This is a genomic window from Psychrobacter urativorans (assembly GCF_904846675.1).
Classification (GTDB): domain Bacteria; phylum Pseudomonadota; class Gammaproteobacteria; order Pseudomonadales; family Moraxellaceae; genus Psychrobacter; species Psychrobacter urativorans_B.
Map to the genome: position 1 here is coordinate 1 of NZ_CAJHBT010000010.1, position 57,671 is coordinate 57,671.

The 57,671-nt window shown below is 43.0% G+C and carries 52 protein-coding genes; 17 read left to right on the plus strand and 35 right to left on the minus strand.

What is annotated here, in order from left to right:
* The first annotated feature begins 546 nt into the window (after window positions 1-546).
* Both JMY06_RS06235 and JMY06_RS06240 read left to right on the plus strand, forming a co-directional pair.
* On the plus strand, window positions 547-720 hold the full coding sequence (locus JMY06_RS06235; RefSeq protein WP_201617226.1) for a hypothetical protein: 174 nt from the start codon (window positions 547-549) through the stop codon (window positions 718-720).
* A gap of 104 nt (window positions 721-824) precedes the next feature.
* Window positions 825-1,979, plus strand: coding sequence for a DUF1853 family protein (locus JMY06_RS06240; protein ID WP_227672211.1), 1,155 nt, complete (start codon window positions 825-827; stop codon window positions 1,977-1,979).
* Between the two features lie 26 nt (window positions 1,980-2,005).
* On the opposite strand, the gene JMY06_RS06245 is transcribed toward JMY06_RS06240, so the two are convergent.
* The 8 genes from JMY06_RS06245 to JMY06_RS06280 form a co-directional block, all read right to left on the minus strand.
* Window positions 2,006-2,560 (minus strand): DUF2726 domain-containing protein, encoded by a 555-nt coding sequence (locus JMY06_RS06245; protein WP_201527765.1) that lies wholly within the window; start codon window positions 2,558-2,560, stop codon window positions 2,006-2,008.
* Between the two features lie 344 nt (window positions 2,561-2,904).
* Complete coding sequence (locus JMY06_RS06250; protein ID WP_201617236.1) at window positions 2,905-4,029, minus strand: SPOR and LysM peptidoglycan-binding domain-containing protein; 1,125 nt, start codon at window positions 4,027-4,029, stop codon at window positions 2,905-2,907.
* A 189-nt stretch (window positions 4,030-4,218) separates the two neighbouring features.
* Window positions 4,219-5,610, minus strand: a complete 1,392-nt coding sequence (locus tag JMY06_RS06255; protein ID WP_201617238.1) for a bifunctional folylpolyglutamate synthase/dihydrofolate synthase — start codon at window positions 5,608-5,610, stop codon at window positions 4,219-4,221.
* 277 nt (window positions 5,611-5,887) lie between these two features.
* Complete coding sequence (accD, locus tag JMY06_RS06260; RefSeq protein ID WP_201617355.1) at window positions 5,888-6,841, minus strand: acetyl-CoA carboxylase, carboxyltransferase subunit beta; 954 nt, start codon at window positions 6,839-6,841, stop codon at window positions 5,888-5,890.
* Window positions 6,842-7,071: 230 nt separating this feature from the next.
* On the minus strand, window positions 7,072-7,896 hold the full coding sequence (gene trpA, locus JMY06_RS06265) for a tryptophan synthase subunit alpha (protein WP_201617240.1): 825 nt from the start codon (window positions 7,894-7,896) through the stop codon (window positions 7,072-7,074).
* Between the two features lie 38 nt (window positions 7,897-7,934).
* Window positions 7,935-8,678, minus strand: coding sequence for a hypothetical protein (locus tag JMY06_RS06270; protein ID WP_201617242.1), 744 nt, complete (start codon window positions 8,676-8,678; stop codon window positions 7,935-7,937).
* A 12-nt stretch (window positions 8,679-8,690) separates the two neighbouring features.
* A complete protein-coding gene (trpB, locus tag JMY06_RS06275; RefSeq protein ID WP_227672212.1) occupies window positions 8,691-9,977 on the minus strand; it encodes a tryptophan synthase subunit beta in 1,287 nt (428 codons plus the stop codon).
* A gap of 160 nt (window positions 9,978-10,137) precedes the next feature.
* Window positions 10,138-10,821 (minus strand): phosphoribosylanthranilate isomerase, encoded by a 684-nt coding sequence (locus tag JMY06_RS06280; RefSeq protein ID WP_201617244.1) that lies wholly within the window; start codon window positions 10,819-10,821, stop codon window positions 10,138-10,140.
* A 179-nt stretch (window positions 10,822-11,000) separates the two neighbouring features.
* Here JMY06_RS06280 and JMY06_RS06285 point away from each other — a divergent pair, with 179 nt between their 5' ends.
* Window positions 11,001-12,656, plus strand: a complete 1,656-nt coding sequence (locus tag JMY06_RS06285; RefSeq protein ID WP_201617246.1) for a cryptochrome/photolyase family protein — start codon at window positions 11,001-11,003, stop codon at window positions 12,654-12,656.
* An 88-nt stretch (window positions 12,657-12,744) separates the two neighbouring features.
* On the opposite strand, the gene JMY06_RS06290 is transcribed toward JMY06_RS06285, so the two are convergent.
* The 8 genes from JMY06_RS06290 to ffh form a co-directional block, all read right to left on the minus strand.
* Window positions 12,745-13,047 carry a roadblock/LC7 domain-containing protein gene (locus tag JMY06_RS06290; RefSeq protein WP_227672213.1) on the minus strand — a complete coding sequence of 101 codons (303 nt, stop codon included), beginning with the start codon at window positions 13,045-13,047 and terminating at the stop codon, window positions 12,745-12,747.
* Between the two features lie 87 nt (window positions 13,048-13,134).
* Window positions 13,135-13,827: a DUF4112 domain-containing protein gene (locus tag JMY06_RS06295; protein ID WP_201617248.1), complete on the minus strand. Its 693-nt coding sequence runs from the start codon at window positions 13,825-13,827 to the stop codon at window positions 13,135-13,137.
* Entirely contained in the window at window positions 13,820-14,737 is a 918-nt protein-coding gene (gene ubiA / locus JMY06_RS06300; protein ID WP_201527836.1) for a 4-hydroxybenzoate octaprenyltransferase, read from the minus strand. The genes JMY06_RS06295 and ubiA overlap by 8 nt, the downstream gene beginning before the upstream one ends.
* Before the next feature lie 64 nt (window positions 14,738-14,801).
* On the minus strand, window positions 14,802-15,041 hold the full coding sequence (locus JMY06_RS06305) for a hypothetical protein (RefSeq protein WP_201617250.1): 240 nt from the start codon (window positions 15,039-15,041) through the stop codon (window positions 14,802-14,804).
* A 65-nt stretch (window positions 15,042-15,106) separates the two neighbouring features.
* Window positions 15,107-16,042 carry a class I SAM-dependent methyltransferase gene (locus JMY06_RS06310; RefSeq protein WP_201617252.1) on the minus strand — a complete coding sequence of 312 codons (936 nt, stop codon included), beginning with the start codon at window positions 16,040-16,042 and terminating at the stop codon, window positions 15,107-15,109.
* Window positions 16,043-16,114: 72 nt separating this feature from the next.
* On the minus strand, window positions 16,115-16,957 hold the full coding sequence (locus JMY06_RS06315) for an undecaprenyl-diphosphate phosphatase (RefSeq protein ID WP_201617254.1): 843 nt from the start codon (window positions 16,955-16,957) through the stop codon (window positions 16,115-16,117).
* 138 nt (window positions 16,958-17,095) lie between these two features.
* On the minus strand, window positions 17,096-17,872 hold the full coding sequence (tsaB, locus tag JMY06_RS06320; protein WP_201617262.1) for a tRNA (adenosine(37)-N6)-threonylcarbamoyltransferase complex dimerization subunit type 1 TsaB: 777 nt from the start codon (window positions 17,870-17,872) through the stop codon (window positions 17,096-17,098).
* Between the two features lie 217 nt (window positions 17,873-18,089).
* Window positions 18,090-19,646 (minus strand): signal recognition particle protein, encoded by a 1,557-nt coding sequence (ffh, locus tag JMY06_RS06325; protein ID WP_201617264.1) that lies wholly within the window; start codon window positions 19,644-19,646, stop codon window positions 18,090-18,092.
* Between the two features lie 404 nt (window positions 19,647-20,050).
* Between ffh and JMY06_RS06330 the strand changes: the two genes are divergently transcribed.
* Window positions 20,051-20,842, plus strand: coding sequence for an inner membrane protein YpjD (locus JMY06_RS06330; RefSeq protein ID WP_201617274.1), 792 nt, complete (start codon window positions 20,051-20,053; stop codon window positions 20,840-20,842).
* Between the two features lie 109 nt (window positions 20,843-20,951).
* Here JMY06_RS06330 and JMY06_RS06335 read toward each other — a convergent pair whose 3' ends face one another.
* Entirely contained in the window at window positions 20,952-22,991 is a 2,040-nt protein-coding gene (locus tag JMY06_RS06335; protein WP_201617276.1) for a hypothetical protein, read from the minus strand.
* Window positions 22,992-23,476: 485 nt separating this feature from the next.
* Here JMY06_RS06335 and rpmB point away from each other — a divergent pair, with 485 nt between their 5' ends.
* Together rpmB and rpmG are read left to right on the plus strand one after the other, a co-directional pair.
* On the plus strand, window positions 23,477-23,713 hold the full coding sequence (gene rpmB / locus JMY06_RS06340; protein ID WP_147224075.1) for a 50S ribosomal protein L28: 237 nt from the start codon (window positions 23,477-23,479) through the stop codon (window positions 23,711-23,713).
* Between the two features lie 39 nt (window positions 23,714-23,752).
* Window positions 23,753-23,908, plus strand: a complete 156-nt coding sequence (gene rpmG / locus JMY06_RS06345) for a 50S ribosomal protein L33 (protein ID WP_068037488.1) — start codon at window positions 23,753-23,755, stop codon at window positions 23,906-23,908.
* Window positions 23,909-24,056: 148 nt separating this feature from the next.
* On the opposite strand, the gene JMY06_RS06350 is transcribed toward rpmG, so the two are convergent.
* The 10 genes from JMY06_RS06350 to ispH all read right to left on the minus strand — a co-directional run bounded on the left by JMY06_RS06350 (window position 24,057) and on the right by ispH (window position 33,846).
* The gene (locus JMY06_RS06350) at window positions 24,057-24,368 is read right to left on the minus strand and encodes a hypothetical protein (RefSeq protein ID WP_201527735.1); all 312 of its coding nucleotides are present in this window, start codon (window positions 24,366-24,368) and stop codon (window positions 24,057-24,059) included.
* 177 nt (window positions 24,369-24,545) lie between these two features.
* Complete coding sequence (locus JMY06_RS06355) at window positions 24,546-24,857, minus strand: hypothetical protein (protein ID WP_201527733.1); 312 nt, start codon at window positions 24,855-24,857, stop codon at window positions 24,546-24,548.
* 130 nt (window positions 24,858-24,987) lie between these two features.
* Window positions 24,988-25,368 carry a hypothetical protein gene (locus tag JMY06_RS06360; protein WP_201527731.1) on the minus strand — a complete coding sequence of 127 codons (381 nt, stop codon included), beginning with the start codon at window positions 25,366-25,368 and terminating at the stop codon, window positions 24,988-24,990.
* Between the two features lie 88 nt (window positions 25,369-25,456).
* Window positions 25,457-26,149, minus strand: coding sequence for a ribulose-phosphate 3-epimerase (rpe, locus tag JMY06_RS06365; RefSeq protein ID WP_201527730.1), 693 nt, complete (start codon window positions 26,147-26,149; stop codon window positions 25,457-25,459).
* 68 nt (window positions 26,150-26,217) lie between these two features.
* Window positions 26,218-26,481, minus strand: a complete 264-nt coding sequence (locus JMY06_RS11965; RefSeq protein ID WP_320157853.1) for a TIGR03643 family protein — start codon at window positions 26,479-26,481, stop codon at window positions 26,218-26,220.
* Between the two features lie 284 nt (window positions 26,482-26,765).
* A complete protein-coding gene (gene fghA / locus JMY06_RS06375; protein WP_201617280.1) occupies window positions 26,766-27,662 on the minus strand; it encodes an S-formylglutathione hydrolase in 897 nt (298 codons plus the stop codon).
* A 367-nt stretch (window positions 27,663-28,029) separates the two neighbouring features.
* The gene (locus JMY06_RS06380) at window positions 28,030-29,553 is read right to left on the minus strand and encodes a C13 family peptidase (protein WP_201617282.1); all 1,524 of its coding nucleotides are present in this window, start codon (window positions 29,551-29,553) and stop codon (window positions 28,030-28,032) included.
* A 232-nt stretch (window positions 29,554-29,785) separates the two neighbouring features.
* Complete coding sequence (htpG, locus tag JMY06_RS06385) at window positions 29,786-31,789, minus strand: molecular chaperone HtpG (RefSeq protein ID WP_201617284.1); 2,004 nt, start codon at window positions 31,787-31,789, stop codon at window positions 29,786-29,788.
* A gap of 231 nt (window positions 31,790-32,020) precedes the next feature.
* Entirely contained in the window at window positions 32,021-32,836 is an 816-nt protein-coding gene (locus JMY06_RS06390; RefSeq protein WP_201617286.1) for a thioesterase family protein, read from the minus strand.
* Between the two features lie 53 nt (window positions 32,837-32,889).
* Entirely contained in the window at window positions 32,890-33,846 is a 957-nt protein-coding gene (gene ispH, locus JMY06_RS06395; protein WP_201527725.1) for a 4-hydroxy-3-methylbut-2-enyl diphosphate reductase, read from the minus strand.
* Between the two features lie 238 nt (window positions 33,847-34,084).
* Here ispH and gmk point away from each other — a divergent pair, with 238 nt between their 5' ends.
* The 6 genes from gmk (at window position 34,085) to JMY06_RS06425 (ending at window position 41,991) form a co-directional block, all read left to right on the plus strand.
* Entirely contained in the window at window positions 34,085-34,714 is a 630-nt protein-coding gene (gene gmk / locus JMY06_RS06400) for a guanylate kinase (RefSeq protein WP_201617288.1), read from the plus strand.
* Window positions 34,715-34,906: 192 nt separating this feature from the next.
* Window positions 34,907-35,167 carry a DNA-directed RNA polymerase subunit omega gene (gene rpoZ / locus JMY06_RS06405; protein ID WP_201527723.1) on the plus strand — a complete coding sequence of 87 codons (261 nt, stop codon included), beginning with the start codon at window positions 34,907-34,909 and terminating at the stop codon, window positions 35,165-35,167.
* A 328-nt stretch (window positions 35,168-35,495) separates the two neighbouring features.
* A complete protein-coding gene (locus JMY06_RS06410) occupies window positions 35,496-37,682 on the plus strand; it encodes a RelA/SpoT family protein (RefSeq protein ID WP_201617290.1) in 2,187 nt (728 codons plus the stop codon).
* Window positions 37,683-37,823: 141 nt separating this feature from the next.
* The gene (locus JMY06_RS06415; protein ID WP_201527720.1) at window positions 37,824-38,204 is read left to right on the plus strand and encodes a RidA family protein; all 381 of its coding nucleotides are present in this window, start codon (window positions 37,824-37,826) and stop codon (window positions 38,202-38,204) included.
* 196 nt (window positions 38,205-38,400) lie between these two features.
* Window positions 38,401-40,674 (plus strand): primosomal protein N', encoded by a 2,274-nt coding sequence (locus JMY06_RS06420; protein WP_201617292.1) that lies wholly within the window; start codon window positions 38,401-38,403, stop codon window positions 40,672-40,674.
* A gap of 171 nt (window positions 40,675-40,845) precedes the next feature.
* On the plus strand, window positions 40,846-41,991 hold the full coding sequence (locus JMY06_RS06425) for a cation diffusion facilitator family transporter (protein WP_201617294.1): 1,146 nt from the start codon (window positions 40,846-40,848) through the stop codon (window positions 41,989-41,991).
* Between the two features lie 47 nt (window positions 41,992-42,038).
* Here the strand turns inward: JMY06_RS06425 and JMY06_RS06430 are convergent, their stop codons facing one another.
* The gene (locus tag JMY06_RS06430; protein ID WP_201617296.1) at window positions 42,039-42,356 is read right to left on the minus strand and encodes a hypothetical protein; all 318 of its coding nucleotides are present in this window, start codon (window positions 42,354-42,356) and stop codon (window positions 42,039-42,041) included.
* A 232-nt stretch (window positions 42,357-42,588) separates the two neighbouring features.
* On the opposite strand from JMY06_RS06430, the gene JMY06_RS06435 reads away from it, so the two are divergent.
* Together JMY06_RS06435 and JMY06_RS06440 are read left to right on the plus strand one after the other, a co-directional pair.
* Window positions 42,589-43,293, plus strand: a complete 705-nt coding sequence (locus JMY06_RS06435; protein WP_201527714.1) for a hypothetical protein — start codon at window positions 42,589-42,591, stop codon at window positions 43,291-43,293.
* Window positions 43,294-43,382: 89 nt separating this feature from the next.
* Window positions 43,383-45,401 (plus strand): monovalent cation:proton antiporter-2 (CPA2) family protein, encoded by a 2,019-nt coding sequence (locus JMY06_RS06440; protein WP_227672214.1) that lies wholly within the window; start codon window positions 43,383-43,385, stop codon window positions 45,399-45,401.
* Window positions 45,402-45,460: 59 nt separating this feature from the next.
* Here JMY06_RS06440 and JMY06_RS06445 read toward each other — a convergent pair whose 3' ends face one another.
* Window positions 45,461-46,390: a DUF2628 domain-containing protein gene (locus tag JMY06_RS06445; RefSeq protein ID WP_201617298.1), complete on the minus strand. Its 930-nt coding sequence runs from the start codon at window positions 46,388-46,390 to the stop codon at window positions 45,461-45,463.
* Between the two features lie 185 nt (window positions 46,391-46,575).
* Between JMY06_RS06445 and trmB the strand changes: the two genes are divergently transcribed.
* The 3 genes from trmB (at window position 46,576) to JMY06_RS06460 (ending at window position 50,703) form a co-directional block, all read left to right on the plus strand.
* Window positions 46,576-47,487 (plus strand): tRNA (guanosine(46)-N7)-methyltransferase TrmB, encoded by a 912-nt coding sequence (gene trmB, locus JMY06_RS06450; RefSeq protein ID WP_413786895.1) that lies wholly within the window; start codon window positions 46,576-46,578, stop codon window positions 47,485-47,487.
* A 1,062-nt stretch (window positions 47,488-48,549) separates the two neighbouring features.
* Entirely contained in the window at window positions 48,550-49,605 is a 1,056-nt protein-coding gene (recA, locus tag JMY06_RS06455; protein WP_201617300.1) for a recombinase RecA, read from the plus strand.
* 27 nt (window positions 49,606-49,632) lie between these two features.
* On the plus strand, window positions 49,633-50,703 hold the full coding sequence (locus JMY06_RS06460; RefSeq protein ID WP_201617302.1) for a regulatory protein RecX: 1,071 nt from the start codon (window positions 49,633-49,635) through the stop codon (window positions 50,701-50,703).
* 57 nt (window positions 50,704-50,760) lie between these two features.
* Here the strand turns inward: JMY06_RS06460 and JMY06_RS06465 are convergent, their stop codons facing one another.
* From JMY06_RS06465 to ftsH, 6 genes are all read right to left on the minus strand, one after another.
* Window positions 50,761-52,218 (minus strand): anion permease, encoded by a 1,458-nt coding sequence (locus JMY06_RS06465; protein ID WP_201617361.1) that lies wholly within the window; start codon window positions 52,216-52,218, stop codon window positions 50,761-50,763.
* Window positions 52,219-52,516: 298 nt separating this feature from the next.
* Window positions 52,517-53,233, minus strand: a complete 717-nt coding sequence (locus tag JMY06_RS06470) for a YidB family protein (RefSeq protein ID WP_201529973.1) — start codon at window positions 53,231-53,233, stop codon at window positions 52,517-52,519.
* Window positions 53,234-53,529: 296 nt separating this feature from the next.
* A complete protein-coding gene (locus tag JMY06_RS06475) occupies window positions 53,530-53,979 on the minus strand; it encodes a hypothetical protein (protein ID WP_227672215.1) in 450 nt (149 codons plus the stop codon).
* A 40-nt stretch (window positions 53,980-54,019) separates the two neighbouring features.
* Complete coding sequence (locus JMY06_RS06480) at window positions 54,020-54,313, minus strand: succinate dehydrogenase assembly factor 2 (protein ID WP_413786896.1); 294 nt, start codon at window positions 54,311-54,313, stop codon at window positions 54,020-54,022.
* A 160-nt stretch (window positions 54,314-54,473) separates the two neighbouring features.
* Window positions 54,474-55,376 carry a dihydropteroate synthase gene (gene folP / locus JMY06_RS06485; RefSeq protein WP_201617304.1) on the minus strand — a complete coding sequence of 301 codons (903 nt, stop codon included), beginning with the start codon at window positions 55,374-55,376 and terminating at the stop codon, window positions 54,474-54,476.
* A 185-nt stretch (window positions 55,377-55,561) separates the two neighbouring features.
* Window positions 55,562-57,454 (minus strand): ATP-dependent zinc metalloprotease FtsH, encoded by a 1,893-nt coding sequence (gene ftsH, locus JMY06_RS06490; protein WP_320157852.1) that lies wholly within the window; start codon window positions 57,452-57,454, stop codon window positions 55,562-55,564.
* Between the last annotated feature and the right edge of the window lie 217 nt (window positions 57,455-57,671).

Here is a 57,671-nt window from a genome sequence, read left to right on the forward strand (position 1 = left end):
ATTATGATAATCTTAATCAGTTAGGCCTAGCGGCCTAACTTAAACAAACAGTCTCCGATATAGTCGGGGTGGTTCATTAAGTGAAAGTATTAAAATTTCTATAAGAGATATTCGTATTCCAAGATGTGAATTAGATAGTTTATTTCAAGAAGATGTATCAACCTACATTACAGATAAGCCATTTTGTGAAGAAGAATTAAGCCCTAAAGATAGCGCTTATCACCTAATAGCTGTACTAAAAGACTTATTACTTAATCCTGATATTAATGCTTATAGCTTTAAAACTGACACTGATAAAAGCACTAACCAACCTACACAAGCAGGGCTTGCAGAATACATTGATTCACTAGAAATTAAAGGCTTAAAAACTAGGAATATAAACGGCATATTTTCACAAGCTAATCGTTTGTTAAATGACGCCCGAAAGAACTAATGTCTTTTTAATATTCCAGATTGCATTTGCAATGCCATAAATAATGATAATCCCTACTATAGCCATGTGGTCGCAGCAATCTCGTTACGACACTAACCTCAATAGGTAAGCACATGGTCAACTTAGATAAGACAGACAGCTCAATAAAAACTACCTCATCATCAAAAAGCTTATTTAGCAAGCCACTCAAATGGCAGTTACGCACGCTAAATATCTTACTCACCATTCTAATGCCGTTGTTACTGAGCACGCCTGATATTCACCTTAACTTTTACGTCATGTCTTAAAGTTAAATAAATTGAGCGCTGCCCTAACTGATACTTACTATAGCTAGACTTTTACTAAGTGTGCGGTTAGGGTATTTATCTATATATTCATTAAGGTTCAACCTATGACCGAGCCTACGCCTCACCCCTCTTCTACTCTTATAAACCCTCCTGTTAGAAATAATGCGCCGTGGGAAGAGTATCGGCGTCCTTACGTACGAGATTTGGCATACGCTCTCGCCTGCCCAAACGTATTAACCAAATGGTTAGATTTTACGCCCCATGAGAATACTGCCGCGATTGCAGTACATAGTGCAAGCTTTTGGGGTGGCCAATATGATGCTTATCGCGCGCGCTTAGTTGAGCTTGATACCACTAACGCTTACCAAGGCTTAACCCGCTATTTATTGACGCGACCCAGCCCCAATCGTTTAGGCTTTCACTTTGAGGGCTTACTATCATTTTGGTTGACCGATGGCTATGCGCGTGGATTGCATCCGTATGAAATAATCGCCAGTAATGTTCAGTTATTTCGTGGTAAGCAAACCACTGGTGAGCTAGATTTGATTTTATATAATCATCAAGAAAAACTAACGGAACATTGGGAATTAGCCATTAAGTTCTTTATGGGTTCAGCGCCGTTTGCGCCTGAGAATTGGGTGGGTATCAACTCCAATGATAATTTGCAGCGTAAAATGACCCACATGCAAACCAAGCAGTTTTGTACAGTCTGGGTAGACACTAAAGATCATGGACAGGTCAAAATTGATAAGCGTTATGCGGTCATTAAAGGTCGGTTTTTTCTTCCCACAACTATCGCTGACTTTACTTACCCTGACTGGCTAGTGCCAAGCTTTCCTATGCATCGCTGGCTAGCTGCACCTAATAGTCAAAACTTAAATAGTCAAAAGCCACAGGCCACACATGAGACAGCTCAAGAGAGCAGTCAACCTAAAGAAGACCTATTGCGTAACGCTGAAACTACTATAGAAATACTTATAGATGCTACCGTTATACGCCGAGCGCATTATATCGAATGGTTTACTCAGCGCGATTTTTATAATAGCGACTATATAGAACACAGTAGAGAAAACAATAAAGATGACAGTAATAATAAGAGGCCACCTACTCTGGAGACTTTACCGCAAGGGTTCTACTTCATTAAGACCGCTGCTAATCGAAAATCATCCTCTGAGGAACTGCTTTCTCAAGAACGCTATGAGCCCTTAGTTATTTTACAAACTGATGTTAATGCTGGACAAGATAGCTTATCTGATTAACACAGAAATATTAATTTTAATGGAGCTCAATAAGTCTCAATCACCTGTATCAGCTCGTATCTGAGCATATCAGCACTGGGCATGCGCTCCGCATGAAAACGGACAATTGGAATACCGGCACTAGCGAGCGCTTTGTCCTTTTTATCATCTGCCTTTTGACTTACTTTACTGTTATGTGTCCAGTCATCAAGCTCAATAGCCACTAGCGTGGTCTGTGCATCAACATCCACAATCACATAATCGACACTTTGACGGCAAATACGATTGAACCAAAAGCTCCGTTCAGACGCCTTCTCGCTATTGCCAGTAATAATACGTGATAGCTGGACTTGCACAAAGATATGGTATTCCGGCAGCACATTTTTGAGCTTATGAAAGAATATAACCTCAGTATCAGTCATAATTGGCATAGGTGCAAATGGCCAAATAGCCAAATCGTCACCACGTACCGGTTTTGGCTCAGAATCTACGCTTTTAGATGGCAGCTGCCGCTTCGATGAACGCGAGGAAAATAACTTCGACAGTGCTATCAGGCCCAAAAACCCAATGGCCAATACTAAAAACACGACGCCAAATGACATAGCTTTACCTTATACAAAGTTAGCGTGATTGAGAAGATATAACTGTTATATAAATAAGAGCTGAAGAAACAGCAACTAAGCAAGCTGCAACTAAACACCCAATCATAACGCCCCAACCTCTATAGACTGTCGCCTTATACAGAAAAAATTGATGGAGAAAAATGATAATTGTTCTGACTATAATTAATTATAATTGACGGGCTATGAAGCACAAAACACGACAATAAATGTCGTGTTTTGGAAAGAATATGAGTTTGTATAAAATATAGCTATTATTTGGCTGAGGTTTTAACACTAATGCTTAGTTTTAATACTTAGTTAGCACCAACCTTTAACACTACGGCTTAGCGCCAATATAAAACCCAAGCACTAGTAGTATTAACCTCAGGATCACTATTTACTTTATCTTTTAATGCCAAAGCTGCAATTTTACCGCGCTCAGGCCCGACGACGACCCGTACACCGCGACTGGTCTGGCTAGTTTTTACTTGATAGCCGGCCGCTTTAAACTTCTTAGCGACTTCGTCAGCAGAGGCTTGGTTAGAGGCCAATGCTACTTGCACCCCGAAGCTACCTTTGGCATCTGTGGCTTTGACTTCCTTACGCGCCTCGCTAAGCTTTTGCTGCGCATTGCGTTTTGCATCATCAGACTTTCTAGCCAACGCTTCTTCTTTTTTGCGTTTTTCTTCGCGGACTTTTTCGACCGCAGCGGCTTCTCGTTCTAGGCGTTCAATCTGCTTACGCGAGGGCACAGTCAATACTTGTCCAATTTGTAGGATTGCCGACGGTGCTATATTATTGGCTTGCGCTAACGCTGCAACAGAAACATTGTATTGCCTTGCTAACTTCAATAAGCCATCACCGCTTTTAATAGTATAGTCGATAGGGGCTTTCGGTGGAGATTTTTTAATTTCTTTGCTAGCAGCTTTCTCTTCATCTTTCTTTTTTTGCTTGGCAGCGGCTTGTGCCTCAGCTTTTTTCTTAGCCTGCGCCGCTTTTTGTTTGTCACTAGCAGTACTTACAGCTGGCTTGACCGTATTATCAACACGAGGCTGAATTTTCGGCGTTGCGATTGGTGTGGCAGTTTTACTTTGTGCCGCTTCCGGACTGTCGCTATCGCCTCCTGTTGAAGCGATGTTTTCCGTATATTGTTGATTTTCGTTACGCGCTTTAGACAAGGCTTGCGCCTCGGCGCTTTCTTGCTCTTCTAAAAATAGCTCAGCTCGTTTTTCTTGCTCTGCTGTACGGCTAGCCCGCTCTTTTTGTTTTTGTGCCAAGATACGTTTTTCGGTATCAATATCTATGGTCAAAGGCTGTGCTGTGGCTTGCTCAGGACTTGGCTTAGCGACGATGGCTGTTTTTGGAGCTGGTTCGTCACCTGCACTGAGCTGTTGCGCCAAAGCGGACAGCATCACAATACCTCCTATAATCATCCCAATGCCCAATAAGGCTTGCCTCGAAAAATTCATTCGTTCACATCTCTTAGTTGGTAGTGAGGTTGATTGGTCGGCACATCTGAAATCTAATACTATTGATTCACAAAAGTTATATTAATTTTGCAAAAACGCTCCAATTATAAGATATATTGTTCGCGCTGTCTGCTATCGTACTGTGGTTAGTCATAACATTGAATGCTTTTATTACTATCAGCTATATTGCTATGAGCCTTCTTGCACATCAAGCATAGATAGTGCTTCGCCGATAGTATGAAAAGAGCCACAGACCACAATCAAATCTTGTGGCTGACTGACATTAATCACTGCACGCGTGGCCTGAGCTAAGTTAGCAGATGCATGGATATTAGCGTCATCAATATAAACAGCTAAAGTGGTTTGGAGTTGTTCAATACTCGCCGCCCGCGGATAATCAATCTCTGCGATAAACCAATCGGTAATGGGCAAGTTGGCATCCGTTAAACGCTGTACCACCATCTCAATATCTTTATCACCCAACATTGAAAATAACATTTTAATGGTCGCAGGTTGCAGGTTGATTTGATTAATGCTCTCATTATCGATCTGCTGGCTTAATTGACGTTCAAGATGGTGCTGCCAAAGAGGTAATAACTGGCCTAATAAGAAATTCACTCCTTGCTCGTTATGTGCCACATCGAACAACCAATGACGATTTTCAATATCACGATAATCAAAGCGACCTGCCAGCTTCACCGTCTGTAATGCTCGCTCAATAGCAGCAATACCAACCTTAAGCGAACTTGCCAGCACAGCTGACAAAGCATTGGCGGTATTCATCAATGACAACGCAGGTCGCGGCAGCTGCAAGGTAACAGATGCGTTGCTATATTGCCATGTCTGTGCGGCTTGTACGCGATAACTAAAATCCTGTTCTACTTGATAACAAGTGACATTATGAGCCTTAATAAGTTGCTGAACGCTAGCTGGCATCTCAGCGGCACCATAAATTAAAGTAATATCGTCACGTAAAATACCCGCTTTTTCAGCACCAATTTGTTCAACATTGTCTCCTAACCAATCGACATGATCGATACTAATATTGGTAATTACTGCCATATCAGGGTCAATAATGTTGACCACATCTAAGCGACCGCCCAGCCCTACTTCTAATACCCAAACGGCGCAATCGGCTTCAGAAAATATCAATAGCGCCGCTAGCGTGGTCATCTCGAAGAATGATAAAGTTAGCTCACACTTTAAACGTGCATTTTCAACTTTGCTAAAAGCCTCAATCAAAGTCTGATCACTGACCATCTCACCATCGATACGCACGCGCTCATTAAAACAGCTGAGATGCGGCGACTGATACAGGGCTGTTTTATAACCTGCTGCTTGACACATGGCACTAATAATCGCGGTGGTCGAACCCTTACCATTGGTACCGGCGACGGTGAACACATAGGCATCATCTTTGGCCGATTGCACTACGCCCAAATACTCCGCTACTGGCAACACACGCGACAGTCCCATGTCTATAGCTGACACATGAATCTGCTGCATATAATCCAGCCATTCAGTAAGGCTGGACCGGCTATTAGGGCTATCAGGAGTAACGGTGTTAGAGGATGTAGCCATGAATGGAACCTATATTAGAAAACTGGTTATTGAAAACCTGAAATTAGAAAGATTACTGTTAAAAAATATGCTGTTAAAAACGCGCTACTAAAGGCTAAATCGAAGCCTAAATGAGAACTTAGGTCAGTGTATAACAAGCATGCGTAAAACCAAAGTCAAAAACCAAAAATAGCATTTACCATCTATTGATGATAAATGCTATTAGAGTGCTTAATGTTCGATTACTTTATCGACGAAAATTAAAAATTAATCGACAATGCATATAGTGCCTACTAAGCTAGGCGTCAACGTTCGGTTGGCTACATAATTTTGCTAATAAACGATAGATAGTATCACCCAGTTGATGGCGATGGACCACTTCATCGACCACGCCATGCTCTAATAAGAACTCCGCACGCTGGAACGGTTCTTCTAAGGTCTCACGCACGGTTTGTTCAATCACGCGTTTACCAGCAAAGCCAATCATCGCTTTAGGCTCTGCTAGATGAATATCACCCAGCATGGCAAGTGAAGCAGTAACGCCGCCATAAACTGGATTGGTCAGTACCACAATATAAGGCACGCCCGCCAAGCGTAAACGCTCAATTGCTGCGCCCGTACGTGCCATTTGCATTAAGGATAATAACCCCTCTTGCATACGTGCGCCGCCAGATGCTGCAAAGCAGACCAAAGGTTTCTTTTCTGCTAGCGCTTTTTCTGCCGCCTGCACGAAACGGTCACCGACTACTGAACCCATTGAGCCACCCATAAAGCGGAAGTCAAAAGCACAGGCAACCACGTCGAGGTTACGTAGCTTGCCGTATAATACAATCAGCGCTTCGGTCTCACCGGTTTTGGTTTGCGCTTCAAGCATACGCTGAGGATAAGGCTTACTATCGACAAACCCTAGCGGGTCTTTTGCCACAAACTCTTGCCCAAGCTCACCATCTACTTGGCCTAAGAACCATTGCAGACGCTCACGAGCAGTCATTGCTAAATGATGGTCACAATGCGGGCAGACATAACAGTTAAAAATTAGCGCCGTATTGGTAATCATCGAATGACAGCTGGGACACTCTGTTGACGGTTCGGTCTCTACAGCAGTCAGCGGTGCCGTCAGTTGCTGCTTAACGCCCGGTACTGAGCGGTTAAACCATGAATGGTCTGTATGTGTGGCGCTATCTACAGGATTGGTCGCATTATCATTCTGAGTATCTGGTTTTTTTATAGTATCAGTCATATTATTCGTCATCATCAAAGGCTTATTGGCAAGTTCGCTCATTCACTTGCCCCGAAGAATAAAAGTCAATCATAACATGAGCGGTTATGAAGTATGCTTGCACGTAATTGTAACAATTTATAGGTTATATTAGTTTACACACGTAAACTAAAATTAGCAAAGTCATTCCTCATCATTATGATGACTGTCTATCATCATAATGGAAACATCATAGTTATAAAGCCGTTATAAACCGACTGACTTTAAGCACTTAAGCTATCTAAAGCTGCGCGTAGCTCATCCATTTTTATCATAATCTGTTGCTGAGCAGCAGTAACGGCGGCGCTATCATTGGCATCGATATCAGCAAAGTTCTGTACTAAAGCACTGCCAACAATAATACCATCGGCATGCGCACCAATCGCTTTAGCTGAAGCACCATCGCGAATACCAAAGCCCACGCATACTGGCAAATCAGTTTCCGCTTTAATCGCTTTTACATGCATCGCCACATCATCGGTATCCAATGTCGCTGAGCCCGTAACGCCTTTGAGCGATACATAGTAAATATAGCCACCGCAATGAGTCAATACTTGCTGACGACGTTCCGCTAAGGTGGTCGGTGACAATAAGAAAATCTCATTCATTGCATGGTCGGTTAAATGCTGGGTAAAGCTACCCGCTTCTGCTGGCGGCAAATCAACCATCAATAAACCATCAACACCCGACTGCTCACATAACGCGACAAATTTATCATAGCCAATAATCTCAACAGGGTTCAAATAACCCATTAGAATAATTGGCGTTTGAGTGTCTGTCGTGCGGAATTCTTCAACCATTTTTAGCGCATCACGGGTACTGGTACCCGCTGCTAAAGCACGTTCGCCAGCCAATGCTACCGTTGGGCCATCAGCCATGGGGTCTGAGAATGGCAAACCAACCTCAATCATATCTGCGCCGTGTTTGACTAAGTCATGTAGTAAGCCAACAAAGTTACTAGGATTAGGGTCACCTGCCATCACATAAGGAATTAGGGCTTTTTTGTTTTGTGATTTTAAAGTTTCGAAAGTGGTTTCAATTCGGGTCATAGTTATCTCTTTAGTTATCTATCTCTTCAGATAAATTATTATTCAAACTTTATATTAATAATAGTATTGCCGTCTTGACCTTTAACCAACCATGCTCCATTCATAACTATTTCTAGTTCATTAAAACTCGATAGTACCTGTTCTTGTTTAACAGTATTACCTTTATAGACCGTTTTAATAACCTTATTAGCTATAGACAAGTAAGTCTTACAGATTAGTTTACTATGCTCTTCAAGAGTCAGCTTAAGGTCAATCTCGTTGCTTTCATTATTTTTATGATTAAAATATGTCAGCTTATAATCTTCAAACTGCACTCTAACAGGTACAAACATTTCTGTTTCTTCATTACTTTGGGAAATATAGTTAATACTATGAGCACCCAGTTTATGACGAGCTTGCGTTATTGATAAATCGTTAAACTCTTGTTTTACTACTTTAGGGTTTGGACACTTAAACAATTTGAATATATGTAATATAGCTTGCTGCTGCTGATAAACTGCATTTAACACTCCATACAATCTCAGATACTTCTCACCCAAATCATTGTATTTAGTAGGACCTGATAAACCAAACTTTAGAAAGCTTTTCAAAGCCTCATTAGAATCTTCTAAAATATCCTCAGAAGCAATGATTTCATTCCAATCATTCTTCGCATTCAACTTAAATTTTTGTTGTGCAAAGCCTAAGAAGTCAGCGGTTTCTTTAGAAAAAACCTGCTTCCTTGTAAACTCAATAAACATATCGTTTATTAAGTTTACTAAATCCACCATATCCGTCTTCAAAAGAACATCCTTTTAAAACTCAAGGCCTTCCGCCTTCATCACAGAGTGCAAGTCTTTGTCACCGCGACCAGACATATTAACCACGATGGTTTGGTCAGGGGTCATAGTCTTCGCAAGCTTGAGCGCATACGCAACCGCATGAGCGGTTTCAAGCGCAGGAATAATACCTTCTTTACGCGTTGATTCATGGAAGCCTGCGAGCGCCTCTTTATCAGTACAACCGACATATTCAACACGCTTCATATCTTTTAAGAAACTGTGTTCAGGGCCAACACCTGGGTAATCAAGACCCGCTGAAATCGAATGAGTTTCTTGAATTTGACCGTCATTATCTGCCATTAAATAAGTCCGGTTGCCATGTAGCACGCCAATACGACCAGCGGCAAGTGGTGCAGAATGGCGACCCGTCTCGATACCATCGCCAGTTGCTTCCACACCATACATTTTCACTTCAGTATCATTTAGGAAGTCAAAGAATAGACCAATGGCGTTTGAGCCACCACCAACACAAGCAACCAACGCATCGGGTAATTTTCCGGTTCTCTCTAGATGTTGAATACGGGTTTCTTTACCAATAATCGCCTGAAAGTCACGTACTAGTAGCGGATAAGGATGCGGACCTGCTACGGTACCGATAATATAATAAGTGCTGTCAACGTTGGTGACCCAGTCGCGCATGGCTTCGTTCATCGCGTCTTTAAGCGTACGTGAGCCAGAAGTAACTGGCACAACGGTTGCACCTAACAGACGCATACGATAAACGTTCATTTTTTGGCGCTCGACATCATCCGCACCCATATAAACAATACACTCTAGCCCTAAACGAGCGGCAATAGTGGCCGTAGCAACACCGTGTTGCCCAGCGCCCGTTTCGGCAATAATACGTTTTTTACCACACATTTTAGCCAATAATGCCTGACCGATGGTGTTATTTACTTTGTGTGCGCCAGTATGGTTTAAGTCTTCACGTTTAAAGTAGATTTGCGCCCCGCCAATCTCATCACTGAGACGCTTGGCATGATAAAGCGGGGTTGGACGACCAACATAATTGACCAAATCAGTATGGTACTCTTCCCAGAATGCAGGATCTGCTTTTACTTTGGTATATAACGCCTCTAACTCCTCTAACGCTGCCATCAAAGTTTCGGAGACAAAGCGTCCACCGTGGACACCAAAATGACCACGGGCATCAGGGTACTGGTTAAAGTCCTGTACGTCTTTTGGATTGTTTAAGGTATTGATAGATTGTGCGCTAGCAGATGGGGCATCAGTTGCAGCATGGTTGTCGGCTTGACTCATGATAATTCCTACGATAAGTGGTATTTTTTAGGATAAATAGTAAACGTAAATAACGAGAGATGTAAATGTAGAATTTAAATCTAAAAATAGAGATAAAAGAAAGCTGGATTATCTTATTACTAGGTTGTAGTTTGCAAGGCAGCTAACTTCTAACTCACATCTAGATTTCGGACAGTTGGCTTTTAGCTAGAGAGTCGCTTTGCCATCGGTCACGCTTAACGGCCTTCATAAAGGCGCGCATTTTAGCGGGGTCTTTTTTGCCTTTATCAATTTCGATACCGCCGCTGACATCAACCCCATAAATAGGCAAATCACGAGTAGCGGCAACATTTTGCGCATCCAAGCCACCGGCTAAAATAATCGGTAGCGCACTATTTTGTGGAATAAGACTCCAATCAAAGCGCGCACCAGTACCGCCATATTTCTGCTGATGATAGGCATCAAGCAAAATACTACTCGCCCCTGCTGCCGCAAATTCGCTAATCTGGGCGCTGACGTTAGCAGGCGTATCTTGTTCGGTATTTATACGCAAAGCCTTTATCCAGCGTTTATTAACAGCAGCAGCAAATTGCTGACACTGCTCAGGACTTTCATCGCCGTGGAATTGTATGATATCAAAGGCTACTATATTCGCCAGCTTAATCAGCTCCTCCTCGCTCATATTAACTACCAGCGCTACTACGCTCACAAAAGCGGGCAGCGCCGCACTTAACGCTTGCGCCTGTAATGGGGTCACAGCACGCGGACTTGGCGGATAAAACACTAAGCCTACCGCATCGACACCTAAGGCAACAGCCGCATGAATATCGGTAAGCTGGGTAAAACCACAAAACTTAACGTGCATCGTATAACCTTAATATGACCTTAACAATCAGCAAGTATTGATTATGAATCAAAATGAGCAATTAATCACAAGAAATAGTGAGGATTTGTTAATCGAATGCCAAATAAATTGCATCCAAAAACTTATCCTAGCATACTTTTATTCATAGTTTTGTTTATGATTCAAAAAAGGATATGTGAATGCCTACGACTGCCCTAGCAACTGACGATGCCAATAGAAATACCACCGCAAACCAACCACATTATTTAATGTGGTTCCGGCGTGACTTGCGACTCCATGACAATACTGCTCTGACCGCACTTTGCGAACATGCTAATTCAACGAACGCTCAGGTCTCAGCAGTATTCTTCTTTACTCCTGAGCAATGGCAGTCGCATGATACTTCATTACCACAAGTCGACCACATCGCCCGTACCTTACCAAAATTAGCCCAAAGTTTAGCTAAGCAATTGAATATATCTTTGACCGTATATGTCTGTGACGACTTTGCGGCTTGTAATGATGCAATTATCAAGATTTGTACGGCTCAGAATATAACTACGCTGATGGCAAATCATGAATATGAAGGCAATGAAATTGCACGTGATGAGCAAGTAACCAAGCAGCTAGCTAAGCATAATATTGAATTTTTGCGCTTCCATGACCAATGTATTTTGCCACCGAAAAGTATCACTACCAATGATGACAGCATGTACCAAGTGTTTACCCCTTTTTATAAAAAATGGCGGCATACTTTGGACATCGGTACCATTCAAGCTCATGAAGCCCAAACGGTCAATGCCATTAATGCAACTCATGCTAGCACTCCAATTGCTAACAGTGACAATATTGCTAACAGCGCTGTCAGCAAAAAGGCTATAGAAACGTTGGGCAAAAAAGTAGTCGAAGAGTATCAACAGCGCTTACAGGAAACTGGAATAGTAGGCAGTACTGATAGCAATGCGCAGCTGTCTCATGCTCGCGCTGCCTACCCTGCTGGTGAAGTGACTGCCTGTCATCGCTTAGACCAATTTATCGCTGATGATATCAATAATTACGATGTAAGCCGCGATGTACCCAGCCTACATGCCACCAGTCAGCTGTCTGCTTATTTGACCATCGGTGCGATTAGCGCCCGCCATTGCTATATCCAAGCCACTAAAGCGCTTGATAAGCAACATACGAGTGCTCAAGTTGATAGAGAGAACAAAAATAGCCAGCAAGGCGATAATAAAGACATCAATCGCTGGATAAGCGAGCTGGCGTGGCGGGATTTTTATCGGCATGTATTAGCACATAAGCCAGAACTGATTCGCCATCAGGCTTATAAGAATGAGACGGATAAGAGTATCAATTGGTCATATAATCAGGACGATTTTGACGCTTGGTGTGCAGGAAAAACGGGTGTGCCGCTAGTAGATGCCGCAATGCGTTGCCTTAATGCGACTGGCTTTATGCACAACCGTTTACGGATGGTTACGGCAATGTTTTTGACCAAAGACTTGCTGATTGATTGGCGCTGGGGTGAGCGTTATTTTATGCAGCAGCTGATAGATGGTGACTTTGCCTCCAACAATGGCGGCTGGCAGTGGAGCGCCTCAACCGGTACCGATGCGGCGCCCTACTTTCGTATTATGAACCCCTTTAGCCAAGCCAAAACCCATGACCCTGACGGCGAATTTATCAAGCTATGGCTGTCTGAGTTGCAAGATATTTCCGCCAGCGTATTGCATAGCGAGGACAAGCTACGTAAGGCACTGGAAAAAAATGATCAATTCAACCATCTTGATTATCCAGTACCCATGGTAGACCATAAGGCAGCACGGCTACTGGCTATCGCCGCCTTTAAAACTTAAGCTTAAAAACTGATTTTAACACCCAAATTTAGGAACTGAATTCAAGAACTAAGCTTAAAAAAAGCTAGTGCGCACTTAGCTGATGCTATTATTTATTATTATATTGCTGGTCAAGCTCTGTTAAATGATTAATGGTCTTATTCATTCCATACATGATTTGTCCGAGCAGTACTTGCTGCTTGGTCACTATAATCACAATCATTGGCTGGTGTTGGTTGGGTACGGCACTAATCATAATTTTGCCATCTTGAACATCTAAAATCACTGAGCGACAACCGGTCAGATGTGCCTCATTGGTTAATGCTTGTACCAATGCCAAAATAGAGCTGCCAACAGCAGATAACTTATCCACACCCATCGGGCCACTAAAAATATTTTTTAAACGTTGCATAATGATTGATTAACTATAACTTAAAAGAGCATTCCAAAGGTAAGGCCGTTGAAATAAAACTTGTAGATAAACAATGAATAGCAATCTTTAACCAAAGCCTGTCGTGTTGCCGAAAACACTGCTTAACCAGCCAATGGCTGTCCACAATCCCCAAATTAATAAACCAATCACGACAATACCCAGAACATCAGGAATATGTAAATAAACCCAAGCAGCTACTGGATTACGCCAAAAACGGCTGTGTCGCTGTTTGTGTTCTAATTGCTGATGTAAAAGTGGGCGATCTATATGGATGGTTTCTGTGATGCCATATTCATCCTGTATGTGCTGATGGACGATGTTAAGTGTCTTACGACTGGGCCGAATAAAGATATCTAGCAACGTACCAATTCCCGGAATAACGCCCACCACCATATCGATTAGAGCCAATCTGACCGCAGGGATCATTTTATATACCGGTACACCCAAGCGGCGACCTAATATGAAGGCATAGCTGGTCAACACCAACCCTGCTAAGTCACCTGCCAGCGGTATCGTCGATAGCGCCGCATCCGCACCCACCCCTTGTTTAGTAAAAGGGATACGCACTACCGAGTCCATGGCATTGGCAAACTTTGCTAATTTGCGTTCGGTGGCAATCACCTGCTCACGGGTCAGACCGTGCTGAGCAAGATTGAGCTGATAGTTAATTGCAGACTCATTTATAGAGCTATTTTCAGAATAATTGGTAGAGGTACTTGCCACTGGCTTTATTTTTTTTAGCTTTACTGACTTATCCATTCAAACTGGTCCAAATGCAAGATGCAGCGACCAAGGCAAAAACATAACGCCCTACCCAAATATTGGCTAAGAAGGCCTGAAAACAGGCGGGAGCTTGGCGGCTGGCACAAGCGTTATTCTGTTTAGTAAACATCATTGCGACCAATGCCAAACCGAATATTGGCGAAATACTTAAACTGGTTGGCGCAAAATAATGCCATAACACCACCCCCATCAATAATAAAAATAGCGTTTGTAATATGGCAATAATCACCACATCGTACCGGCCAAATAATATCGCCGTGGACTTGACCCCAATTTTTAAATCATCCTCCCGATCCGCCATCGCATATTGGGTATCATAAGCCACCGTCCAACACATGTAGGCCAAAAACAACAACCAACACCAAATATCAGGCGCACCAACTATCGCTACATAAGCCATCGGTATCGCCCAACCAAAGGCAGCGGCTAAAAATAACTGTGGCAGATGAGTAAAGCGTTTCATAAACGGATAAATAAAGGCTAAAACGACTGCCCCAAGCGACCAATAAAATACTTGAATCGGTAAAAACAATAATAAACTGGCACTTAATAATACCAATATTAAAAATGTGGCAATGGCCTCCTTGCCAGAAAGACGACCATCAGCTAATGGACGACCTTTAGTACGGGTCACATGACCATCTACTTTGCGGTCGGCAAAATCATTAATCGCGCAACCTGCCGCTCGCATTAAAATAGCGCCGAGCGCGAAAATCACGAAGATTTTTAGACTGGGCAAAGCAGCCGTTACGCCTTGCTGTTGGGCTTGACCCATAGCAGCTAATAATACGCCCCATAAGGTCGGCCATAGCAACAGCTCAATCCCGACTGGCTTATCAAAGCGCGTCAGCTGCATATATGCATGGAGTTTGTCTTTAGGCGTCATTGATGAACGATTAGATATCATTACTTTATGGTCTCTATGTTTATAGCTTTTATCTTTATAGTCTCTATCTTTGCTGCCATAACTGGTTTGCTTCTAACAGTGATAGTTCTGGATACTGTTTGCGCAGTGCTTTAATCGCCGCTATCTTATCGTTCTGTGCTGGAAGCTTACGTAAGTACGCCATCTGCTGCTGTGGGTTGCTCAGCTCTCTTAAACGCGCCTCTAACCGCAGGATTCGAGTGCGTAGCGTAATATTTATTAGCAGTAAGCCTGCACCCACTGCCCAAATTATAATTGTTAGCATTACGCACTCCTATATCTGTGGACTTTATTTATACCGAAAGTTATGCCAAAGTTTATTCAATACGCTTATACGAAATAGCCGTCAAAACGTACCGCACCATTCTGCCAGCTATCATCTGGTGTTTCGTTAGCCAATAATGGCGCATGCTGGGGACGCTTGACGATGACGCGACCCTGATGTTTAATCTTATCGCCATCACCATTAACATCAATACTGTCATTAACATTGCTACTGACCAGCGCTTGTGCATTTTGGAGTAGCTGCTGCTCTTGCGCTAACGTTGGTGGACTGGCTAAATGATGCAAGGCTTGCATATGCTTGCCAACTTTGGCACCTTTTCCTGTTTTGCTATCTTGATAGCTGTCCTCTGGAAACATCGGGTCTAAATACACCACATCAATGTCATCTGTAGCGTCCAATGCTGTCATGTTTTGAACATTCATAAAATAACTGAGCGCATCAGTATTTATAATATGTAATCGTGACATTAGCTTTTGCCAATTGGGCTGCATGCTCATACGTTGCTGTTCTTCGAGCAATAACAAAGCAATCAATGGCTGCTGTTCTAACATGGTAACTCTTGCACCGGTACTGGCTAATATTAAACTATCATGGCCGAAGCCTGCAGTAGCATCAATCACATGACTGTCCGCTGCTATTTTGGCCGCTTGTAACAATAGCTCCGTCTTACGTCCTGCACTGACTACCCGCCGTTGCAGCTTGTCCCACTCAGGCGCGACACTTAGACCGCCACTGAGCCATGATAGCTTATTTTTATCATTTAATAATAAAATAGGCTGAGTAGACTCCGCACTCAATAGCTCGCGATTTTTTTGGTTCAGCTTAACGGTTATTAACTCCGCACTTAAACTCAATGACAATCCATGCTGACTCACTAACGCTTGCAAACACTCAACTTGGGGCAGCTGTGCTGCATTAGTATAGAGCAGTTTACACTGACTGAACGATACAGCTTTGTTAGCCGTGAGTTGCGCGCTCATGAATATTATTCCTTAAAATGCTAAGCTGAAAAGCCAGCAAACCAGTAAATCCAAACTTATAAAAAACAGCAACTAGCCGGCAAACTGATAACCAAACACCCAAGCTGCGACCAATACCACCACACCCGTCACAATACGCAACCAGGCAAAAATCTTAAAGTCGCGCAGACTGACCCAGGCTACTAGCCAGCGAATACACAATAGCGCCACGATAAATGATACCGCTGTTCCCACACCTAATACCAGCCAATCCTCCTGATTGGTAAACACATCACCATGCTTAATTAAATCAAGTAACGCGGCACCCACAATAACTGGAATGCCCATAAAGAAGGAAAACTCAGCCGATGCCTTACGTGAGACTCCCAACCAAAGCGCACCAATAATGGTAGCACCGGAGCGTGAGGTACCCGGTATTAAGGCCAAACACTGAAATAGACCAATCTTCAATGCGGTCTTGAAGGTGACCTCTTCTGCCTCGGACGCAATAATAGTTTTGGGACGATTTTCTACGTAAAATATCAGCAGACCACCAATAATCAGCATAATCGCGACAGTAACTGGATTAAATAAATGCGTTTTAATTTCTTCAGCAAAGCTAAACCCTATAATCATCACTGGAATGGTGGCAATAATAAGACTCAGTCCCAGTTGTCTTGGATTACTCAGTACTTCCGACTTTCCAGTTACGAGACCTGTAAGCGCCTGCCACAGACGTCCCCAATAGTCATAAATAACCGCTAAAATGGCCCCCATCTGGATTACGACTACGAACACGTCAACTTTTTCCTTCGTCCAAAAACTCATCAAGTCTGCAGATAAGATGAGATAGCCGGTACTGGAGATGGGTAAGAACTCAGTGATGCCCTCAACAATACCCATGATGACGGCTTGAATTAATAAGAATATATCCATAATTACTTTCCTAAAAACGGACCTGCCGCCTGTTCTATGTTGTTATATTACTGTTGTGGCTCAGCGTTTAGCGATGATAAGGTGACCGTTATAATTAGTGCTGTGTTTATGTAGTAGACTAACGTTATCTAACGAAACTCACGCTTTGCCTTGCTCTTTTAGAGTTTTCCATGCTTGGTTGCGTAGATATTTTGGTAGGGCTTGCGCCGCATCCGTACCGCCACTCGTCATAAATTGAACGATACCCAACTGTCCAATCACCACCGCATCAGGCCAAACATATTCATGGCTTATCTGCTCATCACGCAAGGTTAAGAACGCTGCGCCATTGCCAACAATAGGAATATTAAGCAATGTTTGACTATTATAATCTAGCAGCCGCTCTGTGCCATCAGTATCATCGCTGTTGTTTATCGCGCTATCTCCATTAGTCACAGGTTGCATAATAAGGTTGTTAAATTGGCTAGCTTCCAACTGGTTCTCTAGCTGGCTACCTTGTAATTGGTCATCTAACTGCTGCTCTTGTAACACATAGCGGCCAAAATAAACTTGCTGCATACGGGCATCAAGAGCGCTATAAACTTGCGTTAAGCCATGTTTTTGATAAGCGCATTGTGCTATTGCTTGTAGGCTAGATACGCCAACACAAGGTAAATCATGCGCCACTGATAACGCTTGCACCACTGCAGTATTGATACGAATACCGCTAAAGGCACCTGGCCCACGATTGAATATTAAGGCTTGCATATCAGCAAGGCGCAGCTGGCACTCAGACAAAGCGGCATCAATCATCGGTAATATTTGCTGGGTTTGCTGGCGTTTACCGGTTTCGGTCTGGCAGGATATGACCTTACCGCTGCCATCAAGTATCGCGACCGAACACTGGTCAAACACGGTATCCATTGCTAAAAACATAATGACCTCGGCTTAAACTGCTGGTGTTACAAAAAATAGCGCCTATCATAGCATTTAGGGTCAACAAGTTTTAACGCTTTCTTAAAATTTTTCTATAGTCCTGTTAAAAGTTATCTAATCTTAAGATTCATAACCTTCGACGCTATGCCCATAAAAAACCCCAAAGCTGTCATCAGCTTTGGGGTGTTTCTATTATGATTGCTAAAGTCAGACTAACCTAAAAGCGTTTTTTAAACCCTTTTGGGGAACTATCTTGCACCTCTTGCATTTGCTTTTGCATCTCTTCAGTGCTTGGCATATTGTTAGGATCAAGACCCATTTGCTTTGCCATTTGCGCCTGGTTGACATCTTTGATGCCGCCTTGGCCTTGCGACTGACCACCGCCACCAAATAATGGGCCACCGCCGCCCGCTGCACCGCCGCCACCCATTAATCCCTGCATAGATTTCATCATTTTACTGATGCCCTCAGGCTTTGAGATCATTTTCATCATTTTTGCCATTTGCTTATGTTGCTTAAGCAGACGGTTGATATCTTGAATATCTTTACCGGAGCCTGCAGCGATACGGCGCTTACGACTCGGGTTAATTTTATCCGGATTTTTACGCTCAAATGGGGTCATAGAGTTAATTAAGGCTTCCATCTCACGTACTTTTTCTTCCGGCTTAGCATCTTCGACCGCTTTTTGCATATCAGAGCCACCCATACCCGGCATCTTATCGAGGAAGCCTGACATACCACCCATATTTTTCATTTGCTGAAACTGGGTCAATAGATCCTCAAGGTCGAACTCGCCACCCTTTTGCATCTTTTGCGCCATTTTTTCGGCTTTATCACGGTCAATCTTTTGCTCGACCTCCTCAACTAAGCTCAGTACGTCACCCATACCAAGAATACGCTGGGCGATACGTTCAGGATGGAACAGCTCTAGCGCGTCTAATTGCTCACCGCGACCTAAGAACTTAATCGGTTTGCCAGTGATAGCGCGAACTGATAACGCCGCACCGCCGCGAGCATCGCCGTCCGTCTTGGTTAAGATAACACCAGTCAACGGCAACGCATCGTTAAAGGCTTTTGCGGTATTGGCCGCATCTTGGCCGGTCATAGCATCGACGACAAACAAGGTCTCGGAAGGGTTAGCCGCTGCAGTTAGCGCCTTAATCTCATCCATCATGCTTTCGTCAATGTGCAGACGACCGGCAGTATCAATAATCAAGATATCTTGATATTGAATTTTAGCTTCTTCAATTGCACGTAGAGCAATATCAATTGGATTTTCATCGGTGCTTGAGTTAACGAACTTGGCACTCACCTGCCCAGCGACTTGCTCAAGCTGCTGAATCGCAGCTGGACGATAAACGTCAGCTGAGACCAACATCACTTTCTTTTTATGGCGCTCTTGTAGATATTTGGCCAATTTACCAGCGGTGGTGGTTTTACCCGCCCCTTGCAGACCTGCCAGCAAATAAACGATGGGCGGTTTGCCTGTCATCTCTAACTGCTGATTGGCACTGCCCATCATTTCAGTCAGCTCGTCATGGACAATTTTTACGAAAGCTTGGCCTGGGGCTAATTCTTTGAGCACTTCTGCACCCATGGCTTGCTCTTTCACGCGTTTAACAAAATCGCGGGTGACAGGCAATGCCACATCGGCCTCTAACAACGCCATCCGTACTTCGCGCAAAGTGTCTTTAATATTGTCTTCGGTCAACTGCCCGGTACCGGCGATATTACGCAGACTCGACGATAGGCGTTCGGTTAAGGTATCAAACATAAATTTTTCTCAGTTAAAATTAGTCAGTTAATAATTCGTTAGTTAATGATTGGTCAGTCAGCGATAAAGGTAGCGGTCGACTAACATAGCTTTCTATTCGCGACCTCTGTATTGCAGTTCTGAACATATAGTTTTCAATAGATACTGTAATATCAGACAATGTGAGGATGAATGATCTAATAATAAATACTATAATAACGGATACTACTAAGTAGCAAAAAAGCCTATTTCTTGTAATAAGGAAAGCGCCAAGCAAAAGAATGATGACGATGATTCTCAATTGAGAGTCATTTTATGATAAATTAAACAATTATTCTAATCATACCATTTTATTAGCGTTAACTTGAGCGGTTATACTCCGCTCAAGTTACTCCTACGCTGTTGATACTCAATGAGGCTTGCCTGTGTTACTTGCGTTTGTAATAGCTAGTATGGCTTATATCGTAGTCAGTATCCATATTAGTTGGGCGCTGACAACCGATCAACCTATCCATAAAGATGTCAGTTTAGGCTTATTATTAGTCGGAATGTTGGCACATGCCACGTTACTGTACCCTTATATGGTTACCCTATATGGGCTAAATTTCAATCTATTTAATGTGATTAGCTTTATTAGCCTACTGTTCTTATTCTTTTATGGGCTATTTTGTTTATACCGCCCTATTTTAAGCTTGGGAATATTGGCCGCGCCTACCGCTTTGATTGGTATGACTATCGGTTATATTGGCCGCGCGCCCTATCAGCCTTTGACCGACATCAGTGTCGGGCTGGAAGCTCATATTCTGCTGTCTTTTGCCGCCTATTGTGTGCTGCTGATGGCGACGGTGCAAGCGCTATTTTTACGCCTGCAAATTCGTGAATTAAAACATCATACCATCCATAGATTTTGGGTCAATAAATTGCCTTCACTACAAAGTATGGAAGGCTTATTGTTCGATATGATCTTAGTCGGCTTTGTGCTGCTCAGTATTGCGCTGGGGCTGGGCTTTGTTTATGTTCAAGACCTATTTGCACAACATATCGCTCACAAAACAGTCTTTAGCGTATTGTCATGGTTGTTATTTGGCGCGCTCCTATTGGGCAATTGGCGTGCTGGCTGGCGCGGTAAACGTGCCGCCAATATCACTATTTATGCCTTTATTTTACTAGCGATCGGCTTTGTGGGTAGCAAGTTTGTGTTAGAGCTGGTGCTGTAGTTAGCAGTAATCGCTGGGTAGTTCAGAATATAGTATAGATATCTAATAGTGAATAAAATAAAAGCCCCCGATATGATATCGGGGGCTTTTTACTCTGAGTTTGTTATGCTTATTTTATAATATCGATAGTTTTGACCGTTGTTTTGCTATTTGGTGAAGGGGTGATTACTGTGAGTTTAATCTCATTGCCAGCGCTACACTGCTGCGCTCTAATCACATAACTCTTATCACTATCATCTTGATTGTTTCCGAGCATATTTCTACCATCAGGAGTAGATAAATCGACTAGCATTGGTACTGTTAGTATACTACCGATGAGGCCTTTGCTCGTTATCTGCGCTGTACAATTAGCATTGTCGCCGCTCGTTTTATCGAATGCGCGCACCTGAACTTGAGTCCCTGATGGCATAGATATTTTCTTACTATCTTGAGGATTAGCGCCATACATTTTAAATGGCAGTTGCATTGTCCCTTTACGGTTTTCTGTTAGATCATCGAAACTAGGACTGAAAGTCGGCGTAGTATCTGCAAATCCAACAACAAACTGTCTAAAAATCACACCTGTTATGGAAGGTAGTTTGAATTCATTAGCATCTGCTATACCATTTTCATCTTCATCAAGAAAAATGCCATTACCATTAATTTCTTGTTGAACACCTGTACCTGTGGTGTAAGATAGTACAGTAACGCGTCTGTCATCAGGCAGTATCCCTGAAGTGCTTAGAGTAACTTGGCAGCGACCATTATTCACAACGCAAAAGTTGGAAGATAAAGTACCCCCTTCTGCTATAAAGTTTATAGTAGAGCCGTTAACAAACTCATTATTACCGTCTCGTGCTATGACGTTCAAAGTGGTTGAGTCATTTAAACGTGTAATGGTCGTGACACCAGCAGTAGAGGTAGTAGTCTCTGTGGCAGCAAGGACATTTTTGGTAGGAGTTACAGTAAATCCTGATTGAGTAGATACACTACTAACCACGCCGATGTTCTCAAATATGGCAGTAACATCAACTCTACTAATCAAAGTTGCTCTTAATTTAATATTATCAGCAGTAGCATTACCTGCATATAGTGGCACTTTAATTCGACCGGCGTTGTCTGTGTTTAAGGTAAGCGGTTGCTGATTTCTAGCACTACCTATGCCAAAGTCATTGGGTGCACTCAATAATTCAACTTTAACGCGCTCATTGGCAAATGGCTTATCGTCTTTACTGACCACAAACTCAACACTACGTACTGAGGGCAGCGTACTACCTACAACACCTAATAATACTTCATTAGCGCAACCGTCTGCACCTGAGCCATCAGCAGAAGAGTCTGGGAAGCTTGGAGTATCGCCAGAAATACATTTTAGACTCAAAGCTCCTAGTGCCGTACGTTGATCAATAGTCACTGGCAAGCGAATATTAGCTCCGCTCTCCTCTATAGTGGCCACAATCGTCTGACTACCTTCACAGGTACCGGCGTTATAAGTAGCTCTAAAGCCTAAGACATTAGTCGCTGCACTACTGACCGTACCGCAGGTCGCCGCAAAACTCACTTCGACGTCTTTCTGGGCGTGCATCGTAGCAGAGTTTTTCACTAGACCTGTAATATCTGTAGAACCGCCATAAGGCAGTCTGTTTTGCTCTAATCTTACTTCATCAAAAATTAAGTTAGCGCTTTGAACAGAGAAGAAGTAAGCTGGGGTTGTAGCGTCCACACCATCATAAGTGGCAGTCGCAGATAATGAGTAGCTACCAGAGTCTGAAGTCCCCACAGCTTTTAAAGTCATCGTGGCGATACCATCAGCATTGGTCAACACAGTGCCATTCGTATTACCAAATAGCACCGAGGTGATTGCAGCATCAGTGCCGAATGTTACTAACGCGCCACTAATCGGCTCGCCTTTACCATCTGTAACTTTGACACTTGCTGTCGATCCTGAGCTGGTAATAACGCGCGTAGGCTGACCTAAACTATCAGTAATGTTAACAGCGCTAATATTAGTATTACGTACTGGCGCTCCTGGTTCAGATCCAGAACCAGGATTAAATGGAGGTGGAAGAGAGTCCACACCATCACTACCGCACCCTGCTAATGTTAATGCTAAAGTAAGTGCTGTTAACTGGAATAGCTTAAAAATAAATGGCTTTGAGCTATACGACATATTTCGGACTCCGCGGCAGCGTTAATTTATTTGAGTAAAAAGTGAAAAAATTGCCACACTATCTGTAAAAATTAATATAACGACAAGTAGGTTTACAGTAGTAACAGTTCTATTAACAGATTGTATTAAATTTATAACGGAGACTTTACTGACCTTTGTCCTAACTTACAACCAAAAACTCTATCCTTGCATCAAACAATCAATAACATAACACCGCAAATACAGGGTATAATGACTGCTTTTATGACGACAATTAGAATAAAATTATTTGATTATTCACTGATTTTATGGTATAAATGTCGGCTTTAAAATTTTCTGAATTGGTCGGTCTGTTATTTGCCTTTAGATGACAGAAATACCAGCTCAACCTTCATATAGTTTTGTTTGGTGCAATGGTGCCTCTTGCTGTGTCCATGCCGCAAATTTGCGCAACTTGCCCAGACTTGTATGAGAATCCCTCATACTTCATAGATTAGGAGTTCGCTATGTCTAGAGTTTGCCAAGTGACTGGAAAGCGCCCTATGGTGGGTAATAATGTTTCGCACGCAAACAACAAAACCCGTCGTCGCTTTCTACCAAACCTTCAACGCCATCGTTTTTGGGTAGAATCTGAAAATCGTTTTGTGCGTCTACGTATATCTACTAAAGGTATGCGCATCATTGACAAACTTGGTATCGATAAAGTGTTAGCAGATTTGCGCGCACAAGGTCAAAAAGTTTAAGCCTAGTGCTTGCATGCCATCATTTAAAGGAAAGCTATCATGAGAGATAAAATTAAATTGGTATCAACTGCTGGTACTGGGTATTACTATACCACTACGAAAAACAAGCGCACGATGCCTGGCAAGATGGAGATCAAAAAGTTTGATCCGAAAATTCGCCAACACGTGATCTTTAAAGAAGCAAAAATTAAATAATAGTCATTATTCAATGGCTATTGTTTTAGGCAATAAAAAAAGGTTTATCAATTGATAAACCTTTTTTTATTGCCTAATTTTTATAATCTTGTATGTTTATCACGCAACCATTCAAATTAGCTACTGATTAAATCAATTAGTAGTCATATTAGCTATAATTTGCTGGCTCTTTATCGTAAACATGCGCATGCCACTGGCTCATTTGTTTTTGCATAATTACTTGTATAGCAGCATGAATCATATGCTGACCGATCGATTGAGTATCGCTACCGAGCAACTCTTTGAGCTTATCAGAAAAATCAATGGTCATTAGCGGCTCTTCATCTTTCTCAGCATCTCGTAATAACAGCGTGCCATCATCCGCCTCAACTAGCTCAAGGGTGGTTTCTTTGCCAAATCCTGCAAACTGATCGCTACTGTCATTATCTACTTCTATCTCATTATCAATATCGTATGGCATTCAGCGTTTTCCTCATTATCCCGTCTTATAACCATATAATGTCTGCAACAGCAAACAGCATGGCAATGCGGGTAAAACCTATTACCCTACAATGGACGCTTTAGCCCTAAATTTCAAGGGCCATTACGCAAGTCTTATGAATGGATCGTTATTAATTGCAGCTCAGTAACCAATACACTAACGCCAATAGCGCAACTTACCTATAGTAAATAACAAGGCGACAAACATACCCATATAATATGCCAGCCTTAGCTCAAAGGTGGGATCGCGGTACTTAAGTGGTAACGCAACCGTTGCCGTGGCTGTGGGCAATATCAGCAGCATCAGCAGCCAATTTTCGATAACGTTAAGCCAACCTTGTAGCCCCGTCCCATTACGTAGTGATGCCAATCCTAATAATAAACAAGCAATAATTAAAACAATAATTAAGCCTTTAGGTAAGTCCTTTGGAAAGATAATATCAGTGATTTTAATCGGTGATTTTTGCATGTCATAATCCAGTCACACTTAAACAGCGTGACTCATTGATTAATTAGTTAATTAATTAATTAATTATTGATTGAAAGGGCTACATTTATTTAAAGTAATGGTCACGATTATGGTTATGAGAATAGGCGGCTTAGCTGTAAGTGCCCATCAACCACAATAAAGAAATGCAGGAAGTTAGGTAGCCAAGACTAATCGCATTCCAGCTCTGAATATGCGTATTTTTAACTTTATTGAATACGCGAGACCCAAGCCAAAATAGTATCGGAATACCCAGCATAAATACAGGCACTACCACGGCCGCATGCCGTACCACCTCTCCGACATCGTCGCCTACCATTAAGCGAAAACCGTAACCAGCGAGGCTTAGAATTAATGCAAACACCCCTAGGCCGATAGTAATACCTTTGGGCACTAAGCTGGGAGATTTGGGGCTAGAAGGTTCAGCGTGATGACTCGTACCCTGCGCTTGGGTAGACGGTGCTGACTGGGTGGCCGATTTTTGCGTATCCATATTTCACCTCTGTATGACTGACAATCACGCTGCAATTTAGTATTGTACTAAATTAATGCTGTAACCACTTACCCTTTTAATATAACACTTACCCGTTACTGTTTACCAATGCCAGCTCATCACGCATGGCGGTAATGGCGGCGCGGTAGTCTTCATTGTTAAAAATAGCAGAGCCTGCCACAAACATATCAGCGCCAGCTTCAGCGATAGCGCGAATGTTATTGGTTTTGATACCACCATCTACCTCTAATCTGATATCACGGCCGCTGTCGTCGATCAGCTTACGTACTGCACGTACTTTATCTAAAGTGCTTTCAATAAACGACTGACCACCAAATCCAGGGTTTACGCTCATCAAAAGAATTTGATCAACTTTATCCATCACATAGTCTAAATAATGCAGCGACGTGGCAGGATTGAGTACCAAGCCGCATTTTGCACCGCCATCTTTAATCAATTGTAATGAGCGATCAACGTGACCACTGGCTTCCGGATGAAAAGTAATGACGCTTGCGCCCGCCTCCAAAAACTGCTCAATCATGCCATCAACAGGTGTGACCATCAGATGCACATCAATCGGCACATCAATGCCATAATCGCGCAGGGCTTTACAAATCATACTACCGAAAGTGAGATTCGGCACATAGTGATTGTCCATCACATCAAAATGAATCACGTCGGCCCCTGCTTTTAGAACGGTATCAACTTCCTCACCTAAACGAGCAAAGTCAGCGGACAAGATAGAAGGGGCGATTAGATAAGGCTTAGACGGACAAATCATAAGGAGCTACCTAGTTGACGTTTGCTTAATAAATTAAAATGCTGGGTAAAGCAATGGTTATAATAGTACTAGCGCGGCTTATATTGAGTGGCGCAATAAGCGCGGCCCACTAAAAATGGGCGTTTTGCTTGATGCTTAGTCGTACGACCAGTCACCCGCTGCCGCCATAATCGAAAAGAGGAGGACTTTAATTCCTGACGCATCAATAAAATAACATCAGCTTCAGTAAGTTCATAGCTGTATTCTATCGCTGCAAATGGCGTTCTATCTTCCCATGCCATCTCTATTACCCGTGATATTTGCGCGGCATCAAGTACTGTATTATCTGCCACATCGGTTACTTTTGATAGCAGCTTACTTGACTTAAGAGTACCAGAATCAACGGTATATGCTTGACGCTTTGCTTTCTGCTTGTCTGCCATTGCCTTGTCTATATCAGCCTGCATGATGGCAAGTGAAGAGTGAGTGTTTTGGTGCTTTGCGTCTGAGCGATCACTTACTGATAACACTTGAAAACTTGCCATAAAAACTTACCTTTTGAGTGTTTATATGCTTTGTTGTCTACTTTTTATTTTCTATATTAAATACAGTCTTATTGAGCTTAACAAAGCACTATTTAGCTTAGCTGTGCCATACGCCAGTGATGTTCAATATGGTCATTAATCACGGTTTGGATAAAGTAATAGCTGTGATCATGACCCGCTTGATAACGTAGGGTCAACGGCTGCTTTACTCTTTCGCAAGCTTGTTGCAGCTTAGGCGTTTGCAGCTGTCCGTCTGCTAAAAACTCATCGGCTGCCCCTTGATCCACTAAAATGCTGGAATATTGCTGGCCAACTGTTTCAATAGTATGGGCGGCATCGAACTCTTTCCAGACTGTCTTATCTTCGCCGAAATATTCGGTATAAGCAGCCTGACCCCATGCCGACTCACTAGCTGCACACACTGGCGATAATGCTGAAACGCTAACAAATTTACTGGGAAATTTAAAGCCTAATAATAGCGCGCCATGTCCACCCATTGAGTGTCCCATAACCCCAATACTGCTAATAGCAAACTCAGCGCGGAGCAAATCGTATAACTCATCGACGATGTAACTTTGCATATTAAAGTTATCCGACCACGGTGCGCAGGTGGCATCGACATAGTAGCTGGCACCTTGACCGACAAAATAGCGCTCATCGTTAGGCACATCAATTCCTGTATCAGCATCACTGCGCGGTGAAGTATCAGGCGCAATAAATATCATGCCAAGCTCGCTGCATTTTTGTTGAAAATGTGCTTTGTGGGTAACGTTATCTGCATTACAAGTGAGACCTGATAAATACAATACCGCAGGACAACGATGTCCTGCCAGCGCCTCGTCAGGCAAATAAATGCTAAAGGTCATCGGCGTCTTAGTAGCCGTTGATTGATGACTGTAATAATGCTGTTCGCCATCAAAGCAGCGATTGGCACTTACGGTTGTTAATTGCGAATTGGCCGGTAAACTGTAGCTATAATGATCACTCATATTGAACATCCTTTTTATCTTATCTTTTGTATATTTTTAAAAGTAGTATTTAATATTCAAAAAACGGCATTGGTAAATAAGTACTTAATAATGCACTGTCTAAACAAAAAAACTAAGGAGAAATAATAAAAATAAGCACTAGGACTCATGACAATAGCGCTTATTTTTATTATTTTTTATGAACGACATACTTAAAACTTTAGATAGTAAGCCTATCAACAACTAGGCGCTTAACAGCCAATCAGTAACTATTATACAAACTTCAAGCAAGTACAACGTAGCCTTTATATGGCTCTTTGTTAAAACCATCTTAAGCCGATATTACTCAAAGTGATTAATAAACCATTTATCATTCAACACTCATCAATCACTGCTGTTGGCGCTCATTAATCACTGTCTTCTTGGACAATGCATTGGATGCTGGTTCAGGCATGCTATCAGGCACAAGATTAATTGTCGCCTCATTCATATTGTTAGAGTTATCAAGATTACTACGGGTAATATCTGCTATCGTTGGTCGCGCCTTATCGAACAACACTTGCTCAAATGCCGGTAATGCCGTTTCCATCAGACTACCAATCACCATTTGCGGCTCTGAGGGCTCAAAACCCATAAAGCCTTCGCGCTCGCTAACCCGCAAACTGGCATCTTTAAAGGCTGCAGCAAAGCTGGTATTTTCGCGTAAGCTCTCAGCAAAAAAAGCTTGCCCAAAATAGGTCATCTCTGCGGTATTGGTGCAACCGAACGACATCTTATTAGCCGCTGATGCAGTAATAACCACAGTGGTGGGCGACTCCAATTCATCGATAAATGAGCCGGAATAACAGGCAGATACCACAATCACCCGCCAGCGAATACCAGAAGAGTCCAGTGCTTCACGTAGCCATGCTGGATCTAAGTTATCCATCTCAAGCGGTGGATTCTCTAATTGCAGAATATCTTGGTCACCATGCGATGATAGCGTCAGCAGCAACACATCCTCATCAGCATTCATCTGCTGTCCTATACGTTTCAGTCCTTGCAAAATACTAGTCTTAGTCGCAACTGGCTCATCAAGCCAGCTATAGGTGTTGTTAATTAGCGCCAGCGAGTTGCCACTGGTGCCAAAACGCACATCAAACAACTCACGGACTTTATTAATCTCAGAGCGAAATACGTTTTGCTCAGCGTAGCCTGCTACTCCCATAAAGTACCAATCACTTTTGCCTGGTATACTTGGGTTAATACTGTTTAGCGCTTGTTGTAAGAGGCGCGGCTGCTCATAGAGTGCCGCCTCTTCTAATACAGGCTGTATGGGTATTTGCTTAAATATCGGCTGATCTGCAACGTTGTTTTGCCAAATGGTTAACAGCGCCACCGCGCCTACCAATACAATGATACGCTCCCACCACGGCGTGCGCTGGCGACGGGCAAAAATCCATAACAGCGCCAACGTTTGCCATAAAAATAGCAGCAAAAATAATATCGGTAAAAACGAATAACTCCAGTCTGGTAGCCAGCCATGAGTGCCCAAAAACTGTACCGCGCTCTGTAACAACGCGGATAATGTATCGGCCACTAACCATAGCACCACCGGCACAAAAACCAAGCTTTGATTACTGGCGCGCCGGGCTAGAATAATGCCGCCCAATAAAATAATGGTCGGCCAAATCAGATAGCTAACCAGCCCTTGCTCATTGAAGACACTCCCATTTTCGGCAGCCAGCCATGAAAACAGGACGTTACTGCCTAACCCCAATAATGCAAAAACTGCGAACTGTATAAAAGTTGGCTTTACCCATGAAAACGCGCGTGTTGACCCGACTAGCATCCATAAAGATGCAATAATATTGGCAGCGAAATTAAGTGAGAAGCGCTGAAGAGAGATGGTTTTGAGCGACGAGAGTGACAAAGACTTAGACCTCTATCCAGCCGAGAGAAGTGAAGATGTAATGAGATACAGATTACATAATTGACCAGTTTATCCTGCCAATGCATCGCGATTGTAACGGATTGTCAGTAAAGACGATAAGGCTAATTTGTAAAGTGTGCTATAAAAAATCCATAAAAAAAGAGGTCTCATTGCGAGACCTCTTTTTTATGTATGACCATTTTTGTAAAACAGCCTAACTTTTCTAAATTGACTATCTCGTCAATAGCTCATTCACACGTTTAAGATAAGCAGCTGGGTCTTCTAACTGACCACCATCAGCTAACAAGGCTTGGTCAAAAATAACTTGCGCCAAATCATCAAACTGCTCGCTGGTCTCTAGCTTTTTAATCAATGGATGGTCAGGGTTGACCTCTAACGTTGGTTTGCTTTCTGGTACTTCCTGACCCATTTGCTTAAGCATCTGAATCATCTGTGGTGATAATTCACCTTCGCCAACCACTAAACATGCAGGACTATCTACTAAACGAGTAGATACTTTCACGTCTTTAGCACGGTCACCTAATGCTGTTTTTAATTTATCGACGACTGGCTTGAGCGTTTCTTGCGCCTTTTCAGCTTCGGCCTTTTCAGCTTCGTCTTGCAAGTCGCCTAAGTCCACCGCACCTTTAGCAATATTCTGCAATGGCATCTCATCAAATGAGGTCAAGAAGTTCATCGCCCACTCATCAACACGGCTAGTCATTAGGATAACTTCGATGCCTTTTTTCTTAAATAGCTCAAGTTGTGGGCTATTTTTGGCGGCAGCAATATTATCAGCGGTTAGATAGTAGATGGCTTTTTGACCCTCTTTCATGCGGTCCTTGTAATCTTCAAAGCTGGTCGTCTCGCCGTCTTGGGTACTGGTAGCATAGCGTAGCAACTTGGCAATACGTTCTTGATTACCCATGTCCTCGCCAACACCTTCTTTGATGACATCACCAAATTCTGCATAGAACTCCGCAAACTTCTGTTGCTTGTCGCTATCTTCACTATTAGCTAGGCTCGCCAGCAACGTTAGAATACGACGGGCGTTCCCATCACGAATCGACTTCACATCACGCGATTCTTGTAATATTTCGCGGCTGACGTTTAATGGCAAGTCGGCTGAATCAATAACACCTTTAACAAAACGCAGATACATCGGTAGCAGTTGCTCAGCGTCATCCATAATGAAGACACGTTTGACGTAAAGCTTTAGTCCCTGTTGCTGCTCACGAGTATATAAATCTACCGGCGCTGTTTTAGGAATATAAAGCAATTGGGTATATTGAACACGGCCTTCAACACGGTTATGCGTCCAAGTAAGCGGCGCGTCCATATCGTATGTGATGTTTTTATAAAAATCGACATATTCATCGTCATCAATCTCAGATGCTGAGCGTGTCCATAAAGCACTGGCTTTATTAATGGTTTCCCACTCATCGGTCAGTACCATCTCGCCACCGGCTGAAGTGTCGGTATCGTTACCGTTTTCTTCGGTATTTTCTTCAGTGTCATCAGCAATATCTTCTTGCCAAACTTCTTTACGCATCTGAATCGGTAGGCTGATATGGTCGGAATATTTATTGACCAAACGCTTAATTTTGCTACGGTCTAAATAACTGTCTTCGCCTTCACTATACTGCTCTTTAAGATGTAAAGTGATCGATGTGCCGCGCTCAGCTTTAGTGATAGGCTCAACGGTGAACACACCGGTGCCATCAGATACCCAGCGCACACCTTTATCTGCGGCATCACCCGCTTTGCGTGATTCAACGCTGATGCTATCAGAAACAATAAAACCTGAATAAAAACCAACCCCGAACTGACCGATCAGCTGACCATCTTGCTTTTGCGATTCAGACAATTTGTCCAAAAAGGCTTTGGTACCTGATTTGGCAATCGTACCTAAATTTTCAATTGCATCGGCTTCGTTCATGCCAATACCGTTATCAATAAAGGTAATGGTTTTGGCATCTTCGTCAACTGCGATACGAATACGCAGCTCACCGTCATCTTCATAAAGACTGTCATCGTTAGTGGCTTCAAAGCGCAATTTATCACAGGCATCAGAAGCGTTAGATACTAATTCACGGACAAAGATATCAGAATTAGAATACAGTGAGTGGGTCACTAAATGTAATAATTGCGCAACTTCTGCTTCGAAACTATGTTTTTTTAATTCAGGATCTTTATTATCAGCACTCTGATTGTCAGCTTGGGTTTGTTCACTCATGAAAAGCTCCTTTAACTTATTCTGCAATAAATTATTATAAAATAGCGGATATTAAGCTGGGCTCGGTTTTAAGAATAAATATCAAGCTCAACGTTAAATACAACTAGACTGATTATACAAATAGGGGCGCGGCAAAAAATTTCAAGCATCGAGCAGCGCTTTATTATAATTAAAGCTTAAATTACAGATTGCTAAGTACTTATTAATCAAACATTAGCGCATTAATAAGTATTAGCGTGGCATGGGACGAATAGTCAGAATTTGCTCACTACGCCCAAAAGGCCCATGTACATCATGGAGTACGCTACTTGTCACACCAATACCATCAGCGCCGTACTGTTGTACCGCCTCAATACCTAGCCAGCGTCCTTTAGGCGCGCGGTGCATATGAATTTGCAAGTCAGTATTAGGAAACATCCATTCCGCGTCTGATAGCCCCAATCCCAGGCGCGGCACGACGCCATTGGCAGTATCTACCATGCCCATTAAATGTACCAAAACAACAGTGGGCTCGCCGGCAACCATCTTAGTATCATTGGTTATCCACACCATACCTTTACCAGGACGTCGGTCTGCCTCAGCGACCAGACGCACGCTTTTAATGAAGCCGCCCGGCCAGCCTTTCATATCTTCCCAGACTGGTAGCTCATTGGGCTGATGCAATGCGTCTTGATCTTCAAGCCCTGCAATAGCGCTGGTATCTTGGGTCAACAGTCGCCACGCCCGCGCGATGATACAATCGCGACCACGACTGCTCATCACTGACTCTATTAGCTCTATGGTTTTGCCCGGACGAATACAGCGCGTGGTAATAACGAAGTTATCAAGCGGTATCAGTCCTAAAATATCAAGGCTGATGCGTGCGATACGCATATTATCTTGCGGTGCAAACTGGCTCAGCTCGCGCGTCAGCACGCCCGTTGCTGGCGCCATATGTTGCTCGTGCTCGTTCCACGCCCCTTGTGCATGCTCAGTTGGCTTGTAGTAAGCAGCACAGACACCTTCTGCGTGCTGTTCACGTTTAATAAGGTTGTAATATGCAGTCATGGTTATCCTTAACGTTTGTTTTTGGCTATTATTTAAGCTGACTTTAGCGTTAGTTATTTACTGACTTGTGCAACTGGAATGCGTAGCGCTTTTGGTAAACTAAAAGTAACATTTTCTTCAATACCCGCCAGCTCATTTGGTATTTTACCACCCCAATCTTGGAGCTGTTGCAAAACCTCTTGAATCAGAACTTCAGGTGCTGAGGCGCCAGCAGTAACCCCAACATTTTGCACGCCATCAAACCAGCTATTATCCATCTCACTGGCGTTATCAATCAGATAAGCATGACAGTTCATACGCTCTGCCAGCTCACGCAAACGGTTAGAGTTTGATGAGTTCGGTGAGCCCACAACTAAGACCACCTCACAACGTCCTGCCAAGTCTTTAACCGCATCTTGACGGTTTTGAGTGGCATAACAGATATCGTCTTTTCGCGGCCCTTGAATCTTGGGGAATTTATCACGCAGCGCATCAATAACGCGGGCGGTATCATCCATCGACAAAGTAGTTTGAGTGACAAAGGCTAAGCGCTCGGGGTCTTGTACGGTCAACGCTGCAGCATCGTTTTCATTCTCAACCAGATGAATATTGCCGCCGTAACGATGACTAAAACGCCCCATCGTACCCTCTACTTCAGGATGACCAGCATGACCAATTAACACGGCATCCATGCCCTCTTGAGCAAACTTCGCCACTTCCATATGTACTTTAGTAACCAGTGGACAAGTGGCGTCGAATATAGTGAGGTCACGGCGTTTGGCCTCGTCTTCGACCGCTTTTGAGACCCCGTGAGCTGAGAAAATCACAATCGAGTCATCAGGTACTTCGTTAAGCTCTTCGACGAATACCGCACCACGATTGGCCAAGTCTGAGACCACAAACTTGTTATGCACCACTTCATGACGAACATAAATGGGCGGCTCAAAACGGGTCAAAGCTTGGTTGACAATAGCAATCGCGCGGTCCACACCCGCACAAAACCCACGTGGATTGGCAAGATAAATTTGCATAAGGCGACCTATCATTGGATAATTTAGATTTAAGAAATTAGGATAACGGAATGCCCTACTTTATCATAATTTGATTTTATTGCCGTTTAAAATGCCACCGCTTCAGTCTTATCAAGATTTTAGGCGTAAAATGTGTATTTTAAAATGGTTAATATTGGAACAGTTTATTTTTTTACCCTCCCTTATCACCGTTTATATTTCACCGTTTTTAGCTTTAACAGCTCATTAGGATACTTTTATGACAGGTTCATTGTTTATTATTACTGCCGCTTCTGGTACTGGCAAGACCTCACTGGTCAAGCAGTTACTGGCCACTACCAATGACTTGACAGTAAGTATCTCTCATACGACCCGCGACCCGCGACCCGGTGAAATCGATGGTCACGATTACCACTTTACCGAAGTAGATGCCTTTACTAGCGCTATTGGTGAGAGTAAGTTTTTGGAGCATGCTGAAGTGTTTGGCAATTATTATGGCACCGCCGAACAAAGCGTACGCGCGCAATTAGATTCAGGAGTCGACGTCATTTTAGAGATTGATTGGCAAGGCGCATTGCAAGTCAAACAAATCTTTACAGACGCCACGATGGTTTTTATCTTGCCGCCCAGTCTTTCAACGTTACGTCAACGGCTCTCTACTCGCGCGCAAGACAGTGTTGAGGTGATTGAGAAACGCTTAGCCGGCGCGGTCACTGAAATGTCGCAATACGTGCATTTTGATTATGTCATTATTAACGACAACTTTGAGGTGGCATTAACCGAGCTTAAATCCATCATCGTCGCCGATAGACAAAAACTGGCACGTCAGCAGCGCCGCTATCACCGTATTATTGCAACTTTACTTGGTAATAAAACGACTGCAGAATAGTAACTATAGTATAGTAAACAACTCAAGTTTAAACCTGAAAAGCAAATGCGCGTTACTACAGAAAAGTGCTATAATGGTAAGTTATTCCCTATATTTAATTTTGATATTTTTATTATCAGCTTTTATCAGAGTGGTTATTATGTCTGATACTGACAAACCCTACGCTGATAGAAACAACCGAGGTAGCTAACTATGGCACGAGTGACGATTGAAGATTGTTTGGGTAATGTTGATAATCGCTTTGAGCTGGTTTTAGTCGCCAGTAAACGCGCCCGTCAGCTGGCTAAAGGTATTGCTGAGCCGATGGTTGACGTTGATAATGATAAGCCAACAGTATTGGCACTACGTGAGATTGCCGCTGGTAAAATTACCCGCGATATCCTTAATCAGCCAGAGCATAGTTTTGCTACTAGCTCGTTAGATTTAGCCTTATCAGGTGATCATAGCTTCTAAAGCTCAAAATGAGCTGTTTGAATTAAAAAACCACAGTGTAATGCTGTGGTTTTTTGCCGTTTATATCGTATTCCGTTTAGAGTGTTCTCCTTTTCTACGGAAAAATTCACCGCCAACTGAAGTAGATCCCAATTTTTACAGGGTCTTTGTGCTTAACAGTTGACATTCACTCCGATTTACGATTAATTAGAGGGTGGTTAGCCAAACCTAAGAATAAGCAACTTTGCTATACCTTCATGCTTCGATCGTTTCATTTCTTAATCACTTTATCGCAATAATTTTACAGTGCAGATAAACAGTTCAGCGAAAACAACAGGATAGTCACCTTATGAGCCAAACCTTGCCCAAACTCAGTCATCATATGGTTGATGAAGCTCAATATAGTCTGCTACGTTCGGTAGGTTATCTAAACGCAGCTGAGAGACGTGATGTTATTGATGCGTGTGGGTTTGGTGATATTGCGCATATTAAAGATAAACGCAAGTCAGGGGAGCCTTATATTACCCATCCGATTGCAGTGGCTGAAATATTAGCGGGCTTTCGCTTAGATCGTGATACGATTATTGCTGCTATTTTGCATGATACGGTAGAAGATACTGAGGTTAGCGATGACCAGCTTGAGCAACGTTATGGCAAAGTGGTAGCACGTTTGGTCGATGGAGTCACCAAACTAAAATCTTCCCGTCATAATAAGCAGCAAAATAAAGCGGCGACCTTTCATAAAATTCTGACCGCAACCCTCGATGATCCCCGTGTGTTAATCATTAAGTTGGCTGACCGTTTGCATAATATGTCTACCCTTGATGCCGTGCGCCCCGAAAAACAGCGTGCGACTGCGCAGGAAACGCTGGACTTTTATGTGCCCTTTGCCCGCCTAATGGGATTAAATGATATTGCCGATTATATTGAGGTGCTATGCTACCGCAATCTTGATTCTGACATGTATAACAAGCTGTCTGATAAGCTACTACAACACGGGCTTGGACGTAATTTTCAAAGAGAAGCCATTCATCGTTACCTAACCATTGTATTAACTAATTTAGAGCTTGGCGGACACGTTAAAGTGTTAGACAATCGCGTGGTTATATATCGGCAGTTTTTCCGTAATCGTGGTGAGATCAACGCGTTGCTACGCCATTACGCTTTTGAGATTGTGCTGGACAATATTGAGGCCTGTGACAAGCTGGCTTATTACCTGATTAAAAAATATCAGATTGATGATACCCATATCGAAGACAATATTCGCCGCCCGCTACCGGGTGGCAATCAGTCGCTCACACTTATTTATAAGCGTGATAATGACTTTGTTAAAGTGACAATTTTAACCAAGCAAATGCAACAGGCTGCAAGACTTGGGGTGATTGGTGCTGAGCATGCCTCTGATGTCAGCCAGTCGGTCATTCAAGCCTCATTACGTAATATGAAAGAATTGGTCGATGAAGACTCATTAGATGATAACAGTCCTGATTTTACAGGGGCCGTCTCTACTATTAATGAGCTGATGGATTATCTGCATTCTAGTAAAATCATCTGCTACAGTCCGCAAGGGCGAGCTTATGAGTTGCCGCAAGGAGCGACGGCGCTAGACTTTGCCTATGCCGTTGGACCGATGGTTGGTAATGTAGCAGCAGGCGCAAACGTCAATGGTAAAGCTGCCAAACTAGGTACTGTCGTCAAAAACGGTCAGCTGATCGAAATTGAAGTCGGTAATAATTCAGAGCCAAAAGCTGAATGGCTGGGCTTTGTGGTCACTAATAAAGCTCGCGAAGAGATTCTACGTTGGTTTAAGGATTTATCAGCCCCAGAAAAGCAGCGCCATGGTCAGCAAGCCTTAGACCGCGCTCTAAAGACCTATCAAAAGAGCCTCGCTGACTTAACTGAGTGCGATTGGGACAACCTCATTGAATGGCGTGGTCTGACTGAAAAAGAGGCGCTATTTGAGCAAATTAGCTCAGGCACTTTATTACCACAACTGGCGGTCTCACGTTTATTTAGTGACGAGTTGACTACAATTCATACTCAAGAACATAGCGATGAGATGTCGCAGCCACAACAATTGGTGGCTAATGCTGCCGGCGTAGAGCTGGACTTCGCCAATTGTTGTCATCCTATCTACGGTGACCCTATCGTTGGACATCTGTCACGGCACGGGCTGGTCGTCCATCGCCATAAGTGCTTTTCGCTAGATGATATCCGTAAAGACAATCCCTACCAAGTCATCCAATTGCGTTGGCGTGATGATAATGCCGTTAAGCAAAGCGAATCAGGTGAATCTAGCAGAAAAATCCGCTTCCCAGCCTACCTAAAACTTTCGGTGGCGCTGAGTGACGAACAAATTAGTGAAGTGATTTACCATCTGAGACAACTTAATATTGGCGTTGAAACGGTCGATGTGCGTAGTATTGATACCATTATTCATATTATCGTCCGTAGCCGCAATCATTTAGCACAAGGTATTCGTGAGTTGCGCTCGCTCCTAGGCTTTCCAAATATCATGCGTTTATATCAGTTATAAGCCTTAAATTAATAAGTTTTAAGTGATAAACCTTGAAACCTTAGCTTATTATAAAATGACGGAAATTTAACTACAAAGTAATAATTTCTCTTGCTAAATATTTAGCATATTTCCCCACCAAAAACATAATAAGGATATATTATGACCCGCCAAACCATTCAAACCGATAAAGCCCCTGCCGCTGTTGGTAGTTATTCGCAAGCTGTAAAAGTAGGTAATACTGTATATATTTCAGGACAGCTTGGTTTTGATCCTGAAACAATGGATCTAGCTGAAGGTTTTGAGGCGCAAGCGAAGCAAGTATTTGCTAATATTAAAGCTATTTGTGAAGCAGCAGGCGGTTCTCTCAATGACGTGGTCAAATTTAATGTATCGTTAACCGACTTGAATGACTTTGCTGCTTTAAATGAGCTATTTGTTGCCAACTTAAGCGAGCCTTACCCTGCCCGCGCTGCGGTACAAGTTGCTGCTTTGCCTAAAGGCGGTGTGGTTGAGATTGAGTCCATTTTATACATTGAATAACTTAAGCATCTAAAATAGTCTGGACGACTTTAATAAATAATAGTTATCAAGTCTATAATCGTTCCATATAAAATTATTCAATATAAAACTATTAAGCCCAAATTGTTCTAATCTAAGGACAGCTATTTGGGCTTAATTTTTTAATTTAACTTATCTTTATTATTTCATCCATAAAAGGTTGCGAGGAGCGCGCTTTATGCTGGTACAAGTTGCCCTACCCGTTCCCCTCTATCGGGTGTTTGATTATAGCGTACCGACAGACAGCACAGCTTTACCTGCAATCGGCAGTCGGGTGGAAGTCTCATTTGGCAGGCAAACCTTAATCGGTATCGTAGTCGCGCATATTGCTCAAGCGAACAGTAGCGTACCTAATAATAAACTCAAACCTATCAATCACTGCTTAGATGACGCGCCTATTTTAAATGATAATATGCTGGCGCTCGCCTCGTGGCTGGCACGTTATTATCATTATCCTTTGGGCGATGTACTGGCGGTGATGTTACCCACATTAATACGTCAAGGTAAGCCGCTGGATTTACTAATTACTCATTGGCGAATTTTGCCAAACGTCCGGGATGAGGATTTCCGTGCCAATGCCAATAAGCAAAAGCAACAGTTCGATATGCTAAAATTGCATGGCGAGCGCGGTGCGAGTGAAGAAGTACTGCTATTAGAGGGTATGCAGCGTGCATTTTTAACGACGTTAGAAGATAAAGGTTTGATTGAACGCTACATTCAACCGAAAACTGAGCCATCTCCAGTCAGCTTAGCCAAAATGCCGCTTGTTTTAAATGAAGAGCAGCAGCTTGCTGTCGACGCTATTATCGCTGCACATGATGCTGATGAATATAGTGGGTTTTTATTAAATGGGATTACGGGTAGCGGTAAAACTGAAGTATATTTGCAAGCGATGCAAACGGTATTAGAAGCCGGCAAACAAGTATTAATCTTGGTGCCGGAGATTGGACTGACACCGCAAACACGCGCCCGTTTTGCCAGTCGTTTCGCCGCTCATATTGTATTGCTCCATTCAGGTATGACCAATACTCACCGTCTGCACGGTTGGCAAGATTGCCGAACAGGCCATGCACAAATCGTTATCGGTACGCGCTCAGCTGTACTGTATCCTTTTGCTGATTTAGGACTGATTATCGTTGATGAAGCGCATGATGCTTCTTATAAGCAGCAAGATACTCTGCGTTATCATGCCGCCGATGTGGCGCTATATCGGGGTCTACAATACAATATTCCTGTGGTGCTCGGTACGGCAACGCCTACTCTTGAACACCTAAAGCTGGTAAATGATGGAAAACTGACTGAATGCCAACTGCGTACCCGACCCGGTAATGCCAAACTTGCCACGATGCAGCTTATCGATGCGCGCCTGCAAAGCACCCACCAGCAAGCCCAAAATGATGGCGCGCGCTACGATACTGGTCTGACCGATATACTGATTAGTGCGATACGTCAAACTTTAGAAGCTGGTGACCAAGTATTAATATTTCTTAATCGGCGCGGTTATGCGCCTGTTTTATTATGCGAGGCTTGTGGCTGGCAGGCGGACTGTCCGCGCTGTGATGCTCATTTAACCGTGCACTATAACAGTCAATCTCAGAGCAGCTCTTATTCGAACAGCTCGTATCTCAAATGCCATCATTGTGATTGGCAAGCCTATATTCCTGCCGCTTGTCCGGATTGTGGTAGTCAAAACTTAGATGCAAAGGGTATGGGAACCACACGGCTCAGTGATAATCTACATGCGATTTTTGCCAATCCACAAACCAGTAAAGACCTGTATCCTATTATTCAAATTGACCGCGATACCACGCGCCGAAAAGACAGCTGGGAGAAAATTTATCAGCAGATTAACCAAGGTAAGCCGGCAATATTAGTCGGTACGCAAATGGTGGCCAAAGGCCACCACTTTCCCAATGTGACACTAGTCTGCTTGCCTAATGCTGATCGTGGCTTTTTATCGGCAGATTTTCGCTCGCCAGAGCATACCGCGCAGCTGATGATTCAGGTTGCGGGTCGTGCCGGACGCGGTGATAAACAAGGTCGGGTATTGATTCAAACCTTGCAACCTGACAACCCTTTGCTCCTTAAATTGGTCAAAGACGGCTATCTGCCCTTTGCACTTGAGCTATTACAAGAGCGTAAAATGATGGGGCTGCCACCCTTTAGCCACGCCGCCTTGATACGCTGTGAAGGTAAAACCTTGCTAGCAACCTCGCAAGCATTAAAAGATGCCATCGCGAGCTTGCCAGTAGCGCATAACCTCGCAGTACTTGGCCCTATTGATGCGCCGATGAGTAAAAAGAACAGCCGTTATCACTCACAACTATTATTATTAGCCAAAGACCGCAATCAATTACACTATATTCTAAATCAATGGTGGCAGCCAGTGCTCGCGTTACCCAGTACTAAATATCTTAAACTAACCTTAGATATTGATCCTGTCGGTTGGTAGTATTAATGACGAGAATTTAATCATTAAATTCTCGTCACTAGATTTCAAGCATTTATGTCCATTTTACTTCGGTGTTACAGCTTCTAGTAGTCAAATATGCTAAATTTCCCATATTCACATCCCAGTTATCTGTCCTAAATAAATCCAATTTTTATCATTCTGAGTGTCATTATGAGTCCAAAAAATTCACTTCCTAAACCTAATAATGGCCCACACTCAGGAAGCGATTCCTCCTCTAACGACCACGACCAGACGTTAGAAGTCACGGCTACTCCGCAAGATACCACAGGCTATCAGCGTACCCTACTGTTTAGCTTTATCATCATTACCGGCTATATGTTTATCGAAGCGATAGGCGGTTGGCTGACGGGGAGCTTGGCGCTATTATCAGACGCCGGTCACATGCTTAGCGACGCGGTGGCACTGGGCGCAACGCTCATGGCCTTTAAAATTGGTGAAAAAGCGGCGACCCGTCAAAAAACCTTTGGCTACAAGCGCTTTGAGATTTTAGTCGCTGGGGTGAATGGTGCAACGCTGATTATTATCGCGCTGATGATTTTTTACGAAGCCATTAAACGCTTTAATTCGCCGCCTGATATTGCTACTCAAGGTATGCTCATCATCGCAACCATTGGTATGCTAGTTAATATTTTGGTGGCGTGGCTGATGCATCGCAGTAGCAATGATGCCGATGGACATAGGCACAGCCATAGCGTAACTGTCGATGATACTCCCTCTAACTCGTCTAACTCGTCTAAAAAGTCAGAGAATAAAAAACCGGCCAACCTCAATATGCAAAGTGCTTATTTGCATGTCTTGAGCGACTTGATGGGGTCAGTGGCTGCTATTATCGCCGCATTATTAATGATTGGCTTTGGTTGGCTTTGGGCGGATGCGGCGGCTTCTGTTATCGTAGCAATATTGATATTATTCAGTGGTTATCGCGTGGTGCGTGACTCGGTGCATATTCTGATGGAAGGCACGCCTAAAGGCTTGTCTTTAGAGACGATTGAGCAGCGCTTAGTTGACCACGTACAAGTGCATAAGGTACACGACTTGCACGTTTGGAGCATCACCAGTGGTTTGCATGCGCTATCGTGTCATGTAGTGGTCGACGGTGAAATGAATATTCATCAGGCAAGTTTATTGATTGCAGAGCTTGAGCAGCGCCTTCAGGATTTAGGTATTAGTCATGCTACTATTCAAGTTGAAAGCGTCGAACATCCGCAAACGAAGGCGCATAGCGATGCGTTAGTCTGTGATATCGCTGCACGTCCAATCAAGGATGCCGGCGGTTATCAGGGCCATTCGCACTAAATGAGTTACCTAAGATTAATTGAGATTAGTTATAGCGTTGTAGTCGTTTATTTAATGCATTTGGATGCTTGATAGCCGTGATAACTATCATAGCCAAAACGTGCGCTCGACCATAAAAACCAAATGGGCGACACTATCCAAATAATAGCGGCAATGCCTATCATAGAAAACCTGATCCACATATCTAGCGCCCCATCCATAATATTAGGCAAATAAGCAGGTCCCATATTAGACGCTAGGAGTAACCAAAATCCAAAACCCAGCAGCAGCCCTGTAATAGTGACATTTAAGAGTATTTTTCCCATCACATCTAAAATAGGATGCCGTACTTGATATTCGTCCGAATCTTTTGATTGGTTGTCCACGCCACTCGCTCCTACTAATATTAATATTTTTGAGCACATTCAATGTCAGTGATAAATTTTAGAAGTGTGTTTTCAACAACATAGATAGTAATTTCAAACAAATTAACCCGTGCTAATTCATAGCCTTGTGTTAGGATATTAAAAATAATGAGAGAGTAGATTATCTATTGTTGACTCTATAAATTATATATACTTGTTTAACTTATCTCTATTTACTTGATGAAATACCGCTATGTCTAAACGCTCAGCCGCCTTTGTTGCTCCCAGCTATATTGACGACCCTATTTCCAAAGAGGGCAAAAAACACGCCAAAATATTGCTATCGACGCTGCAAGAAGATATTGCCAGCTTTCGTAATGAGCAGTTCCCGCCTGATATTTTACGTCAAATCCGCGACATGCCTATCTATGAAGGTAATTTAGCCGAAGTACAAGCCTATCAGCACCGTTGGCAAAACCTGATTGAACGCGCCATGGCATTTTATCCTGCCGCCTATCTACCACCTGACTTCCTACCCTTGCCAGCCAGCCTTGAGATACCACAGTTTATCTACCATGTTCAACGTTTACATCTGACCAAAACCCGTGCCAAAGAGTCCAAAAGCTTTGGTTCAGTGGGAGCATTAACGGATAAATGCGGTGATTATACGCCGCAAGAGCTTGAGCGTATGGCAGCAGTATTCGATAACGATGATGAAGCGAGATTGGTCGCGCACCGTGAGTTTATCGACCTGCGTGCCTATGTGTTTTGTAGAGACACTAAGGGCGAGATGTTAGAGCCCGAACGCATTCGTTTTTACCGTACGGGACTGATTGTCCATGCGTTGCCCGATTTTAAAATTATCGATAGTCGGCAAACCCCGCGTAAGCGGCGTAACGATGCCTATAGCAATCCGCTAGCAAATAATGACGTTTGGAAGATTTATCGTAAAAAGTAGCGTATTTTAAACGCTGTTTCAATCACTGATTAATGTTTGTCGTACTTGTTTGATATTGCTTATTTTGAAGTTATTGCTAAGGAATTTATATGCTCGCTGCCGCCGCCGGCTCACCAAATTTAATGTTACAAGCGACGATTTTTTTGGGGGCAGCGCTGCTGTTTGTACCTCTTGGCAAGCGTTTCGGACTGGCGACCGTCCTAGGTTATCTAGTGACCGGACTGATATTAGGGCCAAGTGCACTGGATGTGGCAGGCGATGCTGAGAGCTTGCTACACTTTTCTGAGTTTGGCGTGGTCATGCTGCTATTCATCATCGGGCTTGAGCTACAGCCGTCGCGTTTATGGGCATTAAGGCGCTCTATCTTTGTGCTAGGTGGTTTGCAGGTTGGTCTTACCGGCACCCTGTTGATGGGTATTTTATATCAGTTCTTTTCCCTACATTTAGATACCGCCTTTATTGTTGGTTTTGGCTTAGCCCTATCCTCCACTGCTTTTGTGCTACAACTTCTGACCGAAAAACAACAACTCTCAAGTACTCATGGTCGCGAAGCCTTTACCATTCTACTATTTCAAGATATCGCTGTGATTCCGCTATTGGCTGTGATTCCATTTTTGTCAGGGGTGCGCGAACAAAGCTACGACTTGATTTATTTTGGTAAAGTATTTGCCGTTTTTGCCGGTTTAATTTTCTCTAGTCGCTATATTGTTCGACCATTTTTTAAATTCGTCGCGTCCAGTGGCGCAACAGAACTGCTGACTGCTGTGGCGTTATTTATCGTCATGGGTGTGTCCATCTTGATGGAGCAAATTGGTCTGTCGATGGCATTGGGAGCATTTTTGACCGGTGTATTATTAGCCGATACCGAATACCGCCACGAGTTAGAAGCCAGTATTGAGCCCTTTAAAGGCTTGCTGCTAGGCTTATTCTTTATGTCAGTCGGAATGCTGACAGATGTCAAACTTATCATGTCGCAGCCACTCTTTATTATCAGTTGTGCGATTGGATTAATGCTAGTCAAGTTTGCAGTGGTCACGGCGATCGCCAAGGTCTCGGGTAATCGCTTACCAACCAGTATCCGTCTGGGGGTCACCTTAGCGCAAGGCGGTGAGTTTGCCTTCGTATTATTCAGTGTGGCGACTGCGCAAAACGTCTTGCGGCCTGAGCTGGCAAATGCGCTTAACCTTATCGTCACTATTTCTATGGCGCTCACGCCGGTGGCATTTTTATTATTAGAGAAATTGGGTGAGCCTTATTTTGCTAAACGTAAGCCTAGCCGTGAATACGATACTATTCCTGACCACGAGCATCCGGTAATTATTGCAGGTTTTGGACGGGTTGGACAAATTATCGGGCGCGTATTGCGTATGCATAATATCGAATTTACCGCTATTGAACGCTCAGCAAATCGGGTAGATTTTGTACGTAAGTTCGGTAACCAAGTATATTATGGCGACCCGAAAAACCCCGAAATCCTACGTGCTGCAGGTATTAATAAAGCCCGAATCTTTATCATCGCCGTTGATGATTTGGAGCGCTCCGTCACTACCGCTCAATACTTGCGCCGCAATTATCCAGATTTAGTAGTATTGGCACGGGCGCGTGACCGCCAGCATTATTATCGGTTACGTGAAGTGGGCGTGCGTCATATTTGGCGCGAGACCTATTTATCGTCATTAGATATGTCGCGCGAGTCATTGCAATTATTAGGTATTTCACCTGAAAAAGCACGCGAAACTATCAAAACATTCCGCGATTATGATGATGACCTACTTGAACGCCAACAAGCTATCTATGATGATGAAGCAAGAATGATTGAATCCGCTCAGTCGGCTATGGCGGAGCTTGAAAGCTTATTCGATGAGGATATAGGTAAAGCGCGGAAGATGGATTTGAGCGATTTTTATGCCGTTCTAAAAAACCAAGCGACACCTGTTGATGCCGCAGAGGAGGCAGATGGTTTGAATAGTACGAGCGAATTAGATAATGCTGACGAGCCAAACAATATTGATGACATAGACAGTGTAGATGTTGTTGATAAGATAGGCAGTATTGGTAATCCAAGTAATAAGGTCAAAGACGATAACGCCTCCGACCCTAAACCCTAAACTACTCATAGTTGTTTTTTATAGCTATCATAGCTATTGATGACAGTTATTGGCGCTGTTTAGTTTGCTGTACAGTGTTTGGGCGTTTGTTTCTTATTAAGCGAGCTGATACAACGCCAACTGTCGCCCTCAAGATTGTGATAGAACACTAACTTCTGCCCATTGAGATAGCGTATTGGAAAACTGACACCTTTGACCGTCGCGATTACTGCGCAGTCTGTATTAGGTACGCCTTCCGCTTGGTTATCAACATGCATACGCAGTTGTTGAGCGTCAGTACTAAGCGGCAAGTTAACAGGACATTGTCCTGTCTGTTGATAAATTAACGCTACCCGATTTTGTGCGTTTTTGGCAATATCATAAGCATCAAACAACACATCGTTCTCTTTTTGCTTCGCAATAATGGGTAAAAACTGTATATTTATTACCATCAGCGCGAAGGCAAAAAACCCAAACCCAAGTGCTAAACCATATAAACTAACCCCACCTTCACGTTGTAGATGGGCCTTTTGTGCCGCCTCATCACGGGGATTATCTTCTATCGCATCGGCAATCTCACGCCGCGCCATACGATAATAATACGCATCCGTCCAGCGCGCCACCATGAACGACCAAAACACCCAAATCATTGCCGCAATACCGATACGGGCTGGCATATGATAAGCGTTTGGAATGTATGACATGAATGCAAATTCAAAGAACACCAACACAATGACAATATTTAACTGAATAAACGACCAGCCCGCCACGCTATATACCAATGCATCCATATAACGCTTACGATATAGCAGCCAAGGAAAGGTAATAAAAAATGCTGCCCAATGCCATTTTGGTGACAGATAACCTTGCTTATCGAATGCCTCAAAACGCTTAAGATAATGGCTTTGCGTCCGATGACCAATAAACCATTGGTCTAACTGTTTACGCTTGGTAGGCGTTAGCTTTTCTTGATAAAACGGCGGCGGCGAATCCGTCTCTATAAATAACATATCAGTAGCCTCGGTTGGCTATTAAAAAGGGATAATAAGGTGCATGAGCACTATCTATTATATGATAATGTCAAGCCAGATGCGAAGCGTTTCAAATAAACGAAAGCATGATAGACATTCACACTAGAAATTATTTCGCCTATAATAGACTCATACCTCCAACTTTATTAAGCCTTAGTACTTTTATGAATAACAACCCTATGAACAGTAACTTTATGAATAACCTTACCAATCCAGACGCTCAAACCGATATCACTATTGACAGCAAGCCTGACGTCGCAGCTAATAATGATGATAGCAGTATCGCTGTCACCACTGACCAAAATGTTAGCGTATCTTCTGCTAATGCTGCAGAAGCTGATAGCAAAGCTACTGATGCTGAGCCTAGCAAACATATACGTATCGTCAACACTTTTATGAAGCGGCGCACGCATATGAATAAAAATGCCGAGCAAGCGTTGACTGATCCAGAGTTTGCGCAGTATTTGGTTAATAATAGCAGCGGTGATGGTAATTTGGAGAACATTCATGATTTGCGCATATTATTCATTGATACTCCAAACGGCAGCGACGCCCCGCTTACCTTAGAGATAGGTTTTGGTCTTGGAGATTCGCTGATCGAGATGGCAGCGGCTGAGCCTGCACGTAATTTCGTCGGTATTGAAGTCCACGAGCCTGGTATTGGTAAGTGTGCTTATATGGCAGGCTCGCAAAATCTGACCAACATTAAAATAATTAACGGTGATGCGATTCAACTGCTCAAGCAATTACCAGAAAACCATATTGATCGTATCCAACTCTACTTCCCTGATCCTTGGCAAAAAAGGCGCCATCATAAACGCCGCTTTGTCAGTCCAGAACGTATGGCAATTCTTACCCGTAGTCTGAAGCGCGGCGGTTGGTTTCATACCTCTACTGATTGGGAACACTATGCATTTTGGATGGTTGAGGTATTAGATAGTTTTACAGGACTCAGTAACCAAGCTGGTAATGGCAACTTTACCCCGCGCCCCGACTTCCGTCCGATGACTAAATTTGAGCGTCGTGGACTGGAAAGCGGTCATGGCGTTTGGGATTTGATTTATACTAAAGACTAAGTTTTATCACTTAATTCATAAGTTGGTTGATAAGCTGCTTGCAAGTTAAATAACTGCTTTACCAATATGTCCTCTATTTAGTGGCTGAATTATACAGCCGCTCTTTCATGCTTATGAACTCACTATCTAGATTATCCAATTCTTCGACTCAATAGCGCAGATAGAAAGCTTGCTATTTTTGCTGCCCTTTTTTAGCCATAGTCCTAAACCCTAGCTAAGTGCCAGTAGTTATATTTTTGCTGATTAGAGGATATTTTGTCGTTAATAAAATAGCGTCATAATATGTGAAACATAGCCCTAGCCCTTTATTTAACGCACTTCTAAACCCTATGATTTCAATAAAATAGGCTTCATATAACACTTTATAATTTTTTCACCCAGCGCAAACATCGGTAACATAAGGGCTACATGAGTTCTCCACATAAGCTGTGTATAACTCTGTGGATAACTAGCTATTTGACGGCTATCATCCTTGATACCTTAAAGGTTAAGGTAAAATTGGTCAATTTTTATACAATTAATTTTCATATGTAAATCAATGGCTTGCGCGTCAATATAAATAGTGAGTATTTATTTTACATTTATTTTTAAATAACTTTTAATAGACCTTATGTTTCACAGCCCATTAATTTAGCCATCTTATATGTACTGAATGACCTATAATTTTATTGACAAATAGCACTAGCAATGGTTCTAACTTACCATAATAAACACAGCTTTTGTTAACATACGCCGTCGATATATTTTGTTTTTTTCTCATTAGTTGGATGCGACAGTGACTGTCGTTTAACGTACTTCTGCCCCTGTTATAGCGCTTGGACTTTGGTATAATAACCTCATCTTCTTAGAACACTCAATAATAAACCTTCAGTAAGAGACACTAGTAGCTTCTTAGTAGCCATAAAATAATGAGGCGATGATAGGCTAAATCTTTATATTCTTACTCTGAACTTTTTTCAGTTATATTACTATTCATATTGGATATAGTAGGATGAGATGCTCGGCATCACGTTTTACGATACTTAATAAATAATGCACTTATTGATAAACAAGGAATCCATTATGGACGACAACCAAGCCAAAGCCCTCAAAGCTGCGCTGGGTCAAATTGAAAAGCAATTTGGCAAAAATACTATTATGCATCTAGGCGATGATGCAGCCGCACTTGATGTAGATGTAGTCTCAACTGGTTCGTTGGGCTTAGATATCGCCCTAGGCATCGGCGGTTTGCCTAAAGGTCGTATCGTTGAGATTTATGGCCCTGAAAGCTCTGGTAAAACGACCATGACCTTGCAGGCGATTGCAGAATGTCAAAAACAAGGCGGTACCTGTGCCTTTATCGATGCTGAGCACGCACTAGACCCAGTCTACGCTCGAGCGCTTGGGGTGCAGACTGATGACCTATTGGTCTCCCAGCCCGATAACGGTGAGCAGGCTCTTGAGATTACCGATATGTTGGTACGTTCAGGTGCTGTCGACATGATTGTCATTGACTCAGTGGCGGCTTTGACGCCGCGCGCCGAGATCGAAGGTGAGATGGGCGACTCGCACATGGGCCTGCAAGCGCGTTTGATGAGCCAAGCGTTGCGTAAAATCACTGGTAATGCCAAACGCTCTAACTGTATGGTGGTATTTATTAACCAAATCCGTATGAAAATTGGCGTCATGTTTGGTAGCCCAGAGACCACAACCGGTGGTAACGCGCTTAAGTTCTACGCCTCCATACGCATGGATATTCGCCGCATTGGTGCGGTTAAAAATGGTGATGAAATTATTGGTAACCAAACCCGAGTTAAAGTTATTAAAAATAAAATGGCACCGCCATTCCGTCAAGCTGAGTTTGAAATTACTTATGGCGAAGGGACCAATCACTTGGCGGAAGTCATCGATTTAGGTGTTGAGATAGGCGCAGTCGGTAAAGCAGGATCTTGGTATAGCTACGGCGATGAAAAAATCGGTCAGGGTAAAGCCAATTCAGTGATATTTCTGAAAGAAAACCCTGCTATTGCTGAAGAAATTGAAGCTAAAATACGTGCCGAAAAACTCGGTGTAGCCGATGATAGCAAAGCGCCAGAGACAGCTGTTAAGGAAGAACTAGAAGCAGAGCCAGTGCAATAACCGTTTACTGACTATCGATCGACTGTTATGAAAATTAAAACATTAGCCGAAATTCTAGCCGAGTCAGAATCCGACTCGGCTAGCTTGGCTAAATCCAAACGAAAAAGCTCCAAACAAAAACAACCTTCCAAAGCTATTAGCAATGCTCATAAACTCCCCGCTGAATCCAAGATAGAATACCTAAATTCCAAACAGTATCGGTCTTCTGACGCCGCTGATATTAATGACTCTACAACTTTTGATTCCAATACTCCTTCCTCATCTAAATCCTTTAAAACTAAGTCTAAAAAGCGAAAAAAACGCTTTCATCCTGCTTCAAATTTTACGATTGAGCCTAATGCTGCTCCCAACTATCAGCTGCCTGAACCACAAAGCATTAAAGAGATGCTCGCGGAGGTGAAGCATGAGGTTCATGATAAGAATATTAATGAAAGTGCTACTCATACCTCTATAAAGATAGACACTAATTCAGAATCTGTTAAGGGAACCAAAGAGGTCGATAACCTGCCCTCTGCGCTCAAAGCTTACCTGCGTACTCCCGAACAGCGACAAGCAGAAACAGACGCTATTAAAGCCGAAAGTCGTTTGCGTTGGCTGGCATTTTATTATTTATCGCGGCGTGAATATGGCAAGGCTGAATTGAAGCAAAAGTTACTGGATAAAGAGCAAGATGTCCATAAGATCGATGCCTTATTGGAAGAGTTTGAGAGTAAGGGCTATCAAAGTGACTACCGCACCACCCTAATGCTTATCCGCGAAAGTATTCGTAAAGGCCGGGGACGCGGTCGAATTAAGCAGGAGTTTTACCATAAAAAAATAGCCATGCCCAGCAATATTGATGAGCTAATTGACATGGCAAATAGTGAGTCTGATGAGTTTATTGAATTTATCGATGACAGCGCTGATAGCATGGTTGAAGGGGTTGATTGGCTTAAACTGGCGGTAACGGCACGTATTAAAAAGTACGGTGACGATGTACCTATCGAACAAAAAGATAAAGCGCGACAATTGCGTTTTTTGCAATATCGCGGCTTTAATAGTGATATATGCTTTCAAGCGCTTAAATATACTCTAAATACATTAGATGAGCGTTTTTAGCTTAAACTTCTCGCACCTTCTCAAAAGTTATTACTCATCAATAATACTTAATAACTTTTAATAATAGCCGAGCAACTTCCACCAAATGAGACCCGCGCCAATCCAAACCACTAGATTGACCACACTCATTATCGCCCCAATACTCCACCACTCCCCTAACGTCACATAACCTGAGTTAAAGATAATCGGTGCTGTACCCGTAGCATAATGGGTCAGCGTCATCATAATATTACCCGCTGCTGCAAGTATTAATGCATAGAGCATCGGCGGTGCACCCAAGGCTAACCCTACCGCGTAAAACGCGGCGAACAAAGCAGTAATATGCGCGGTGGTACTGGCAAAAAAGTAATGGATATATAAGTAAACTAACGTCAAAATCGCCACTGCGCCCACCCAGCCAACACCCGTCATGCCAATCATGCTCTCAATATTGCTTGAAAACCAACTGATTAAGCCGAGTTTGCTCAAATAAGAAGCCATCATAATCAGCGCACCAAACCAGATAATGGTATCCCATGCTGATTTTTCTTTCAGAATATCATCCCAAGTCAGAACACCAGTTAGTATTAAGGTCGTCAATCCAATAAAAGCCGTCGTCGTAGCATCGACGCTCCATTGTTCACCAAAGATAAGCGCAGGAATATTTGCCCACAATAGTAACATTAAAGCAAATACACCGAGCATTATTTTTTCTTGCATACTGACATGACCCATTTCTGCCAAGTTGTCTTTAGCAAAGGTCTTGGCATCAGGCGTCTCTTTTACCTCAGGAGGATAAATCAGATAAATCACTATCGGCATCAATACCAAACACAGCATTCCTGGTATAAACATTGCCACCGCCCACGTCGTCCACGACAGTTGGATATCGCCGCCTGTGGCCTTATTAACTAAATCAACTACTAAAGGGTTGGGAGCAGTAGCGGTAATAAACATGCCTGAGGTGATCGGGTTGCCGTGATAATTGACCATTGCCAGATAGCGGCCAATCTTTTTTTGTGTGCCCTCTTCGGGGGTTGAATGAAAGCTTTGGGCAATGGACTTCATAATGGGGTGAATAATACCGCCACCTCGGGCAGTATTAGAAGGCGTTATTGGTGCAATCATCAGCTCCGCAGCTGTCAAGGAATAGGCAACACCAATGGTTTTTTTGCCAAAAATAGAAATAAAATAATAAGCAATACGGCGCCCCAAACCAGTCTTTATCAAACCCCGTGAAATCATGACCGCGATACCAATCAACCAAATCAACGGACTTGAATAGCTTGATAGCGCATCACTTATTGCCTCTTTTGGGCTGTCATTCGTCACGCCAGTGACTGCTACCAATGTCACCGCGATAATAGCAATCGCGCCAATAGGTAGTACTTTACCGATGATAGCAACGATGGTCGCGATAAATAGTGCCAACATATGCCACGCTTCAGGCGTGACCCCAGTAGGAACGGGTATAACAAACCATATTATCAAACCGACCAATATGGCAATAGCGGCAGGAATAGGCTTAAACGGCATCATCGTTACATCCTTGTAAAATGTCCATATAATAGAATAAAAATATTATGACTTAAAAATATTTATTGGATAAAGTTAGTAATGAAGTAAAATTAAATTAATTATATAACTATTGTTATTAGCCTGCTCTAACAATCACCATTTTTAACATATTTATTTAAAGGCAAAGATAACTCTAAACCATCAATAGAGCTTATAGTATGTGAATACATGAACCATAAAAAAAGCACACCAACAGGCATGCTCTCTTTGATTGTTAATCTTTAATTTATAACATTTATCCTAAAAAACCATTACTTTACTTCAAAGCTCCCAGACGGTTAGATAGTTGACTGATAATCTGCTCGATTTCCTGATTTGCTTCTGTTTCATTATCTAAATTACCATGCGGAGTTAGCTGATTCATAACCTCAGGTAATAATTCAGCCAATCCTTGACGAACTTCCATATCATTAGCGCCGGTATGCGCCGCTACTTGTTGAATTTCTTTTTCATCAAACAGACGATGGACTTCATTAGGGTCTAGATTGTCATTTAACTCATGATTGCTCATCCAAGACTGTGCTTGATTCTCATAACCCATGCCAGTTATTTTCGATAGCGCACCACTGAGACCACCATTACGCTGAATCCAACTTAGGACCATGGGCATAAGGGCAGCAACCAACATGCCTTTACCACTAAATCCACTTCTATTACTTTGACCACCCAAAACGCTACCTAAAATATCACCCAATCCGCCAGAACTCGCACTGGTGTTACCTGGCTTATTACCGCCGATTAGACCACCTAAGATGTCATCTAAACCGAAGTGATTGTCCTGATGGCGCTCATACTGCTGCGGATTATAATCACGTGGTTGATTATGACTTCCTGTTAACACACCACCCAAAATATCACCCAGACCACCAGTACGACGCGGGGTAATACGCTGATTGATAGGGTTGCGTTGGCTATCTTCTGGATCAATGGCACTGCGCGCAACTTGTGAAACTAAATTCCCTAATAAGCTCATAATGACATCCTTTTATTATTAACTAATTGGCTATCGCTTATGCTATTGAGTATCGTCGTATAATAATAAATAATGTCATATAAATAGTACGACATTATTGTTGAAACTCTTATAAATCAATACCAAGCAAATTACCATCTAATATAGCAAATCTCTTCTACCGGCAGATAGGTGTTTTGTTATAGCATGTAGAGCTTCGTTAGTTAGTGTATACAAGAAAAATCAGGGCTAATCGTAAAATACTAACCGTAATACACGACTAACAATTTATTAAGCACCTAAGAACTATTATCTACCTAAATAGCGGTAGTCGGGATAACGTTGGCTAAGATATTTAACTCTTGCCATTCCTCAGCGCTAACTTGGTCGCGAAATACAGTCACTGATAGAGAACGTTGGTAAGGCTCATTAATTATAAACTCAAAATGAATGAATAACTGATAGCGATACACCTTTACCAACTCAGCTTGCCATAATGCATCGCCGCGACTCGATCGCATCAGCAATTGCCATCCTTGGTCCACTCGTTGATGTAGTGGCGGTTGGCTTAAGTGCAGTAATATTGGTCGAGACAACGCCAGATAACTGTATACCGCGGACCCAATAATTAATATCAATACATACTGCCACAACGATAATTCAGCTAGCCACGCTAATGATATCAGCGCACTCGTCAAACTGCCATATAACAAAACCCGTAAACGGCTAGATGGCTGTATTGGCATATCAATACGTAAGGACTTCATGGGCGCGATATCTCTAAAATATAGCTATTAAAAAAAGCTACTAAAGGTCTTTAGCATGACGCCAGGTCTTAATCTTATTAACCAATGTCCATATTGCTTCGTCTTCTGGCTTATCTTGATTGGTAAAATAATCTAATAAATCAGGATCTTCATGAGTGAGCATTTGCTCAAAGGTTTCTTGCTCAGCAGGTGATGCCGTCAGATATAGCTCTTTCACGTAGGGATCAATATAGAAGTCCAGCTCTTTTAGCCCGCGGCGGGCTTGATAGATAATACGGCGCTGATCATTGCTGGGTTCTGGCTGGTTTTGGATATCTGAGTTGGTTGTCATCATAAAGATAGTCTCATTATTGAATATAATATATATAAACTGGGATACAAAGGTTATGTGGTGCTTAATGACACTTATCATTATTAAAACTGCTGCTATTTATTATTCTTTTTAAACATAACTCTTGCTGATTATAGCTTGTACTAACTACAGTGTGTATTAACTACAATTTGCGCTGATTATAGTCAGATAACTGCTGCCATAGTGCTACTGCTTGTTGCATCATCGCCACGTTATGGGTACGAATAATACTCGCCCCTTGTTGTAATGCAAAGAGTCCAGCGGCAGTGCCCGCAGAGTCTCGCTCCAGTGCTTGAGTCTCCGCCACTGCGGTAACGCTACTATTAGTCAACACTTCTGCTAAAAAACGTTTGCGCGAGATACCGAACATCACTGGCAGCCCAAGACCTTGTAATTTATTAAGCTGGGTTAATAATGCGCAGTGATGATCATAATTCTTCGCAAAACCAAAGCCTGGATCAATAATTATATTATCACGCCTGACACCAAGCTGGGTCACCTCACCAATACGAGCCGTTAATTCAGCCCTTACTTCATTAATGACATCTTCATATTGCGCAAGAGTGTTCATAGTGGTCGGTTCGCCGCGCATATGCATAAGCATCACAGGTATATCCAGCTGAGCAGCCATTGCTGCGGCGCCTTCACGTTTCAAAGCACGTATATCATTCCAAATATCAGCGCCCGCCACAAATGCTGCCTGCATAACCATAGGATTGCTGGTATCGATAGATAACCAAACTGCATCACCACACTGTTGCCTTATCGCGGCAACTACTGGTACTACGCGCTTTATTTCTTCGCTAGTCGCAACCGCTTCAGCATTTGGACGGGTAGATTCACCACCAATATCTATGATAGTCGCGCCCGCATCTAGCATTTGCTTGCAGTGCGCAACCGCTTTATCTATCCCATTAAAATGACCGCCATCTGAAAACGAGTCTGGGGTCACATTGAGAATGCCCATAATATGCGGCTGCGATAAATCTAGGACTTTACCGCGACTAGACACGGTATAAACAGGTAAAGCCTGGAACAATGACATAAATCATCCATCGTTAGTGAATTTATAAAGAGCTGTTATAACTCTCTTAGCTCATCATACCAGTAAATCTTATCTGGTTCTAAATTTATGCTGTCCTAAAACCAAACCATCCCAAAACAGTAGCCATAAAAAAAGCCCTTTATAAAAAAGGACTCTTTATGCTAAATATTCATATTTTAATAAGATTACATTGCTGGTAATGGCGGCGGTGTTGAGCCAGAAGTCTTATTATCGTCTTTCGATAGGTTTATTTCAGTATGCTGATAAACTCTTGGTGGACGAGGATCTTCACCTGCCAAGATATCCTGCAACTGATCGCGATCAATGGTTTCCCATTTCATCAAAGCATCAACCATCGCATGCATTTTATCTTGATTGCCTTCAATCAGCTCACGAGCGATATCATATTGCTCCTCTAACATCCGGCGTACTTCTTCATCGACTTTTTGCTGCGTCGCTTCTGAAATAGTACGGCTGCCACCAAAATAACCTTGCGAGCTATCGTCATCTTCGTAGACCATGATACCTAGGGCATCAGACATACCGTATTTAGTAACCATAGCGCGTGCCATTTTGGTCGCACGCTCAAAGTCGTTAGAAGCACCGGTTGACTGCTGATGGATAAAGACTTCTTCTGCAATACGACCACCAAATAGAATAGCGAGATCACTGAGCATTTTTGACTTATAAAGGCTAGTTTGATCATGCTCAGGCAACTGCCACGTCACCCCAAGGGCAAATCCGCGCGGCATAATAGTCACTTTATGCACCGGATCGGTACCCGGTAGCAGCTCAGCCACTAACGCATGACCAGACTCATGGTAAGCCGTAGCTCGGCGTTCTTCTTCACGTATCACCATTGATTTACGTTCAGGACCCATGTATAGCTTGTCTTTAGCGTCTTCGAAGTCATTCATATCGACGCTTCTCTTGTTACGACGGGCTGCAAATAATGCCGCTTCGTTCACAAGGTTGGCCAATTGCGCACCAGTGAACCCAGGCGTACCACGAGCAAGTGAGTTGGCATCGACACCGGTAGTATTCGGTAATTTCCGCAAATGCACTTTTAGAATCTGCTCACGACCTTTAATATCTGGCAAGCCTACCTGCACCTGACGGTCAAAACGACCGGGGCGCAACAGGGCTTTATCCAGAACATCTGCACGGTTAGTTGCAGCAATGACGATGACGCCTTCATTCTCATCAAAGCCATCCATTTCGACCAGCAACTGGTTAAGCGTTTGTTCACGCTCATCGTTACCGCCACCTGTACCAGAGCCACGATGGCGACCGACCGCATCAATCTCATCAATGAAGATGATACAAGGCGCACTTTTCTTTGCTTGCTCGAACATATCGCGTACTCGTGAGGCACCGACACCGACAAACATCTCAACAAAGTCAGAACCTGAGATTGAGAAGAACGGTACTTTAGCCTCACCAGCAATGGCTCTTGCTAACAGAGTTTTACCAGTACCGGGTGGACCAACCATCAAAATACCGCGTGGGATAGTCGCACCAAGCTTAGTAAATCTGTCCGGATCACGTAAGAACTCGACCACTTCCACAACTTCTTCTTTGGCCTCTTCACAGCCCGCCACATCTCCAAAGTTCACGTTGATTTGATCTTCAGTGAGCATTTTGGCTTTTGATTTACCAAAGCTCATCGGACTGCCGCCTTTACCACCAGCGCCGCCTTGCATCTTGCGCATAAAGAACAAGAACAGACCAATGATCAGTAAGATTGGGAAGCTGGCAATTAAAAGCTGCATCAAGACGCTCTGACGTTTTGGCGCAGTCCCTTGGATATCGACTTGATTCTCACGCAGTAACGGCATCAGCTGTTCATCGGCCACAGCTGGACGAATGGTCTCAAATTCTGAACCATTTTTCTTCTCGCCGGTGATCTGCTCGCCGTCAATTTCAACACTGGCTACTTGATTTTCAGACACTGCGGTCACAAATTCAGAGTAGTTAAGGTTATCGGGCTCAGACGATTGGTCAAAGCCGCTAAACACCAGCACTAAAACGCCGATTACCACCAGCCACAATAAGGTATTTTTTACCATGTCGCTCACTAGTTATTCCCATCCCTTACTTATTGGTGTGTTTACTAAACACGTGACGTCCCCACCGTTATTACTCACTATCTACTGAACCTTTCTTTCTATTACTGGCCATGATTATCAACCTGCTGACTTGAACTTATAATATTAGCAATGATGCTCTATCAGCGTGTCGTAGCCGTTAATAACCATACGACTTAAAGGTAAATGATGAAGATTATGAGTTAAT

What these genes read in the sequence shown, in the direction of transcription:
- JMY06_RS06235 (WP_201617226.1), top strand. Translation starts at nt 547, where the DNA reads ATGGTCAACTTAGATAAGACAGACAGCTCAATAAAAACTACCTCATCA.
- JMY06_RS06240 (WP_227672211.1), top strand. Translation starts at nt 825, where the DNA reads ATGACCGAGCCTACGCCTCACCCCTCTTCTACTCTTATAAACCCTCCT.
- JMY06_RS06245 (WP_201527765.1), bottom strand. Translation starts at nt 2,560, where the DNA reads ATGTCATTTGGCGTCGTGTTTTTAGTATTGGCCATTGGGTTTTTGGGC.
- JMY06_RS06250 (WP_201617236.1), bottom strand. Translation starts at nt 4,029, where the DNA reads ATGAATTTTTCGAGGCAAGCCTTATTGGGCATTGGGATGATTATAGGA.
- JMY06_RS06255 (WP_201617238.1), bottom strand. Translation starts at nt 5,610, where the DNA reads ATGGCTACATCCTCTAACACCGTTACTCCTGATAGCCCTAATAGCCGG.
- accD (WP_201617355.1), bottom strand. Translation starts at nt 6,841, where the DNA reads ATGACGAATAATATGACTGATACTATAAAAAAACCAGATACTCAGAAT.
- trpA (WP_201617240.1), bottom strand. Translation starts at nt 7,896, where the DNA reads ATGACCCGAATTGAAACCACTTTCGAAACTTTAAAATCACAAAACAAA.
- trpB (WP_227672212.1), bottom strand. Translation starts at nt 9,977, where the DNA reads ATGAGTCAAGCCGACAACCATGCTGCAACTGATGCCCCATCTGCTAGC.
- JMY06_RS06280 (WP_201617244.1), bottom strand. Translation starts at nt 10,821, where the DNA reads ATGCACGTTAAGTTTTGTGGTTTTACCCAGCTTACCGATATTCATGCG.
- JMY06_RS06285 (WP_201617246.1), top strand. Translation starts at nt 11,001, where the DNA reads ATGCCTACGACTGCCCTAGCAACTGACGATGCCAATAGAAATACCACC.
- JMY06_RS06290 (WP_227672213.1), bottom strand. Translation starts at nt 13,047, where the DNA reads ATGCAACGTTTAAAAAATATTTTTAGTGGCCCGATGGGTGTGGATAAG.
- JMY06_RS06295 (WP_201617248.1), bottom strand. Translation starts at nt 13,827, where the DNA reads ATGGATAAGTCAGTAAAGCTAAAAAAAATAAAGCCAGTGGCAAGTACC.
- ubiA (WP_201527836.1), bottom strand. Translation starts at nt 14,737, where the DNA reads ATGACGCCTAAAGACAAACTCCATGCATATATGCAGCTGACGCGCTTT.
- JMY06_RS06305 (WP_201617250.1), bottom strand. Translation starts at nt 15,041, where the DNA reads ATGCTAACAATTATAATTTGGGCAGTGGGTGCAGGCTTACTGCTAATA.
- JMY06_RS06310 (WP_201617252.1), bottom strand. Translation starts at nt 16,042, where the DNA reads ATGAGCGCGCAACTCACGGCTAACAAAGCTGTATCGTTCAGTCAGTGT.
- JMY06_RS06315 (WP_201617254.1), bottom strand. Translation starts at nt 16,957, where the DNA reads ATGGATATATTCTTATTAATTCAAGCCGTCATCATGGGTATTGTTGAG.
- tsaB (WP_201617262.1), bottom strand. Translation starts at nt 17,872, where the DNA reads ATGTTTTTAGCAATGGATACCGTGTTTGACCAGTGTTCGGTCGCGATA.
- ffh (WP_201617264.1), bottom strand. Translation starts at nt 19,646, where the DNA reads ATGTTTGATACCTTAACCGAACGCCTATCGTCGAGTCTGCGTAATATC.
- JMY06_RS06335 (WP_201617276.1), bottom strand. Translation starts at nt 22,991, where the DNA reads ATGTCGTATAGCTCAAAGCCATTTATTTTTAAGCTATTCCAGTTAACA.
- rpmB (WP_147224075.1), top strand. Translation starts at nt 23,477, where the DNA reads ATGTCTAGAGTTTGCCAAGTGACTGGAAAGCGCCCTATGGTGGGTAAT.
- rpmG (WP_068037488.1), top strand. Translation starts at nt 23,753, where the DNA reads ATGAGAGATAAAATTAAATTGGTATCAACTGCTGGTACTGGGTATTAC.
- JMY06_RS06350 (WP_201527735.1), bottom strand. Translation starts at nt 24,368, where the DNA reads ATGCCATACGATATTGATAATGAGATAGAAGTAGATAATGACAGTAGC.
- JMY06_RS06355 (WP_201527733.1), bottom strand. Translation starts at nt 24,857, where the DNA reads ATGCAAAAATCACCGATTAAAATCACTGATATTATCTTTCCAAAGGAC.
- JMY06_RS06360 (WP_201527731.1), bottom strand. Translation starts at nt 25,368, where the DNA reads ATGGATACGCAAAAATCGGCCACCCAGTCAGCACCGTCTACCCAAGCG.
- rpe (WP_201527730.1), bottom strand. Translation starts at nt 26,149, where the DNA reads ATGATTTGTCCGTCTAAGCCTTATCTAATCGCCCCTTCTATCTTGTCC.
- fghA (WP_201617280.1), bottom strand. Translation starts at nt 27,662, where the DNA reads ATGAGTGATCATTATAGCTACAGTTTACCGGCCAATTCGCAATTAACA.
- htpG (WP_201617284.1), bottom strand. Translation starts at nt 31,789, where the DNA reads ATGAGTGAACAAACCCAAGCTGACAATCAGAGTGCTGATAATAAAGAT.
- JMY06_RS06390 (WP_201617286.1), bottom strand. Translation starts at nt 32,836, where the DNA reads ATGACTGCATATTACAACCTTATTAAACGTGAACAGCACGCAGAAGGT.
- ispH (WP_201527725.1), bottom strand. Translation starts at nt 33,846, where the DNA reads ATGCAAATTTATCTTGCCAATCCACGTGGGTTTTGTGCGGGTGTGGAC.
- gmk (WP_201617288.1), top strand. Translation starts at nt 34,085, where the DNA reads ATGACAGGTTCATTGTTTATTATTACTGCCGCTTCTGGTACTGGCAAG.
- rpoZ (WP_201527723.1), top strand. Translation starts at nt 34,907, where the DNA reads ATGGCACGAGTGACGATTGAAGATTGTTTGGGTAATGTTGATAATCGC.
- JMY06_RS06410 (WP_201617290.1), top strand. Translation starts at nt 35,496, where the DNA reads ATGAGCCAAACCTTGCCCAAACTCAGTCATCATATGGTTGATGAAGCT.
- JMY06_RS06415 (WP_201527720.1), top strand. Translation starts at nt 37,824, where the DNA reads ATGACCCGCCAAACCATTCAAACCGATAAAGCCCCTGCCGCTGTTGGT.
- JMY06_RS06420 (WP_201617292.1), top strand. Translation starts at nt 38,401, where the DNA reads ATGCTGGTACAAGTTGCCCTACCCGTTCCCCTCTATCGGGTGTTTGAT.
- JMY06_RS06425 (WP_201617294.1), top strand. Translation starts at nt 40,846, where the DNA reads ATGAGTCCAAAAAATTCACTTCCTAAACCTAATAATGGCCCACACTCA.
- JMY06_RS06435 (WP_201527714.1), top strand. Translation starts at nt 42,589, where the DNA reads ATGTCTAAACGCTCAGCCGCCTTTGTTGCTCCCAGCTATATTGACGAC.
- JMY06_RS06440 (WP_227672214.1), top strand. Translation starts at nt 43,383, where the DNA reads ATGCTCGCTGCCGCCGCCGGCTCACCAAATTTAATGTTACAAGCGACG.
- JMY06_RS06445 (WP_201617298.1), bottom strand. Translation starts at nt 46,390, where the DNA reads ATGTTATTTATAGAGACGGATTCGCCGCCGCCGTTTTATCAAGAAAAG.
- trmB (WP_413786895.1), top strand. Translation starts at nt 46,576, where the DNA reads ATGAATAACAACCCTATGAACAGTAACTTTATGAATAACCTTACCAAT.
- recA (WP_201617300.1), top strand. Translation starts at nt 48,550, where the DNA reads ATGGACGACAACCAAGCCAAAGCCCTCAAAGCTGCGCTGGGTCAAATT.
- JMY06_RS06460 (WP_201617302.1), top strand. Translation starts at nt 49,633, where the DNA reads ATGAAAATTAAAACATTAGCCGAAATTCTAGCCGAGTCAGAATCCGAC.
- JMY06_RS06465 (WP_201617361.1), bottom strand. Translation starts at nt 52,218, where the DNA reads ATGCCGTTTAAGCCTATTCCTGCCGCTATTGCCATATTGGTCGGTTTG.
- JMY06_RS06470 (WP_201529973.1), bottom strand. Translation starts at nt 53,233, where the DNA reads ATGAGCTTATTAGGGAATTTAGTTTCACAAGTTGCGCGCAGTGCCATT.
- JMY06_RS06475 (WP_227672215.1), bottom strand. Translation starts at nt 53,979, where the DNA reads ATGAAGTCCTTACGTATTGATATGCCAATACAGCCATCTAGCCGTTTA.
- JMY06_RS06480 (WP_413786896.1), bottom strand. Translation starts at nt 54,313, where the DNA reads ATGATGACAACCAACTCAGATATCCAAAACCAGCCAGAACCCAGCAAT.
- folP (WP_201617304.1), bottom strand. Translation starts at nt 55,376, where the DNA reads ATGTCATTGTTCCAGGCTTTACCTGTTTATACCGTGTCTAGTCGCGGT.